55 protein-coding genes (2 of these 55 running past the window's edge) are annotated in these 56197 nt (G+C 64.1%); 22 read left to right on the forward strand and 33 right to left on the reverse strand.

Annotated elements, in window-relative coordinates; genetic code table 11:
• Positions 1-317, reverse strand: the 5' portion of a protein-coding gene (locus SPYCW_RS03345; RefSeq protein WP_120215588.1) for a DUF1801 domain-containing protein. 121 nt of this gene lie to the left of the window's left edge; 317 of the gene's 438 nt are visible here — the first part of the coding sequence; it begins with the start codon at positions 315-317; its stop codon lies beyond the left edge, outside the window.
• A gap of 47 nt (positions 318-364) precedes the next feature.
• Positions 365-1324 carry a helix-turn-helix transcriptional regulator gene (locus SPYCW_RS03350; protein ID WP_120215589.1) on the reverse strand — a complete coding sequence of 320 codons (960 nt, stop codon included), beginning with the start codon at positions 1322-1324 and terminating at the stop codon, positions 365-367.
• A 79-nt stretch (positions 1325-1403) separates the two neighbouring features.
• On the opposite strand from SPYCW_RS03350, the gene SPYCW_RS03355 reads away from it, so the two are divergent.
• Positions 1404-1955, forward strand: a complete 552-nt coding sequence (locus tag SPYCW_RS03355; protein WP_120215590.1) for a DUF1579 domain-containing protein — start codon at positions 1404-1406, stop codon at positions 1953-1955.
• 35 nt (positions 1956-1990) lie between these two features.
• On the opposite strand, the gene SPYCW_RS03360 is transcribed toward SPYCW_RS03355, so the two are convergent.
• Positions 1991-4060 (reverse strand): S46 family peptidase, encoded by a 2070-nt coding sequence (locus SPYCW_RS03360; protein WP_120215591.1) that lies wholly within the window; start codon positions 4058-4060, stop codon positions 1991-1993.
• A 153-nt stretch (positions 4061-4213) separates the two neighbouring features.
• Here SPYCW_RS03360 and SPYCW_RS03365 point away from each other — a divergent pair, with 153 nt between their 5' ends.
• The 5 genes from SPYCW_RS03365 (at position 4214) to SPYCW_RS03380 (ending at position 9142) form a co-directional block, all read left to right on the forward strand.
• Positions 4214-5431, forward strand: a complete 1218-nt coding sequence (locus SPYCW_RS03365; protein WP_120215592.1) for an argininosuccinate synthase — start codon at positions 4214-4216, stop codon at positions 5429-5431.
• Between the two features lie 169 nt (positions 5432-5600).
• Positions 5601-5780 (forward strand): hypothetical protein, encoded by a 180-nt coding sequence (locus SPYCW_RS18775; RefSeq protein ID WP_145985934.1) that lies wholly within the window; start codon positions 5601-5603, stop codon positions 5778-5780.
• A 70-nt stretch (positions 5781-5850) separates the two neighbouring features.
• Positions 5851-6861 (forward strand): threonine aldolase family protein, encoded by a 1011-nt coding sequence (locus tag SPYCW_RS03370; RefSeq protein ID WP_120215593.1) that lies wholly within the window; start codon positions 5851-5853, stop codon positions 6859-6861.
• Positions 6858-7814 (forward strand): DMT family transporter, encoded by a 957-nt coding sequence (locus SPYCW_RS03375; RefSeq protein WP_120215594.1) that lies wholly within the window; start codon positions 6858-6860, stop codon positions 7812-7814. Before SPYCW_RS03370 ends, SPYCW_RS03375 begins: the two co-directional genes overlap by 4 nt.
• A gap of 50 nt (positions 7815-7864) precedes the next feature.
• Positions 7865-9142, forward strand: a complete 1278-nt coding sequence (locus SPYCW_RS03380; RefSeq protein WP_120215595.1) for an alpha/beta hydrolase family protein — start codon at positions 7865-7867, stop codon at positions 9140-9142.
• Here SPYCW_RS03380 and murA read toward each other — a convergent pair.
• The gene (gene murA / locus SPYCW_RS03385) at positions 9129-10412 is read right to left on the reverse strand and encodes a UDP-N-acetylglucosamine 1-carboxyvinyltransferase (protein WP_120215596.1); all 1284 of its coding nucleotides are present in this window, start codon (positions 10410-10412) and stop codon (positions 9129-9131) included. The genes SPYCW_RS03380 and murA overlap by 14 nt on opposite strands.
• A gap of 149 nt (positions 10413-10561) precedes the next feature.
• On the opposite strand from murA, the gene SPYCW_RS03390 reads away from it, so the two are divergent.
• Positions 10562-11554, forward strand: a complete 993-nt coding sequence (locus tag SPYCW_RS03390) for a DUF3011 domain-containing protein (RefSeq protein ID WP_120215597.1) — start codon at positions 10562-10564, stop codon at positions 11552-11554.
• A 117-nt stretch (positions 11555-11671) separates the two neighbouring features.
• On the opposite strand, the gene SPYCW_RS03395 is transcribed toward SPYCW_RS03390, so the two are convergent.
• Positions 11672-12277 carry a 2-hydroxychromene-2-carboxylate isomerase gene (locus SPYCW_RS03395; protein WP_120215598.1) on the reverse strand — a complete coding sequence of 202 codons (606 nt, stop codon included), beginning with the start codon at positions 12275-12277 and terminating at the stop codon, positions 11672-11674.
• Positions 12271-13002 carry an SDR family oxidoreductase gene (locus SPYCW_RS03400; RefSeq protein WP_120215599.1) on the reverse strand — a complete coding sequence of 244 codons (732 nt, stop codon included), beginning with the start codon at positions 13000-13002 and terminating at the stop codon, positions 12271-12273. Before SPYCW_RS03400 ends, SPYCW_RS03395 begins: the two co-directional genes overlap by 7 nt.
• Before the next feature lie 195 nt (positions 13003-13197).
• On the opposite strand from SPYCW_RS03400, the gene SPYCW_RS03405 reads away from it, so the two are divergent.
• Positions 13198-13689: a winged helix-turn-helix transcriptional regulator gene (locus SPYCW_RS03405; RefSeq protein ID WP_120215600.1), complete on the forward strand. Its 492-nt coding sequence runs from the start codon at positions 13198-13200 to the stop codon at positions 13687-13689.
• 151 nt (positions 13690-13840) lie between these two features.
• Complete coding sequence (locus tag SPYCW_RS03410; protein WP_145985935.1) at positions 13841-14272, forward strand: hypothetical protein; 432 nt, start codon at positions 13841-13843, stop codon at positions 14270-14272.
• 3 nt (positions 14273-14275) lie between these two features.
• Here the strand turns inward: SPYCW_RS03410 and clpS are convergent, their stop codons facing one another.
• From clpS to SPYCW_RS03425, 3 genes are all read right to left on the reverse strand, one after another.
• Entirely contained in the window at positions 14276-14602 is a 327-nt protein-coding gene (gene clpS / locus SPYCW_RS03415) for an ATP-dependent Clp protease adapter ClpS (RefSeq protein ID WP_232014914.1), read from the reverse strand.
• A 261-nt stretch (positions 14603-14863) separates the two neighbouring features.
• Positions 14864-15619, reverse strand: coding sequence for a phasin family protein (locus SPYCW_RS03420; RefSeq protein ID WP_120215602.1), 756 nt, complete (start codon positions 15617-15619; stop codon positions 14864-14866).
• Positions 15620-15741: 122 nt separating this feature from the next.
• Complete coding sequence (locus SPYCW_RS03425) at positions 15742-17520, reverse strand: PHA/PHB synthase family protein (protein WP_120215603.1); 1779 nt, start codon at positions 17518-17520, stop codon at positions 15742-15744.
• Between the two features lie 111 nt (positions 17521-17631).
• On the opposite strand from SPYCW_RS03425, the gene SPYCW_RS03430 reads away from it, so the two are divergent.
• Together SPYCW_RS03430 and SPYCW_RS03435 are read left to right on the forward strand one after the other, a co-directional pair.
• A complete protein-coding gene (locus tag SPYCW_RS03430) occupies positions 17632-18852 on the forward strand; it encodes an LL-diaminopimelate aminotransferase (RefSeq protein WP_120215604.1) in 1221 nt (406 codons plus the stop codon).
• Between the two features lie 2 nt (positions 18853-18854).
• A complete protein-coding gene (locus SPYCW_RS03435) occupies positions 18855-19334 on the forward strand; it encodes a DUF2721 domain-containing protein (protein ID WP_120215605.1) in 480 nt (159 codons plus the stop codon).
• Between the two features lie 121 nt (positions 19335-19455).
• Here SPYCW_RS03435 and SPYCW_RS03440 read toward each other — a convergent pair whose 3' ends face one another.
• A complete protein-coding gene (locus SPYCW_RS03440; RefSeq protein ID WP_120215606.1) occupies positions 19456-21030 on the reverse strand; it encodes an amidase in 1575 nt (524 codons plus the stop codon).
• A 111-nt stretch (positions 21031-21141) separates the two neighbouring features.
• Here SPYCW_RS03440 and SPYCW_RS03445 point away from each other — a divergent pair, with 111 nt between their 5' ends.
• Positions 21142-22455, forward strand: coding sequence for a spinster family MFS transporter (locus tag SPYCW_RS03445; RefSeq protein WP_120215607.1), 1314 nt, complete (start codon positions 21142-21144; stop codon positions 22453-22455).
• Between the two features lie 80 nt (positions 22456-22535).
• On the opposite strand, the gene SPYCW_RS03450 is transcribed toward SPYCW_RS03445, so the two are convergent.
• Positions 22536-23126: an NADPH-dependent FMN reductase gene (locus SPYCW_RS03450; protein ID WP_120215608.1), complete on the reverse strand. Its 591-nt coding sequence runs from the start codon at positions 23124-23126 to the stop codon at positions 22536-22538.
• Between the two features lie 74 nt (positions 23127-23200).
• On the opposite strand from SPYCW_RS03450, the gene SPYCW_RS03455 reads away from it, so the two are divergent.
• Complete coding sequence (locus SPYCW_RS03455; protein ID WP_331852383.1) at positions 23201-24103, forward strand: haloalkane dehalogenase; 903 nt, start codon at positions 23201-23203, stop codon at positions 24101-24103.
• A gap of 8 nt (positions 24104-24111) precedes the next feature.
• Here the strand turns inward: SPYCW_RS03455 and SPYCW_RS03460 are convergent, their stop codons facing one another.
• Positions 24112-24567, reverse strand: coding sequence for an Lrp/AsnC family transcriptional regulator (locus SPYCW_RS03460; RefSeq protein ID WP_120215609.1), 456 nt, complete (start codon positions 24565-24567; stop codon positions 24112-24114).
• A 116-nt stretch (positions 24568-24683) separates the two neighbouring features.
• Between SPYCW_RS03460 and SPYCW_RS03465 the strand changes: the two genes are divergently transcribed.
• Positions 24684-25952, forward strand: a complete 1269-nt coding sequence (locus SPYCW_RS03465) for a methionine gamma-lyase (protein ID WP_120215610.1) — start codon at positions 24684-24686, stop codon at positions 25950-25952.
• Here SPYCW_RS03465 and SPYCW_RS03470 read toward each other — a convergent pair.
• A complete protein-coding gene (locus tag SPYCW_RS03470) occupies positions 25896-27185 on the reverse strand; it encodes an adenylosuccinate synthase (RefSeq protein WP_120218079.1) in 1290 nt (429 codons plus the stop codon). The two genes, SPYCW_RS03465 and SPYCW_RS03470, sit on opposite strands and share 57 nt — an antisense overlap.
• A gap of 152 nt (positions 27186-27337) precedes the next feature.
• Between SPYCW_RS03470 and SPYCW_RS03475 the strand changes: the two genes are divergently transcribed.
• Positions 27338-28270 carry an alpha/beta hydrolase gene (locus SPYCW_RS03475; RefSeq protein WP_120215611.1) on the forward strand — a complete coding sequence of 311 codons (933 nt, stop codon included), beginning with the start codon at positions 27338-27340 and terminating at the stop codon, positions 28268-28270.
• A 106-nt stretch (positions 28271-28376) separates the two neighbouring features.
• Complete coding sequence (locus SPYCW_RS03480) at positions 28377-28754, forward strand: DOPA 4,5-dioxygenase family protein (RefSeq protein ID WP_120215612.1); 378 nt, start codon at positions 28377-28379, stop codon at positions 28752-28754.
• A 109-nt stretch (positions 28755-28863) separates the two neighbouring features.
• Here SPYCW_RS03480 and SPYCW_RS03485 read toward each other — a convergent pair whose 3' ends face one another.
• The 3 genes from SPYCW_RS03485 to SPYCW_RS03495 form a co-directional block, all read right to left on the reverse strand.
• Positions 28864-29979 (reverse strand): ATP phosphoribosyltransferase regulatory subunit, encoded by a 1116-nt coding sequence (locus SPYCW_RS03485; RefSeq protein WP_120215613.1) that lies wholly within the window; start codon positions 29977-29979, stop codon positions 28864-28866.
• Positions 29980-30125: 146 nt separating this feature from the next.
• On the reverse strand, positions 30126-31712 hold the full coding sequence (gene serA, locus SPYCW_RS03490; RefSeq protein WP_120215614.1) for a phosphoglycerate dehydrogenase: 1587 nt from the start codon (positions 31710-31712) through the stop codon (positions 30126-30128).
• A 120-nt stretch (positions 31713-31832) separates the two neighbouring features.
• Complete coding sequence (locus tag SPYCW_RS03495; protein ID WP_120218080.1) at positions 31833-32960, reverse strand: phosphoserine transaminase; 1128 nt, start codon at positions 32958-32960, stop codon at positions 31833-31835.
• 172 nt (positions 32961-33132) lie between these two features.
• Between SPYCW_RS03495 and SPYCW_RS03500 the strand changes: the two genes are divergently transcribed.
• Both SPYCW_RS03500 and SPYCW_RS03505 read left to right on the forward strand, forming a co-directional pair.
• Positions 33133-33834 carry an extensin family protein gene (locus SPYCW_RS03500; RefSeq protein WP_120215615.1) on the forward strand — a complete coding sequence of 234 codons (702 nt, stop codon included), beginning with the start codon at positions 33133-33135 and terminating at the stop codon, positions 33832-33834.
• A gap of 217 nt (positions 33835-34051) precedes the next feature.
• Positions 34052-34927 (forward strand): LOG family protein, encoded by an 876-nt coding sequence (locus SPYCW_RS03505; protein ID WP_120215616.1) that lies wholly within the window; start codon positions 34052-34054, stop codon positions 34925-34927.
• A 99-nt stretch (positions 34928-35026) separates the two neighbouring features.
• Here SPYCW_RS03505 and SPYCW_RS03510 read toward each other — a convergent pair whose 3' ends face one another.
• Positions 35027-35455, reverse strand: a complete 429-nt coding sequence (locus SPYCW_RS03510; RefSeq protein WP_120215617.1) for a c-type cytochrome — start codon at positions 35453-35455, stop codon at positions 35027-35029.
• Positions 35455-36105, reverse strand: coding sequence for a c-type cytochrome (locus SPYCW_RS03515; RefSeq protein ID WP_120215618.1), 651 nt, complete (start codon positions 36103-36105; stop codon positions 35455-35457). The genes SPYCW_RS03510 and SPYCW_RS03515 overlap by 1 nt, the downstream gene beginning before the upstream one ends.
• A 179-nt stretch (positions 36106-36284) precedes the next feature.
• On the opposite strand from SPYCW_RS03515, the gene SPYCW_RS03520 reads away from it, so the two are divergent.
• Positions 36285-37178 carry a prephenate dehydratase gene (locus SPYCW_RS03520; protein ID WP_120215619.1) on the forward strand — a complete coding sequence of 298 codons (894 nt, stop codon included), beginning with the start codon at positions 36285-36287 and terminating at the stop codon, positions 37176-37178.
• 131 nt (positions 37179-37309) lie between these two features.
• Here the strand turns inward: SPYCW_RS03520 and SPYCW_RS03525 are convergent, their stop codons facing one another.
• The 10 genes from SPYCW_RS03525 to SPYCW_RS03570 form a co-directional block, all read right to left on the reverse strand.
• On the reverse strand, positions 37310-37984 hold the full coding sequence (locus SPYCW_RS03525; RefSeq protein WP_120215620.1) for a CDP-alcohol phosphatidyltransferase family protein: 675 nt from the start codon (positions 37982-37984) through the stop codon (positions 37310-37312).
• Between the two features lie 104 nt (positions 37985-38088).
• Complete coding sequence (locus SPYCW_RS03530) at positions 38089-39363, reverse strand: hypothetical protein (protein ID WP_120215621.1); 1275 nt, start codon at positions 39361-39363, stop codon at positions 38089-38091.
• Between the two features lie 72 nt (positions 39364-39435).
• On the reverse strand, positions 39436-39927 hold the full coding sequence (locus tag SPYCW_RS03535; RefSeq protein WP_120215622.1) for a hypothetical protein: 492 nt from the start codon (positions 39925-39927) through the stop codon (positions 39436-39438).
• Positions 39924-42737, reverse strand: a complete 2814-nt coding sequence (gene polA, locus SPYCW_RS03540) for a DNA polymerase I (RefSeq protein WP_120215623.1) — start codon at positions 42735-42737, stop codon at positions 39924-39926. The genes SPYCW_RS03535 and polA overlap by 4 nt, the downstream gene beginning before the upstream one ends.
• A gap of 32 nt (positions 42738-42769) precedes the next feature.
• Positions 42770-43783 (reverse strand): alpha/beta hydrolase, encoded by a 1014-nt coding sequence (locus SPYCW_RS03545; RefSeq protein WP_120215624.1) that lies wholly within the window; start codon positions 43781-43783, stop codon positions 42770-42772.
• A 21-nt stretch (positions 43784-43804) separates the two neighbouring features.
• The gene (locus SPYCW_RS03550) at positions 43805-44266 is read right to left on the reverse strand and encodes an AAC(3)-I family aminoglycoside N-acetyltransferase (RefSeq protein WP_120218081.1); all 462 of its coding nucleotides are present in this window, start codon (positions 44264-44266) and stop codon (positions 43805-43807) included.
• A complete protein-coding gene (locus tag SPYCW_RS03555) occupies positions 44266-44916 on the reverse strand; it encodes a TVP38/TMEM64 family protein (RefSeq protein ID WP_120215625.1) in 651 nt (216 codons plus the stop codon). The genes SPYCW_RS03550 and SPYCW_RS03555 overlap by 1 nt, the downstream gene beginning before the upstream one ends.
• A 17-nt stretch (positions 44917-44933) precedes the next feature.
• Complete coding sequence (gene purT / locus SPYCW_RS03560) at positions 44934-46115, reverse strand: formate-dependent phosphoribosylglycinamide formyltransferase (protein WP_120215626.1); 1182 nt, start codon at positions 46113-46115, stop codon at positions 44934-44936.
• A gap of 72 nt (positions 46116-46187) precedes the next feature.
• Positions 46188-46670 carry a GFA family protein gene (locus SPYCW_RS03565; RefSeq protein ID WP_120215627.1) on the reverse strand — a complete coding sequence of 161 codons (483 nt, stop codon included), beginning with the start codon at positions 46668-46670 and terminating at the stop codon, positions 46188-46190.
• A 53-nt stretch (positions 46671-46723) separates the two neighbouring features.
• The gene (locus SPYCW_RS03570; protein WP_120215628.1) at positions 46724-47428 is read right to left on the reverse strand and encodes a glutathione S-transferase family protein; all 705 of its coding nucleotides are present in this window, start codon (positions 47426-47428) and stop codon (positions 46724-46726) included.
• A 103-nt stretch (positions 47429-47531) separates the two neighbouring features.
• On the opposite strand from SPYCW_RS03570, the gene SPYCW_RS03575 reads away from it, so the two are divergent.
• Entirely contained in the window at positions 47532-47879 is a 348-nt protein-coding gene (locus SPYCW_RS03575; RefSeq protein WP_120215629.1) for a winged helix-turn-helix transcriptional regulator, read from the forward strand.
• Between the two features lie 73 nt (positions 47880-47952).
• Positions 47953-48363, forward strand: a complete 411-nt coding sequence (locus SPYCW_RS03580; protein WP_120215630.1) for a hypothetical protein — start codon at positions 47953-47955, stop codon at positions 48361-48363.
• A 419-nt stretch (positions 48364-48782) separates the two neighbouring features.
• Here the strand turns inward: SPYCW_RS03580 and SPYCW_RS03585 are convergent, their stop codons facing one another.
• The 5 genes from SPYCW_RS03585 to SPYCW_RS03605 are packed head-to-tail and all read right to left on the reverse strand — an operon-like array spanning position 48783 to position 55380.
• Complete coding sequence (locus SPYCW_RS03585) at positions 48783-50072, reverse strand: DUF6035 family protein (RefSeq protein ID WP_331852384.1); 1290 nt, start codon at positions 50070-50072, stop codon at positions 48783-48785.
• Positions 50073-50128: 56 nt separating this feature from the next.
• Positions 50129-51955 carry a UvrD-helicase domain-containing protein gene (locus SPYCW_RS03590; RefSeq protein ID WP_120215631.1) on the reverse strand — a complete coding sequence of 609 codons (1827 nt, stop codon included), beginning with the start codon at positions 51953-51955 and terminating at the stop codon, positions 50129-50131.
• 11 nt (positions 51956-51966) lie between these two features.
• On the reverse strand, positions 51967-53763 hold the full coding sequence (locus SPYCW_RS03595; RefSeq protein WP_120215632.1) for an ATP-dependent nuclease: 1797 nt from the start codon (positions 53761-53763) through the stop codon (positions 51967-51969).
• Between the two features lie 14 nt (positions 53764-53777).
• The gene (locus SPYCW_RS03600) at positions 53778-54860 is read right to left on the reverse strand and encodes a nucleotidyl transferase AbiEii/AbiGii toxin family protein (RefSeq protein ID WP_232014820.1); all 1083 of its coding nucleotides are present in this window, start codon (positions 54858-54860) and stop codon (positions 53778-53780) included.
• A complete protein-coding gene (locus SPYCW_RS03605) occupies positions 54787-55380 on the reverse strand; it encodes a DUF6088 family protein (RefSeq protein WP_120218083.1) in 594 nt (197 codons plus the stop codon). The genes SPYCW_RS03600 and SPYCW_RS03605 overlap by 74 nt, the downstream gene beginning before the upstream one ends.
• A 239-nt stretch (positions 55381-55619) precedes the next feature.
• Here SPYCW_RS03605 and SPYCW_RS03610 point away from each other — a divergent pair, with 239 nt between their 5' ends.
• Positions 55620-56197: the 5' portion of an ArdC family protein gene (locus SPYCW_RS03610; RefSeq protein WP_120215634.1), read on the forward strand. It continues 376 nt past the right edge of the window; the window shows 578 of its 954 coding nt (coding positions 1-578); the start codon lies at positions 55620-55622; its stop codon lies off the right edge, out of view.

The following is a 56197-nucleotide window of genomic DNA, read 5'->3' on the forward strand; positions in this document are numbered from 1 at the left end:
CCCAGCCGCGCGAACAGCGCATCCGCCTCCGGCTGGCGGTCGCAATAATGGCCCATCAGATACAGCGTCATCGCCGCCTTGCGCGGGCTGAATCCGGCACGGCACATCGTCCCCGAATGGCCGCTGCCATAGACATAATCATAGCTACCATAGCCGATGATCGACGGCCCCCACATCTTCGGCTCTAGCCCAGTGACGCGGCGGTGGATCGCATCGATCACCGCCGCCTCCTCGCGGCGCCGCGCCTCGGGAACCGCGGCGATGAAGTCGGCGACCGACACCTCGGTCGCCTTGGTCTTGATTTCGGCCTTGCCCATGACGTGTCTCCCGCCGTCAGATTAGCGGCTTGGCGCGCAGAATCCAGTCACCGGTGGCGAGCCGCGATCTGTGCCGCCAGCGCCGCGATACGGCGGCGGAAGCTGGCGGGGGCGACGACCTCGACCTCGGCGCCCAGCGCCAGCATGTCGCGCGCGCCATGGTCGCTATTCTCGACCATCATTGCCATCGCGCGCCAGCCGTCGGCGGCCTGCACCCCGGCCGCGGTGACGGCTTCGGCGCCGCGCGGCGATTGCGCCGCCAGCCGCTTGCACCCGTCGGGCGAGGCGCGGACGGTTGCGCGCGTCGCGAACAATTCGCCCTCGAACCGCGCCTGTTCGGCCTGCCACCAACGCGCGAGGTGGAAATCGGCCGGGCGCTCGAAGGATGTGGTGCCCACCGCCAGCCGGTCGATGTTTGCGATACGAAAGATGCGCGTCTTGCCGCCGCCGCGCGCCGCCAGATACCATATCCCGGCTTTCAGGACGAGGCCTAGCGGATCGACCGTCCAGTCGCGCACCCCCTGCCAGCTGTCGTAGCGCATCGACAGCGCGTGCTGGTCGAGCACGGCGCGGGCGATCGCGGGCAGGTGCGGCAAGTTTTCACCGCTGCGATACCAGTCGACCGCGTCGAGGTGGAAGCGCGTCGCCATCCGGTCGGCCAGCGCGCCGCCATCGCCCGGCAGCGCCGCGATCAGTTTGTTGTGCGCGGCGCTCGTCGCTGCCCCGATGCCAAGTTCGCTCGCGGGACCGGGCAGGCCGATCATCGCCATCGCCTCGGCTTCGTCCGCCGACAGGCCGGTGAGCTGGGTGCGGTAGCCGTCCAGCAGCTGAAAACCGCCGCCGGGTCCGCGGTCGCCATAGACGGGCACCCCCGCCGCCGAGAGCGCGTCGATGTCGCGGTAGATGGTGCGTTCGGACACCTCGAATTCAGCGGCGAGCCCGGCGGCGGTCAGGCGCCCACGCAGCTGCAACAGGATGAGGATCGAGAGGAGGCGGCTCGCACGCATTTTTTCGCTGTAGCAGAAAATAACTGACAGAAAATGTCAGGATCAGGCGTCTAGAACGACGGTGCCAAGGGAGCAACAAATGAGCCCGATCGACCGCCGCACCGTCCTCTTCATGTCCGCAGGAGCCATTATGTCCAGCCTGATCCCCGCCGCCGTTTCCGCCGCGATCAACCCGGCGCCCGTCGGCAAGCCCGGCGATTTCGATTTCCTGACCGGCGAATGGCGGATCCACAACAGATTCCGCGAAGGCGAAACATGGATCGAATTTCCCGGCGAAGCGACCGTCGTCGCCATTCTGAACGGGATCGCTAGCGTCGAGGAACTGCGCATCCCGGCGCGCGGCTTTTCGGGCATGGGGCTGCGCCTGCTCGACGTCGAAAACAAAATCTGGTCCGACCATTGGGTCAACGCCAAATCGGGGGTCGTGACGGTGCCGGGGCAGATCGGGGTGTTCGAGGACGGTGTCGGCACCTTCCTGTCGGAAGGCGAGGGGGCGAGCGTGCCGGAGCTTTATCGCGGGGTGTGGGACCGGATCACCCCGACCAGCTGCCGCTGGTATCAGGGCACGTCGCGCGACGGCGGCAACAGCTGGGACGACAGCTGGTTCATGGACTGGACCCGCGTCGGCTGAGGCGGCGGGGGATCCCGCGCCGCCCCGCCGTGCGATCAGCGTTTCGCGCGCTTGCCCGCGAGTTCAGCGACCAGCGCCGGAGCGGGCCAGATTTTCTCCAGCCCTTCCTGGATCGCCGCGGTCGACACCGCGACGGTGCGGTTCAGCGTGCCGTCATAGCCGAAATTGCCGCCCAGCGAGTGGATGTTGCCATCGAACGCCGTCCCGATCACGCTGCCGTCGCGCGCGATCACCGGCGAACCCGAATTGCCGCCGATGATGTCGTTGGTGGTGACGAAGTCATAGACGACATTCTTGTCGATCCGCGACTCGGCCTTCACGAAACCGTCGGCCAATTTGTAAGGCAGCTGCCCCGTCGCGCGGTCATATGTGCCGCCCACCACGGTCGTCGCCGGCACCGGCTTGCCGCGCTCGGTCCAGCCTTTCACCTGGCCATAGGACAGGCGCAGCGTGAAGGTCGCGTCGGGATAGAGCTTGTCGCCATAGGCGGCAAAGCGCGCCTTTGCCAATCGTGCCTGCGCCGCGGTCACCGGCGCGTCATAGTCGCGGTCGAACGCCGTCTTGATCGCGCGGGCGCGCGGGTCGAGCTGGGTGAAGAAGCGGATCATCGGGTCGTCCGACGCCGCGATCGCGGCGGAGCCGCCCTCCCACAATTGCTTGCGATAGGCGGGATCGGCAAGCTTCGTCCCTTCCACCAGCCGCTTGCCGAGCGCTTCGGGGCTTTCCTTGCCCAGCAGCATTTTGACGTCGCCATTGTCGGCGCCCAGATATTCGCGCGCCTTGCTTGCCCAGAAGCTGACGCCCAGCTCTTCCAGCCAGGGATAGGTCGGTACCGGATCGGTCAGCCGCTTTTCGGTGAGCGGCAGCGCCGAGTCGGTGAAACCGGGCAGGCGCTCGCTGTTCGGCTTGCCGCGTTCGGCGGCGGCGCGCACCAGCGTCATCGCGTAGCCGGCCAGCGTCGAATAGCTCGCTGGGCCGCTCTGCAGGAACACGCTGTCGAGATAGGTGTTGCGGCGCTCGGCCATCGCCTTGTCGATTTCGGACCAGGGATCACCGATTTCGGAATTGCCTTTGACCCGTGCGCGCAGGTCGGCTTCTTCGGCGGCCATCTTGGCGGTAAAGGCCGGATCGTTGAGCGCGCGCAGCTGCCCCGACAAGGCCTTGAAGCTGTTTTCATATCCGAACAGCTCGTCGCCGCCTTCGCGCGTCTTGGTGGCGTCGCCCTCCATATTGGCAATCAGGCGACCGCGAAATTCGGACAACAGGATGAGCGTCAGCGGCAGGCGTTCGGCGCGCTGGAATTCGCGCTGCGTTTCGGTCAGCAGGCGCTGGGTCGAACCGGGGTTGCCGACGACGAAGGTGATCTCGCCTTCCTGCGGCGCGCGCGGATTCCATTTGAAGTGGGTGGGCGTTGCGACCGGCTTGTCATCCTCGTAGGCGCGCAGGAAGGCGGCATCCATCGCATAGCGCGGGAAGTTGAAATTGTCGGGGTCGCCGCCGAAAAATGCCGCCTGGAATTCGGGCGCCCATGCGATGCGGACGTCGCTGTACTTGCGATATTGATACAGCTTGTACTGGCCGCCGCCGAACAAGGTCACCACCTGGCAGCGGGTCTTGGCGCGGTCGGTGCAGCCAGCCGACTCGAGTTCGGCGATGCGCGCGTCGCGCGCCTTGACCAGCGCCTCGCCGGTCAGCGATCCGATCACGCCCTGAATATTGCCGGTGACGTCGGTGATCGACGTGACGACTTCGGCCTGTTGTCCGGGGCACTGGCGTTCGCGCGCGCGATCGGCGGCGTTGAAACCGCCCGCGACCAGGTCGCTGTCGGCGGTCGACAGATTCTGCAGGCAGCTGATGACGCAATGGTGGTTGGTCAGGATCAGCCCCTCGCCCGACACGAACGACGCCGAGCAGCCACCGGTCAGCCGCACCGCCGACGCCTGCGTCCGGTCCAGCCATTGCTTGTCGGGCGCCCAGCCATAGGTGCCCCGAATCGCGTCGGTGGGAACGCCGTCGAACGTCCACATACCTTCCTCGGCAGCAGCGGGGGTGGCGACGGCGAACGCCGCGGCGGCGGCAGAAGCGAAAGCAAGGGTCAGGCGCATCAAAAATCCTCGTCCGTGAGATATGGTATCATCTGATACTAGCGGTCGACGTCCGCGCGGCCAAGGGGAATGTTGTGGTAGCGCATCGCGGTTGCGCGGGGGCGGGCAGGCTGCTAGCCGCGCCCGCGATAATCTCTCGCCAAAGGTACCGCCATGTCCGATTCCATCAAGCGCGTCGTCCTCGCCTATTCGGGCGGCCTCGATACCAGCGTCATCCTGAAGTGGCTGCAGATCACCTATGGCTGCGAGGTGGTAACCTTCACCGCCGATCTGGGGCAGGGCGAGGAGCTGGAGCCCGCGCGCGCCAAGGCCGAGTTGATGGGGATCAAGCCCGAGCATATCTATATCGACGACCTGCGCGAAGAATTTGTTCGCGACTTCGTTTTCCCGATGATGCGCGCCAACGCGCGGTACGAGGGCGATTATCTGCTCGGCACGTCGATCGCCCGTCCGCTGATTTCGAAACGGCTGGTCGAAATCGCGCGCGAAACCGGCGCCGATGCGGTCGCGCATGGCGCGACGGGCAAGGGCAATGACCAGGTCCGCTTCGAACTGTCGGCCTATGCGCTGAACCCCGACATCAAAGTCATCGCGCCGTGGCGCGAATGGGACCTGACCAGCCGCACCGCGCTGATTGCCTGGGCCGAACAGCACCAGATTCCGGTGCCGAAGGACAAGCGCGGCGAAAGCCCCTTCTCGACCGACGCCAATCTGCTGCACACCTCGAGCGAGGGCAAGGTGCTGGAAAATCCGTGGGACGAGACCCCCGACTATGTCTATTCGCGCACCGTCAATCCCGAGGATGCGCCCGATGCCCCCGAATATATCACGGTCGATTTCGAACGCGGCGACGGGGTGGCGCTGAACGGCGAAGCGATGTCGCCCGCGACCTTGCTCGCGGCGCTCAACGACTTTGGCCGCAAACATGGCATTGGCCGCCTCGACCTCGTCGAAAACCGCTTCGTCGGCATGAAGTCGCGCGGCATGTACGAGACGCCGGGCGGCGAAATCTATGCGCGGGCGCATCGCGGCATCGAAAGCATCACGCTCGACCGCGGCGCCGCGCACCTCAAGGACGAGCTGATGCCCAAATATGCCGAGCTCATCTACAATGGCTTCTGGTTCGCGCCCGAGCGCGAGATGTTGCAGGCGGCGATCGACCACAGCCAGGAAAAGGTCAGCGGCACGGTGCGGCTGAAACTCTATAAGGGCAACGCGAGCGTCGTCGGCCGCAAGTCGCCGAACAGCCTCTACAGCGAACGCCATGTGACGTTCGAGGACGATGCCGGCGCCTATGACCAGAAGGATGCGGCGGGGTTCATCAAACTGAACGCGCTGCGCCTCAAGCTGTTGGCGAAGCGCGACCGCTAGAGCGCCGCCGTCAATTGCGGCGCGGCAAGGGCCAAGATGCTCTGTCGGTGCGTCGCGCCGCCGCGGCACTTGCCTGACTCGGGCGCGGATATGTGTTAGAGAAAGAGTTGAAAAGCGGGGAAGATGTAAAAGCCGATGGTGCGGGTTGGGCTTATTGCAAGGATCAGCCATGCCGATCGAACCTACCCCCCAAACAGCCGATTATGACTGGCAGCCATGCCAGATCTGGTTTCCCCGTGCGGGCTTGGTGCTCGACCGCCACGGCGTTCGAACGCGTGTCATCTGGCCGGGACAATATATGGTCCGCAAATCGCGCACGCTACGCAAATGGATGTATCGGCACCGTTAAACCGGGCGCAAATAGCCATTGTGAAATGAAGAATTAGCAAGACGGCGAGACCTGCGCTAAGGCGCGATTCGTGACTGCTACCCGCTTTTTCTCCGACAATGCTGCAACGGTTCATCCGGCGGTGATGGAAGCGATGGCGGCTGCCAATCATGTCGACACCGCCTATGATGGCGATGCGCTGAGCCAGTCGCTCGACGCGGCCTTTTCGGAGCTGTTCGAAACCGACTGCGAAGTCGTGTGGATCCCCACCGGAACCGCCGCGAACAGCATCATCCTCGCCCATTTCGTGCGACCGTGGCAGGGCATCCTTTGTTACGAGGAAGCGCATATCGAGGTCGATGAATGCGGCGCGCCGACCTTTTATTCGGGCGGCGCCAAGTTGATGACCTTGCCGGGGCGCGGAGCGAAAATCGACGCCGAGGCGCTGAAAGCACGAATCGCCGGGATTCGTCAGGATGTCCATCAGGTGCAGCCCGCGGCGATCAGCATCACCAACGCGACCGAATATGGCCTCGTGTGGCGCGCCGAAGAGATTGGCGAGATCAGCCAAGTCGCGCGCGCCAATGGCATGAAGCTGCATATGGACGGCGCGCGCTTTGCCAATGCCGTCGCCTATCTCGATTGCGCCCCCGCCGATGTGACCTGGCGCGCCGGGGTCGACGCGCTGTCGTTCGGCTTCACCAAGAATGGTGCGATGATGGCCGAGGCGATCGTCTTCTTTGGCGGCAGCGGCGGGCCAGGGGTCCGCGAGCTGAAAAAACGCGGCGGCCATTTGCTCAGCAAGGGTCGGTTCGTGGCGGCGCAGATTCGCGCGATGCTGACCAACGACCTGTGGCTCGACAATGCGCGCGCGGCGAACGCCGGGGCGGCGGCGCTGGCGGCGGCATGCGGCGACCGGTTGATGCACCCCGTCGAAGCGAATGAATTGTTCGTCCGGCTGACGCCTGCCGAGGCCGCGAAACTGCGCGGCGCCGGTTTTGATTTCTACGATTGGGGCGAAGGCGCGGCGCGGTTGGTGGCGAGCTGGGATCAGGATGCGCAGGCGGTCGCGCCATTTGCAGCCGCGATCGCCGCGCTATGAGCGCGCCGCCCAGCCTGCTGGCTCCGCGCGTCCTATTCCCCTTCCTCTTCATCACCCTGATCTGGGGATCGACGTGGATCGTGATCACCGGGCAACTCGGCGTCGTGCCCCCCAGCTGGTCGGTCGCTTACCGCTTTTTCGTCGGCGCTGCCGCGATGTTCGCCTATGCGGCCTGGCGTCGCGAACGATTGACGCTCTCGGGGTTCGGCTGGGGGTTTGCGGCGCTGCTCGGGCTGGCGCAGTTCGCGCTCAACTTCAATTTCGTCTATCGCGCCGAGCTGCACATCACCTCGGGACTGGTTGCGGTGCTGTTCGCGCTGCTGATTGTTCCGAACACCCTGCTCGGGCGCATCTTCCTGAAGACGAAAGTCGAGGGACGCTTTCTGCTCGGCGCCGGAATCGCGATCGTCGGGGTGGGGATGATGATCCTGCACGAATATCGCGCCGCCAACGTCGGGGCCGCCGAAGTGCTGATCGGCACCGCGCTCACCCTGTGCGGCGTGATCAGCGCGTCGGCATCGAATGTGATGCAGGGATCAAGCGTGGCGCGCGAGCAGTCAATGGCGGTAATGATCGCGTGGGCGATGCTGTTTGGCGCCCTGGGCGATGCCGGCTTTGCCTGGGCGACCACCGGCCCGCCGGTGATCGAGGCGACACCGGCCTATCTGGGCGGCGTGCTGTATCTGGGGGTCGTCGCCAGCGCGGTGACCTTCCCGCTCTATTTCAACATCATCCGCGCGGTCGGACCGGGACAGGCGGCATGGTCGAGCGTGCTGATCCCGATCATCGCGATGGGCTTTTCGACGCTGTTCGAGGGCTACCGCTGGGCGCCGCTGTCGATCGCGGGCGGTGCGGTGGCGCTGGTCGGGCTGGTGATCGCGGTGGCGAAAAGGCCCGATCGCCCGTCGGTCAGCGGCAATATGGTCGCGGTTCCAGTGGAGCGCGACGCGTAGGTTCGCGACCCTTGGTTGTCACGGGTGTATTGTTTCGGTAGGACGGCGACATGAAACGTCTCGCCACTCCGTTCGTCCTGCTCGCTGCCTGCCTGTCCGCACCGGCGCTCGCCCAAACTTCCTGCCAGCCCGGCACTTATGCCGCACCCGATGGCGATTTTGTTGTCCTCGTTCCCTTGCCGTCGATCGCGGCGCCGGGGCTGCGCTACCTGTTCCGCGACGGCCGCCGCGGAGCAACCACGGATGCGACGGCGCCGCTCGCGTGCAGCAACGACGGCGTAATGATTGGCGGGGCGACGTGGAAGCCGATCGCCTTTCGCGAAACGCCGACAACATTCAACAGCGTGGGGACCAAGCTGTCCGGGGTGCTGATCGAGCCGCCAACCGCCGATCCCAAACGCCCGCTCGTGGTCATGGTCCACGGGTCGGAGCGCAATTCGCCGATCGGCGGGGTCTATGGCTATGCGATGGCGGCGCAGGGGATTTCGGTATTCGTCTATGACAAGCGCGGCACCGGCGCATCGGAAGGCGAATATACGCAGAATTTCGAACTGCTCGCCGCCGATGCCGTGCACGCGCTCGATCAGGCGCGCAGCATGACGCCGGGCCGGGCCGGCCGCGCGGGATTTTTCGGCGGCAGTCAGGGCGGGTGGGTCGCGCCGCGCGCCGCGACGTTGACGAAGGCCGATTTTGTCGCGGTCGGTTTCGGCCTTGTCGCGTCGCCGATCGAGGAGGATCGCGAACAGCTGGTGTCGGAAGTGCGGGCCGCGGGGCAGGGCGATGACGCGGTGCAGCTTGTGAACCGACTGTCGTCGGCGACCGGCAAATTGCTGCTGTCCAATTTTACCGCGGGTTATGACGAGCTCGACGCGGTGCGGCGCGACATGGCCGGCAAACCGTGGGCGGCGACGATCGCGGGGGAGCATAGCGGCGCGATGCTGCGCATGTCGAATGACGAACTGCGCCGCGTGGGCCGCGCGCGTTTCGATAATCTGGAGCTGATCTGGGACTATGACGCTCTGGCGGCGCTGAAAAAACTCGATGCGCCGTTGCTGTGGGTGCTGGCCGGAGAGGATCGCGAGGCGCCGATCGAAACGACGCGCGGTGCGCTGCTTGGTCTCGCCAAAGACGGCAAGTCGGTCGACGTCTATCTGTTTCCCGACACCGACCATGGCATGTTCGAATATCGAACCAACGCCGACGGGTCGCGCAGCGGTACGCGGATCACCGACGGCTATCTGAAGCTGCTCGGCGATTGGATAAAAGGCACAGCGCGCGGTCCTTATGGCCGCGCCGAGCATTTGACAAAAGGCGTCAGCCCGCGCTGATCCGTTCGATGTCGGCGCCGACCGCCTGCAATTTCTCTTCGAGCCGCTCGTAGCCGCGGTCGAGGTGATAAACGCGGTTGACCTCGGTCGTTCCCTGCGCGGCCAGCCCCGCGATTATCAGGCTCATAGAGGCGCGCAGGTCGGTCGCCATCACCGGGGCGCCGACCAGATGGTCGACCCCGCGCACCACGGCGCTGCGGCCGCGCACATCGATGTCGCAGCCCATGCGGGCCAACTCGGGAACGTGCATATAGCGGTTCTCGAAGATCGTTTCGGTGAACAGCGACGCGCCCTTGCCCAGCGTTGCCATTGCCATGAACTGCGCCTGCATGTCGGTGGCGAAGCCCGGATAGGGCGCTGTCGACAGGGTGACGGGTTCGGCGCGGCCCGACATCGCAACGCGAATGCCCGTCTTGGTTTCCTCGACCGTCGCACCGGCTTGGCGCAGAGCCGACAGCGTCGCTTCCATCTCGTCGGCCTTGGCCCCGACCAGCTCGACATCACCCTCGGTAATCACCGCGGCGCAGGCGTAGCTGCCTGCCTCGATACGGTCGGCCATCACGCGATAGGTCGCGCCGTGCAGCCGGTCGACGGCCTCGATCGTCAGCGTTTCGGTACCGATGCCGTCGATATGCGCCCCCATCGCGACCAGGCAGTTGCAGAGATCAACAATCTCCGGCTCGCGCGCGGCGTTCTCAAGCACGCAAGTGCCCTTGGCGAGCACCGCGGCCATCAGCGCATTTTCGGTCGCGCCGACCGAGACGACGGGGAAGGTAAATTTGCCGCCCGCTAGGCGACCGCCGGGAGCAACGGCCTTCACATAGCCCGAGGTCAGCTCGATCTGGGCGCCAAAGGCTTCCAGGGCTTTCAGATGCAGGTCGATCGGGCGGTTGCCGATCGCACAGCCGCCGGGCAGCGACACCGTCGCCTCGCCCGCACGCGCCAGCAGCGGGCCGAGGACGAGGATCGACGCGCGCATCTTGCGCACGATGTCATAGGGCGCGACGGTCGAGGTCAGCGTCGTCGTGCGCGCGGTCATCACGCGGCCGAAATCCTCGGGCCGCGACCCCTCGATCGTCGTCGAGCAACCGAGCTGGTTCAGCAGGTGGCCAAAGCCGTCGACGTCGGCGAGCCGCGGCAGGTTGCGCAGCGTCAGCGGCTCGTCGGTGAGCAGCGCGCAGGGCAGCAGCGTGAGCGCCGCATTCTTGGCGCCGGAGATGGGGATACGGCCCTTGAGTCGCTGGCCGCCGCGAATGACGATTTGATCCATCGGCTGTCTTTAGCGCACGGGCGCGGGCGCGCAAGCGGGCGTGCCTTTCGCCGTGGTCTTCTGGTTCGAAATGTGAAACTATCCCGGACGATATCCGGATCGCGCACGGGCAGTGCGAACCGAGGCGGCTTTTCACGGGGGAGAAGGTCATGCGGAACAATGTCGTCACGATCATCGCGTCAACGGCGTTGATCGCCAGCCAGCTTGCTGTTCCGGCGATGCCGCAATCGACCTATCCATATCCGGCCCCGGGTGGGCCGCAGATCCAGCCGCCGCGCCCCGGCGAAGGCTACGCCGGAACGCTCCGCTGCGAATCGCGGGGTAACAAGATCCAGCGCTGCAATGTCCGCACCGACAATCGCGTCGACCTGTTGCGCGTGATGGGCGGCCGTTGTTCGAAGGGGCGCGATTGGGGCTTCACCGCGAACCAGATTTGGGTGTCCGGCGGTTGCCGCGCTGAATTCGGCTATGGCTATGCCAATAATGGCGGTTATCCGACGCCGCTGCCGCAGCCGGTCGATGATTATGCCGGGACGCTCCGCTGTGAATCGTGGAACTATAAATATCAGCAATGCAATGTGCCGACGAACAATCGCGTCGAACTGACCCGCAAGATCGCAGGCAAGTGTAACGCGGGGCGTCAATGGGGCTACACCGGCGATTATATCTGGGTCGACAAGGGCTGCCGCGCCGAATTCGGCTATGGCTATCGCAATGTACAGCCGACGCGGCCCGACAAGGACAAGGGGCCGAGCACCGGGCTGATCATCGGCGGCGTCGTCGTCGCGGGCGGGCTGCTCGCGCTGCTGCTCAGCAAAAAGAAGAAATCGGCGGACGGGACGACCGAGGAAAGCGCCACGACGCATCCGCCGCGCGGACCCGCTACAGTGAGTGCGAACCTCAGCGGCCTGCCCAGTGCAGCACGAGCGTCGGTGCAAAATTGCATGACCGATGCGGCGCGTCAGATCGGGGTGACCGGCGGGACTAAGCTGTCGTACGACAAGCTCGTATCGCTCGAACAGGGCAATGGCGGCTGGCGGATCCGCGCCGCGATGACCGCGACCTATCCCGACGGCACCAAGTCCATCGAAATGTACTGCCGCGCGACGCCGAGCGACATCATCCAGCTCGATTTTTCGTAGCGAGGGTTTCGCGCCCTACTTCTCCGCCTCCCGGCGAAGGCCGGGATCTGCACGTTGCGTCATGTCGCGAAGGCGAGATCCCGGCTTTCGCCGGGATGACGATATAGGGAACTGGATTTAAGCCAGCAGAGCCTCCTCGACCTGCCCCAGCCGGTCCTTGCCGAAAAACATCGCATCGCCGACGAAGAAGGTAGGAATGCCGAACACGCCGCGCGCGACCGCGTTTTCGGTGTTGGCGACCAGCTTGGCCTTGATCTCGGGCTCTTGCGTCCGCGCGAGCAGCGCCGGGCCGTCGAAGCCGTTCGCCGACAGGAAGGTCGCGATGACGTCCGGGTCGTCCATCTTCAGCCCTTCTTCCCACATCGCGCGGTTCACCGCGTCGATATAGTCGTCGAGTACACCTTCATCGTCGGCGACGATCGCGCCGCGCATGATCGTCAGTGTGTTGACCGGGAAGTGCGGGTTGAGGCGGAATTTGGTCAGGCCATGTTTTTCGATGAAGCGCCGCATCTCGAGATTTTCGTAGGCAATCTTGGCGGGTGCGTCGGCATATTGGATCATTGGCGCCTTGTTGCCGGTCGCCTTGAAAATGCCGCCGAGCAGGCAGGGGGTGATGACAAGGTCGGCGCCGGTCCGGTCGAGCAGTTCGGGCAGCGCCTTCATCGACAGATAGGCGTTGGGGCTGCCGAAATCGAAGATGAGTTCTAAGGTCCTTGTCACCATTTTTCTCCCCAGGGGCGAAGGTCGAGTTCGTGCGTCCAAGCGCTTTTCGGCTGCTTGTGGAGCATCACATAATTGGCGGCGATCGCGGCCGGATTGAGGATCAGATCCTGCGCCTTGGCATTGTCGAAATCGGGGTGGCGGCCCTTGATGAAATCGGTGTCGATCGCCCCGTCGATGACGGTGTGCGCGACATGGATGCCCTGCGGCCCCAATTCGCGCGCCATCGCCTGCGCCAGCATCCGGAGCGCGCCCTTGGCGCCCGAGAAGGCGGCATAGCCCGATCCGCCGCGCAGGCTCGCGGTGGCGCCGGTGAAGATGATCGTGCCGCGGCCGCGCGGAGCCATGCGCTTCGCCGCCTCGCGCCCCATCAGGAAGCCGCCGAGGCACGCCATTTCCCAAACCTTGGTGTAAACACGCACCGTCGTCTCGGTGATCGGGAAATTGACGTTGGCGCCGATGTTGAACACCGAGACTTCGACCGGGCCAATCTCGGCTTCGACCTGATCGAACAGCCCGATCATCGCCGCTTCGTCGCGCGCATCGCCGGGGAAGGCGCGGGCCTGATACCCGTCGTCGCGGATCGACTGCGCCAGCGTTTCCAGCTGATCGGCGTTGCGTTCGCGGCGGTTGACGCAGGCGGTCAGACCCTCGGCGGCGAACGCGCGGGCGATGGCGCCCCCTGTGGCGTCGCCGGCCCCGATGACGATGGCTGCAGGATTGGGCATAAGCGACTCTCCTCTTGCGTCCGATAGTAACTATGATAATCATAGTGACAAGAGGTTTTTGGGGACACCAAAGAAAGCTGTTGAGATTGCGCGTAAGAATGTCGTCATGGCGAGCGAAGCGAAGCAATCCAGAGCGGATCACGCTACCTTGGACTACTTCGCTTCGCTCGCAATGACGGGAGGTCGATTGACCCGATGCCCAAACGCACCGATCTATCCGACACCTTCTGCCCCGTCGGGCGGTCCGCCGAACTGCTCGGCGACCGCGCGGTGCTGCTCATTCTGCGCGACCTGTTCTTCGGGAATCGGCGGTTCGAGGTCATCGCCACCAATACCGGACTTGGCCCGCAGCTCGTCTCGGCGCGGCTCAAGCGGCTCGAAAGCGAGGGCGTGGTCGAGCGGCGCGCGTATCAGGAGCGCCCCGTCCGCCACGAATATTGGCTGACCGCCAAGGGCAAGGATCTGTTCGACGTGCTCTATGCGATGCGCGGCTGGGCCGAACGCTGGGCGTATCGCGATGGCGAAACCGGCGGCGGACCGGCGATGCGCTACATCCACCGCGCGTGCGGCACCGATGTCGGGACGGCGATGATCTGCCCGGGCTGCGGCGAAACGCTGGGTTATGGCGATTTAAGGGGCGAGCCGTCGCCAGCGCTAAGAGCCGAACGGGCGCGGCGCGCGGGCTAGACACATGGCCGCGTTCGGATAAGCTTTCGTCTCGATGCCAAGGGAGGCGAAGTTGCGCGGTCGGTCATTTGTCAGCCTTGTCGCTTTCTTGGCCTTTGCTATGCCGGTTCACGCTATCCCGCCTCCGCCGCCGGCACCCGACCCGGCGGCGGTGATCGAAGCCGATTCACTGGCCCATGAACTGATCGTCTTGAACGAAAGCGATTTGCAGGATCGAACCGGTTTCGCCGTTGCCAGCGAGGCGACGGGGTGGCTGACGACGACACATCCCGAAGTTCAAGACCCTGCGGTTCTCCGCCGATTTCATCGCGCCATTCGAGCCAGAGTGGACGCTGTGTGGTTAGAGGAGCGGACCAATATACAGGCGGTTCTAGCCAATCTTTATCGTCAATTGATGTCGGCGAACGACTTGGCCGCCACGCGTGCTTTCATCGCCAGCCCGGCGGGGCAGAATTTCGGACGGATGCTTGTCGGGGCCGACATCCACTTGCTCGACGGTACGGCGTCCGACGCCTTGTATCGCCGGTTTTTCCCGGAATTGCCGGGCCTACTCGACGCCGCGCAAAAGCGGGCAGCTGAATAGGCGTCAGGCTTTCTCCAGCGTGCATTGCAGCGGGTGCTGGTTCTGGCGCGCGGCGTCCATCACCTGGTTCACCTTGGTCTCGGCGACTTCATAGCTGAAAACGCCGCACACGCCGACGCCCTGCTGGTGAACGTGCAGCATCACCTGCGTCGCCTGTTCAATGTCCATGTTGAAAAAGCGCTGGAGCACCATCACCACGAATTCCATCGGCGTGTAATCGTCGTTGAGCAGTAGCACCTTGTACATCGACGGCTTTTTCGCCTTGGCGCGGGTGCGCGTGGCGATGCCGACGCCGGGGCTGCCGGGTGCGCCGTCGTCCTTGTCCGCCATCGCGCGGACATCATCTGACTCCGCCATCGCGCGGACCGGCTGGGTGGTCGAAACTGGAAACATCATGGCAGGAATATCGCAAGCCGCGGGCGAAGCGCAAGGGGCGCGCGCGCGGTTTTTAACCTCTTGTTCGCCAGCTCGTCGCCGGCGGCGCCGAAAGCAAGAACCGCCCGCTTCCTTGGGGAAGCGGGCGGCCTTGGGGGTGTCGGCGCAGGCGGGGAGGGAGGGGGGATGCCCGCGCCAACGGAAGGTGAAAGCGGCTTAGGCGGCCTTCATCTTCGAGGTGATGACCGAAACGCGGTTCGAGATCGGCGCAAAGCTGTCGTTGGCCATCTTGACGACCAGTTCGCTGGTCTTCGAGGTCTGGGCAACGGCGGCGTCGAAGGCCTTCTTGCTGTTTTCGGCATAGAGCTTGAAGAATTCGGTCGGCGACTTGACCGAGCTGTAGCCTTTCAGCGCAGCGGTGGTGTCTTCAAAGCTCTTGCGAGCGAAGGTCACGCCTTCCTGGCCCAGAACTTCCATGTTCTTGGCAGCGATCTTGCCGGCTTCGACCAGCGCTTCGATGTTGGCCTTGTTGAATTCGACGGCTTCTTCGGCCAGCTTGCTGGTCTTGCTCATCGCTTCCTTCGCCTTTTCGTTGAAGTCGGCGGTCAGGGCTTCGGTGCGGGTCTTCGCTTCGTCGGCGAACTTTTTCACGGTGTCGTTCATGGTCTTGATTCCTTTGCTGACGGCAGCAACCGGCGTCGGTGCAGCCCGGGTGGCAAGTTTCGGGGCAATTTTCTTCACGGCTGCCTTCTTGGGGGCAACCTTCTTGGCAGCGGCCTTGGGGGCAGCAGCCTTCTTCACCGTCGGCTTGGCTTTTGCCTTCACCGTCTTGATCTTGGCGGGAGCCGCAGCTTTCGCCACTGCGGGGGCAGCGACAACGGCGGGGGCCGCCGGAGCTTCCACCGGCTTGGCGGCGGTTTCCAGCGTCGCGGCTTCGAAAGCCTTCTCGGCACTATCCATCTTGGTAGCCATGGGTAAAACTCCTTTATGTTGCAGTGCACAATATAGGAGTGCTTCGGCGATTTCAAGGATATTTTTGTGCAGCGCACAAAAAACCTGTCACCGCCGCCCATGGGCAGGATAATCGCTAGATATTACCGCTGTTTGACATAGCGGCCGGGCGCGTCCTCGATCGCCTTCCTGGCCCCTTTCCCGGGGATGCGGGCGCCTTTGACGGCGACTTTTTTGTCATCCTGTGCCGCAATCCAGTCGATCCAGTGCGGCCACCAGCTGCCTTTCGTTTCGCTGGCACCGGCGATGAATTCGTCCAGCGTCGCAGCTTTGCTGTCGCCGGTCCAATATTGATATTTGCCCGCGGCGGGCGGATTGACGACCCCCGCGATATGGCCCGACCCGGCAAGCAGGAAGGTTTTGGGTCCCGAAAGATGATCCATCAACCGCCACACGCTGGCGAGCGGCGCAATATGATCCTCGCGCCCCGCCTGGATATAGGCCGGGGTCTGGATTTTCCTCAGGTCGATCGGCGTGTCCAGCGCGGCCAGGCTGTTCGGGATCACCATGCGATTGTCGCGGTACAGGTCGACCAGATATTGGCGGTGCCATTTCGCGGGCAGGTTGGTCGTGTCGCCGTTCCAATAGAGCAGGTCGAAGGGCGGATAGTCGTTGCCGAGCAGATAATTGCTGACGACATAATTCCAGATCAGGTCGCGTCCGCGCAGGCTGTTGAAGGTCGCCGCCATATAACGGCCGTCGAGATAGCCCGGCGCCGACAGCTGTTCGAGCAGCGCCAGATAGCTGTCGTCGACGAACAGCTTAAGGTCGCCGGCCTGTTCGAAATCGACCTGCGCGGTGAAGAAGGTCACTGACTTGACCCGCTCCGCCTCGCCCTTCGCGGCGAGCACCGCCAGCGTCGCGGCGAGCGTCGTTCCGGCGACACAATAGCCGATCGTGTGGACCGCAGGCACGTCCAGCGCCGCGCGCACCGTATCGATCGCATCGATCTGCGCCGCGATATAATCGTCCCACACCACGTCCTTCATCGACGCGTCGGCTGATTTCCACGACACCATGAACACGCTCAGCCCCTGTTCGACCGCCCAGGCGACGAAGCTTTTGGCGGGGTTGAGATCGAGGATATAAAAGCGGTTGATCCACGGCGGGAAGATGAGGAGAGGCACGGCGAGCACCTCCTTGGTCGTCGGCGTATATTGGATCAGCTGGTAAAGATCGGTCTCGTGGATCACCTTGCCCGGCGTCGTCGCGATATTCACCCCGACCTCGAACGCATCGGGATCGACGTGACTGAGCTGCCCGCGCGACAGGTCGGTCAGCATATGCTTCAGACCCTTGAGCAGGCTTTCGCCGCGCGTTTCGACAGCGCGCCGGATGACTTCGGGATTGGTCAGCGCCAGATTGGTCGGCGCCATCGCATCGGCGATGCTTTTGGCGGCAAATTCCATCTTGGCGCGCGCCGCGGGGTCGAGCCCGTCGAGCTGGCGCGTCGTCGCGAGCATCTGTTCGGCGAGCAGGCCATAGGTCTGGCGGATCATCGCGAACACCGGGTTCGCCGCCCAGTCGGGATCGGCAAAGCGGCGGTCCTTTGCTGCGGCGGCATCGGGCGCTGCCGGGGTCATCGGGTTGAGCGTCGCGAGCGACGTCCAGAAGGCGACGCCCTGTTCCCACATCCTGGACGATTGCTGTGTCCACGTCTGCGTCGCCGGGTTTTCGAGCCATGTCGCCGGATCGAACAACGCAGCGGCGCCCATCTTGCCGTCGTTCACTTGCCCCAGCGCATATTCGAGCATCATCTGCTGCGCGCGCCCGATCACGCTGGCCCAATGCTGCATGTCGTCGGGGGTCGGCAGGAAGGGGTTCGGAGCGTCGGTCGTGTCGCTATTGTCTGCGTCGCTCATGTTCGTTCCTGCTGGTCAGTGCGGTTAGAAGCCTATAACAAGCCGCGGTGCGGCTGGCGAGGCGCCGTTCGCGCTATATCCGATAACGAAAAGGAGTTGTTCTAGTTTCCCATGTCCGAAGATGAATTCTATCGCATCAAGCGCCTGCCGCCCTATGTCATCGCCGAAGTCAATGCGATGCGTGCGGCCGCCCGCGCCGCGGGAGAAGACATCATCGACCTTGGGATGGGCAACCCCGACCTGCCGCCGCCCGCGCATGTGATCGAAAAACTGTGCGAAGTCGCGATGAAGCCCGACGCGCACGGCTATTCACAGTCGAAGGGCATTCCGGGGCTGCGCAAGGCGCAGGCCAATTATTATGCGCGCCGATTCAACGTCGACCTCGACCCCGAAAGTGAAGTCGTGGTGACGATGGGGTCGAAGGAAGGGCTCGCGAGCCTTGCGACCGCGATCACTGGCCCGGGCGACGTCGTGCTGGCGCCTAACCCCAGCTACCCCATTCACACCTTCGGCTTCATCATCGCGGGCGCGACGATCCGCAGCGTGCCGACGACGCCCGACGAGAATTACTGGCGCGCGCTCGACCGCGCGATGGCCTTCACCGTGCCGCGTCCGTCGATCCTGGTCGTCAATTATCCGTCGAACCCGACCGCCGAGGCGGTGGACCTCGCGTTTTACGAACGGCTCGTCGCCTGGGCGAAGGAGAACAAGGTCTGGGTGCTGTCGGACCTCGCTTATTCCGAACTTTATTACGATGGTAATCCTACGCCCTCGATCCTGCAGGTGCCGGGGGCGAAGGACGTCGCGATCGAATTCACCTCGATGTCGAAGACCTATTCGATGGCGGGCTGGCGCATGGGTTTTGCGGTGGGCAACAAGCGTCTGATCGCGGCGATGACGCGCGTGAAGTCGTACCTCGACTATGGCGCCTTCACCCCGATCCAGGCCGCGGCCTGCGCGGCGCTCAACGGGCCGCAGGACATCGTCTCGAAGAACCGCGAGCTTTATCAGAAGCGCCGCGACGTCATGGTCGAAAGCTTCGGCCGCGCCGGGTGGGACATCCCGAGCCCAAAGGCGTCGATGTTCGCCTGGGCGCCGCTGCCGCCCGCGCTCAAGGACATGGGCAGCCTCGAATTTTCGAAACAGCTGCTTACCCATGCCAAGGTCGCGGTCGCACCCGGCGTCGGGTACGGCGAGGATGGCGAGGGCTATGTCCGCATCGCGATGGTCGAAAACGAACAGCGTATTCGTCAGGCGGCGCGCAACGTCCGCAAATTTCTGGCCATGCACGGCATCAACACGCCTTCGGTCGCGGCGGGCGGCGAGGGGTGAGCATGACCGGCTCGGCGATGATCGCCGAGACGATCCAGCTGTCGGTCACCCCGGTGTTCCTGCTCGTCGCGACGGGCAGCCTGCTCAACGTGCTGACCGGGCGCCTGTCGCGCGTCGTCGACCGCTCGCGCGCGCTGATGGAGCGCTGGGCCGAGACCGAGGGGCAGGAGCATGAGCGGGTGGTCGCCGAACTGCGCGCCGCCGACCGGCGGATGGACGTGATCAACAATGCGATCGCCGCCGCGGTCGCGTGCGGGATTGTCGTGTGCCTGCTCGTGGCGCTGTTGTTCGCGCAGGCGATCGCCGGGTTCAACCTGGGGCTGGCGGCGTCCTGGGCGTTCGCGATCGCGATGCTGTTGTTGCTCGCGTCGCTGGTGCTGTTCCTGATCGAGGTGCGGATGGCGATCCGCAATATCCATGTGCCGATGGAATTGCTCGAGCTGGAGGAAATGGGCTGGAAGCGGCGGCGGGATAAAAGGTGAAGCGATCCTCCCTGTCGCGCAGCGATGGGGAGGTGGCAGCGCGAAGCGCTGACGGAGGGGCCCCTCCACCATTCGCTTCGCGAACGGTCCCCCTCCCCATGGCTTCGCCACAGGGAGGATTTTACGGTGCTACCCCCACCCGATAGGTCGGCGCCACGCGCTTGCGGCTTGCCTGCTCATAAGCATAGCCGGCCGCCAGTACCTCGGCATCGGTCCATTTTCCGCCAATGAACGACACGCCGATTGGCAGCCCCGCGACCGTGCCCATCGGTACCGTCAGGTGCGGATAGCCCGCGACGGCGGGTAGCTGGCTGGCGCTGGGGCCAGTGTAATGATCGCCGTTCACCAGATCGCTCGCCCACGCGGGGCCGTTCGTCACCCCGACGAGCAGGTCGAGCTTGTGCGTCGCGAGCAGCCGGTCGATGCCCTCGGGCCCGGCAAGCCGCGCGGCTTTCGCTTTCGCTTCGAGATAGGCGGGGCTGTCGAGCCCGCCCTTGGTTTCGGCAAGCTCGAACAGCGACTGGTCGAACCATTGCAGCTCGGCAGGGTTCGCCTTGTTGAAGGCGATCAGGTCGGCGAGCGTCTTGGGACCGTCATTGGCCGGAAGACTCGCGAGATAGGTCGCCATGTCCGCCTTGAGCTCGGTCAGCAGTATTTCGAACTCGGCAGCGCCCAATTCTTCCAGCCCTTTGCGGCTGTCGGCGATCTCGACCACCGTCGCGCCGAGTTGTGCCATCTGTTTCAGCGCTGCGTCGAACAGCGTGGCGATGTCGGCGCGGTCGCCGATGCGATCGCGCAGCACGCCGATGCGCTTGCCCTTGAGCGCTGCGACCGAAAGCTCTGCGGCATAGTCGGTCTTGCGCGCGTCGGCCTCCGCGGTCGCCGGATCGGCCGGGTCGGTGCCCGCGATGACCGACATCACCAGCGCCGCGTCGCGCACGGTCAGCGCCATCGGACCGGCGGTGTCCTGGCTATGGCTGATCGGGACGATATGCGTGCGGCTGACCAGCCCGACCGTGGGTTTGAAACCGACGATGCCATTGACCCCGGCGGGGCAGGTGATCGATCCGTCGGTTTCGGTGCCGATCGCGATCGGCGCGAGGCTTGCCGCGGTCGCGGCGCCGCTGCCCGCCGACGATCCGCAGGTGTTGCGATCGAGCGCGTGGGGGTTTTTGGTGAGGCCGCCAATCGCACTCCAGCCGCTGGTCGAATTGTTCGAGCGAATATTCGCCCATTCGCTGAGGTTGGTTTTGCCGAGGATGACCGCGCCCGCCTCGCGCAGCCGCGCCACCAGCGGCGCGTCGCGGTTGGTGACATTGTCCTTCAGCGCCAGCGATCCGGCCGTGGTCGCGATCGGCCCCTTCGCCTCGATATTGTCCTTGAGCAGGATCGGGATGCCGTGAAGCGGGCCGCGCAGGCGGCCCGCTTGGCGTTCAAGGTCCAGCGTATGCGCTTGGCTCGTCGCGTCGGGAAAGGTCGCGATGACCGCGTTCAGCTGCGGGCCGTGGTCGTCGATGTTGCGGATGCGGTCGAGATAGGTTGCGGTGATGACGTCGCTGTTCACCCGCCGCTCGGTCATTTCCGCCTGCAATGTCGCGGCATCCTTGCCCTCGACCGGCGGCAGCGGCGGCGGCATCGCCATAGCGGGAGTGATCAGGGCGAGGGCGGGGACGGCGAGCAGCGAGATTTTTTTCATGCGCCGCAGGCTGGCAGCCGTAGCGGCAATTGCAAGTGGCGATTTTCGGGGCGCCGCAAGGGCGTTGACACCAGTCCCCCCGGTCTGCTCCCATGGGTGCGGGAGATCAGAATGACCGATAAAGCTGCCTTGTCGCAGGGCGTCACCACACCCGCCGCCGGGGTGTCCGCGCAAACGCGGACGATGCTGTGGATCCTGCTGATCGTCTATATCTTCAATTTCCTCGACCGGCAGATCGTCAACATCCTGGCCGAACCGATCAAGGCCGATCTTGGGCTTTCGGATACGCAGTTGGGCTTGCTGGCCGGACCCGCCTTTGCCGTATTCTATGCGCTGCTTGGCATTCCCATCGCCCGTTATGCCGACAAGGATGGCACGAACCGCGTTCGCTTGATCGCGATTTCGCTCGCGATCTGGTCGGCGATGACCGCGGTGTGCGGACTGGCGCAGAACTTTGTCCAAATGCTGCTGGCGCGCGTTGGCGTCGGCGTCGGCGAAGCGGGCTGCACGCCAGCGGCGCATTCGCTGATTTCCGATAGCGTGCCGGTCGAAAAGCGGTCGTCGGCGATCGCCTTTTATGGGCTGGGCGTGCCGATCGGGTCGTTGCTCGGCCTGATCATCGGCGGCGTGGTGAACGACATTTATGGCTGGCGTATCGCGTTGATGATGGTCGGCGCGCCGGGTATCCTGCTCGCGCTCGTCGTGCTGTTCGTCATGCGCGAACCGCGCCATAGCCGTTCGGCGGAGGCGGTCGCCACGGCGCGTGCGGTCGTTCCGCTTTCGACCGGTGAGGCACTGCGCGAGATTTTCAGCTCGCGCGCCTTCATCTATATCCTGATCGCGGCGTCGGTTGTTGCCGTGCTGGGTTATGGCAAGGCGCTCTGGACGATCAGCTTTTTCATTCGCAGTCACGGGCTGTCGACGACCGAAGCGGGGCTGTCGATGGCGGTTGTGCTGGGACTGGCCGGGGCGTTCGGCACCTGGCTCGGCGGCAAGATGGCCGACAAATATGGTCCGCGCGACAAGAAGCACCTGCTGACCTTTCCCGCCTATGGCATGGCGATCGCAGCACCGATCCTGTTCCTCGGCTATTATATGGAGGATTGGCGGATCGCGGTGGCGATGCTGATCATCCCGACCATCCTCAATTCGGCCTATTACGGCCCGGCCTATGGCTGTGTGCAGGGGCTGGTCCAGCCGCGCGCCCGTGCAGTCGCGGCGTCGATCATGCTGTTCGGGCAGAACCTGATCGGGCTTGGGCTGGGGCCGTTCCTGTTCGGGGTGTTGTCCGATGCGCTCCAGCCGCTCGCGGGGCAGGAAAGCGTGCGCTGGGTGCTATACGGCGCCGCGTGGCTGGGCCTGATCCCGGCGTTCTTTTTCTGGCGGGCGAGCCTGCGGCTGAAGGCGGAGCTCAAGTCGGGATAAAGATAAAGCCGTAGCCCTGAGCCTGTCGAAGGGCGCCTCTCGGATAGGCGCCCTTCGACAGGCTCAGGGCTACGGTGAAACTAGTAAGGCGGGTCCTGTCGCGCGCGCTGTGCTTTCGCGGCATCCACCCACCAGTTGAGATCATCGGCAAAGCGCGGGAAGTTTTTCACAAGACGCGCACCGTCGTCGCCGGTCGGCTGGCCATCGGCATCGAAAGCGCCGCCGATCCGGCCGACCGGCAGGATCGACGAGGTGACCGCCATGCCCATCTCCCCGAGCGTATCGCGCCACCCCATCATCGCGCGCACCCCCGACCATGGCCCCGCCGAGTAACAGGCGATGGCGGCGGGCCGCCAGAACCATTCTTCGAGGAAATGGTCGGTGAGGTTTTTAAGTCCCGGCTGCGGCCCCCAATTATATTCGCCGGTGACGAAGACGAAGCCGTCGGCAGCGCGAATCTTGGCCGCGAGTTCGGCCATTGCAGGCGGCGCCTCGCCCTTCGGATATTCCTTGTACATGCGGTCGAGCATCGGCAGGCCCACGGTCTTGGCGTCGATCAGTTCGGCGCGGTCGCCGCGCGCGAAGATGGCATCGACCAGCCACTGCGCAAGTTTGATGCCCTGCCGGTCGCGACGGTAGCTGCCATAGAAGACGAGGATCTGTCGGGTCATCGCGCGACCGTGGCATGGCTTGCGCCGCAACGGAAGTCCCCTAAGCTGATCGCGGCCAAGAGTGGGGGGGGAAGATGATGCGCGTTTATCGCACGCCGGACGATCGTTTCGTGGATTTGCCGGATTGGCCCTATGCGCCAAATTACATCGAGATCGTGGGCGGCCTGCGCGTTCATTATGTCGACAAAGGGCCACGCGACGCGCAGCCGGTGCTGATGCTCCACGGCGAGCCGACCTGGGCCTATCTCTATCGCCACATGATCGGCCCCGCGGTCGATGCCGGGTTTCGCGTCGTCGCGCCCGACCTGATCGGCTTCGGTCGCTCGGACAAGCCGCTCGATCGTTCGGCCTACAGTTATGCGGCGCAGGTTGCGTGGATGCGGCAGTGGATCGAGGCGCTTGATCTGAAGGACATCATCCTCGCGTGCCAGGATTGGGGTTCGCTGATCGGCCTGCGCCTCGTCGCCGAAATGCCCGAACGCTTTGCGGGCGTGGCGCTGTCGAACGGCGGGCTTCCCGAAGGCCAGCGCGCGCCGCGCGCTTTCGCGATCTGGCGCGCCTTTTCGCGCTACAGTCCGGTGTTCCCGATCGGGAAGATCGTCAAAGCGGGCGCCAAACGCGAATTGAGCGCGGCGGAAATCGCCGCCTATGACGCGCCATTCCCTACCCGCGCTTCAAAGGTGGCCGCGCGGGTCTATCCGTCCTTCGTGCCCCTCGGCGACAATATTGCGGTCCCCGACCAGAAGCGCGCCTGGGCTGCGCTAGAAGCGTTCGACAAGCCGTTCCTGTGCTGCTTTTCCGACGGTGATCCCATCACGCGCGGCGGCGATGCCCTGTTTACGTCGCGCGTTCCCGGCGCGGCGCGCGTCACGCATCGCACGCTGCACGGCGGCCACTTCATTCAGGAGGACGACCCGGCGGGCTTCGTCGCGGCGATTCGCGACGTCGGCAATGCGGCGATCCGCGCCAGCTCATAGGCTACCGCCTAGGGCATAGGAAAAATCCGGCTTTGTTTGACCACGCCATAGGCAAAGCTGGTGTCGATCGATGCCACGCCGGGGATCATGTGCAGCGTTTCGCGAACAAAGCGCTCATATCCCTCCAGGTCGGGGGCGACGACGCGCAAAAGATAGTCGATGTCGCCGGTCATCAGGAAGCAGTCGAGAATCTCTTCGATCGTTGCGACACGTTCCTCGAATTGTCGCACATTGAGTTTGCCATGACCGTCGAGCTTGATGCCGACGAAAATTGTGAGCGGGAAACCATAGGCCTTTTGATCGACCAGGGCCGCATAGCCCTTGATAACCCCGCGCTCCTCGAGCAGGCGGACGCGCCGCAAACAGGGTGATGGCGACAGATTGACCCGCGCCGCCAAATCCTGGTTGGTCAGGCGCCCGTCCTGCAAAAGTGCGCGGACAATCTGGTGATCTTTTTGGTCCATAGTCATAATCGTGGCATAATATGCCAAGATTGTCCTGATTTATAGTCATATTGGGCAGCACATGCCAGCGCGGTCCTGATATCCCCGACTTGGTTCATATGATCGGGAGAGCAAAAATGGCGGGCGTTTCGAAGACAGGTTTTGCGACGCAGGCGATCCACGCGGGCTATGATCCCAAGGCGCATGACGGGGCGCTTTGCCCGCCGCTGCACCTCAGTTCGACTTTTGTCTTCGACACGGCGGAGGCTGGGGCCGAAATCTTTGCCGGCGAGCGGCCGGGATATTTCTACAGCCGGATTTCCAATCCGACGCTCGACCTGCTGGAGAAGCGCATGGCGCTGCTCGAGGGTGGCGAAGCGGCGGTTGCGACGGCATCGGGGATGGGGGCGATCGCGGGCGTGCTGTGGTCGTTCCTGAAGCCGGGCGACGAGGTGATCGTCGACAAGACGCTCTATGGATGCACCTTTGCCTTTATGCGCCACGGCCTGGCGCGTTTCGGGGTCAAGATCACCCACGTCGATCTGACCAATGCCGACAATCTGTCCGGCCATATTTCGCCCGCCACAAAGATCGTCTATTTCGAAACGCCAGCGAACCCCAATATGCGACTGATCGACATCGCCGCGGTGTCGGCGATCGCGCGCGACCATGGCGCGCGAATCGTGGTCGACAATACCTATGCGACCCCGGTGCTGACCCAGCCGATCATTTTGGGGGCCGATATTGTCGTCCATTCGGCGACCAAATATCTCGGCGGTCATGGCGATCTGGTCGGCGGGATCGCGGTTGGCAGTGCGCGCGATATGGCCGAGGTGCGGCTGGTCGGGATCAAGGACATGACGGGTGCGATCATGGCGCCGTTCAATGCGATGCTGGTGATGCGCGGCCTGAAAACGCTGAAGCTGCGGATGGCCGAACATTGCCGGTCGGCGATGGTGATCGCGGCCATGCTGGAGGCGCATCCGGCGGTGGCCGCGGTATACTATCCGGGACTGGCGAGCTTTGGTCAGCGCGATCTGGCGCTTCGTCAGATGGGCGGATTCGGCGGAATGATCGCGTTCGAACTCCATGGCGGTCATGCGGCGGGGGTTGCGCTGATGAACCGCCTGAACCTGATCCATCGCGCGGTGTCGCTGGGCGATGCCGAAAGCCTGATCCAGCACCCTTCCAGCATGACGCATTCGACCTATTCGCCCGAAGAGCGCGCCGAATACGGCATCTCCGACGGATTGGTCCGCCTGTCGGTCGGGCTGGAGGAGGTCGAGGATATTGTCGCCGACCTGACCCAAGCGCTCGAAGGCGCGAGCGCCGAAGCGCCCGGCGCATCGTCAGTCGCTGAACGGGTCGCGGATCAGGATCGTGTCTTCGCGCTCGGGGCTGGTTGATACCAGCGCGATCGGGGTTTCGATCAGTTCCTGGACGCGCTGGATATATTTGATCGCCTGCGCGGGGAGGTCAGCATAGCTACGCGCGCCCGCGGTCGATTCGTGCCAGCCGTCCATTTCCTCATAGATCGGCTCGACCTCAGCCTGATCGGCGGCGTGGGCGGGGAAATAGTCGAGGATCTTGCCGCGGAGGCGATATCCCGTGCAGATGCGGATGGTATCGAAGCCGTCGAGCACGTCGAGCTTGGTGAGTGCGATGCCGGTCACGCCCGACACCGCGCAGCTTTGCCGTACCAGCACCGCGTCGAACCAGCCGCAGCGGCGCTTGCGCCCGGTGACGGTGCCGAATTCATGCCCGCGCTCGCCGAGCCGCTGGCCGATCGCATCCTCCAACTCGGTCGGGAAGGGGCCGCTGCCGACGCGCGTCGTATAGGCTTTGGCGATGCCGAGCACGAAGCCAACCGCAGAGGGGCCGAGGCCCGATCCGCTCGCGGCGGTACCGCTGACGGTGTTCGAGCTGGTGACGAAGGGATAGGTGCCGTGGTCGATGTCGAGCAGCACGCCCTGCGCGCCCTCGAACAGGATGCGCGCGCCGGCCTTGCGCACCTTCTTCAGTCGCTTCCACACCGGCTGCGCATATTCGAGCACATAGTCGGCGATTTCCTTGAGGTCGGCGATCAGCCGCTCGCGATCGATCGGCGGTTCGCCGAACCCGGCGCGCAACGCATCGTGGTGCGCGGTGAGGCGGTCGAGCTGTGGTTCCAGCTTGTCGAGGTGCGCGAGGTCGCAGACGCGAATCGCGCGGCGGCCAACCTTGTCCTCATACGCCGGGCCGATGCCGCGCCCGGTGGTGCCGATCTTGCCCGCGCCCGCGGCGGTTTCGCGCAGCGCATCAAGGTCGCGATGGAAGGGCAGGATCAGCGCACAATTGTCGGCGATCGCGAAATTCTCCGCGTTGATTTCGACACCCTGCCCGCGCAGCTTGGTAATCTCGTCGCGCAGCGCCCACGGATCGAGCACGACGCCATTGCCGATGATCGACAGCGTGCCGGTAACGATGCCAGAGGGAAGCAGCGACAGCTTGTACACCTGTTCGCCGACGACCAGCGTATGACCGGCGTTATGGCCGCCCTGAAAACGCACCACGGCATCGGCGCGGCTGGCGAGCCAGTCGACGATCTTGCCCTTGCCCTCGTCGCCCCACTGCGACCCGATGACGGTAACATTTGCCATGATGCTGTCCTGCTGAACCGGACCCGAAAACGACCAGCGCGGGTCCGGCGCGGCCTTAGCGGATTTGGCCGCAGAGGCAAGCGCGCTGGGATGAATTTGCGACATTTGCGCTGGACAATGGACCGGCGCCGGGGGGCGATGGAGGTGCGGATATGAGCAAGCGATACGGGATCGGCGCGGCAATGATCGCCGCTTTGGTGGCGAGCAGCATGCCCGCCAGCGATGCGCACGAAAAGCTGCGCGAGCGGCTGCGCGAACGGATGGCCGAGCGGATGGGTGCCGAACAGGGGCCGAAGGCGCCGGGCAGCGAGACGATCAACTATGGCAGCGATCCGTTGCAGGCGCTGGACATTTGGCGCGCCAAGGGCGCCAAGGGACTGGCGCCGCTGATCGTCTATGTTCATGGCGGCGGGTGGAAACGCGGCAGCAAGGACAATGCCACGGGGCGGTTCAAGCCCGTGCATTATCCGGAGCAGGGCTATGCCTTTGCTTCGATCAATTACCGACTCGTACCTGCGGCGACGGTCGAGCAGCAGGCGGCCGATGTGGCCAGTGCGGTCAGGGCGTTGATCGACCGTGCCAGCACGCTGGGCATCGACCGGCGGCGCATCGTGCTGATGGGACATAGCGCGGGCGCGCATCTGGTCGCGCTGGTCGGGACCGACGAACGCTATCTCAAGGGCGCCGGGCTGTCCTTCGCCGACATCGCAGGAGTGATCCCTAACGACGGCGCGGCTTATGACGTGCCGGCGCAGATGAAGGACGGCCCGCCGATCATGCAGGCGACCTATAAACAGGCGTTCGGTACCGATCCGGCGCGGCAAGAGGCCTTGTCACCGACGGCGCACGCCGCGGCACCCAATGCGCGCGAGTTCTTGCTGCTCTACGTCCAGCGTCCCGATGGGGTGCGGCAAGCCAAGACGTTGGGTGACGCGCTGGTCGCGGGCGGCAGCCGAGTCGAGCATGGCAGTTTTGCGGGGGAGGGACTGAAGGGGCATGCCGAGATCAACCGCAGCCTTGGCGATCCGGCCTATCCGGCGACCGCGACCGTCGATGCGTGGTTGAAGCGGGTCTTCGCCAAATAGCCACCGTCATTGCGAGCGTAGCGAAGCAATCCAGAGCAGGATAAGGCCGCTCTGGATTGCTTCGCTACGCTCGCAATGACAATGTGAATGCGAAAGGATCGACATATTGACCAGCCCTGACGCGCCCTATCATGCCCACATCTATTACGACCCCGCCGAACGGCCAGTCGCCGCGGCGATGCGTGACGCTTTCGGACAGGATCCCGCGATCCTGTTCGTCGGCGCGATGACCGATCGCGCGGCGGGGCCGCATCCGATCGCGCAATATGAGGTGCATTTCCTGGCGCGATCGCGCGATGCCGTGGTGGCCGCGATCGAAGCGACCGGGCTGCGCGCGCTGGTCCACCCGCTGACCGATGACGATCTGGCCGACCATACGACGCTGGCGCATTGGATCGGCGAGCCGGTGGAACTCGACGTGACCGTGCTCGATCCGCCGGGGGTCAATCAGGGGGTACCGCGGTTCGGGATTTCGGATTTCTAGGCTGGGCTTTTAGCGCCCGTTCGTATCGAGCGAAGTCGAGATACGTTGGGGCTGTCTATGCGGTCGCGTGTCTCGACTTCGCTCGACACGAACGGAATTGGGGGATGGCTCAGGCCTCGACCGGCCCGTCGGCACCAAGTCGCCATCCGCAGCCCAGCGCCGTTGCATCATCCGCGTCGCACAGGGCTGCCACCGTCTGCCAGTCATCAGCGCGCAGGCTGGCGGCGAGCGCCGGATCATGGCCGAGCGGCAGGAAAATGCGGCGCTCGGTGTCGTCTTCGGCGCCAAGACCCGCGTCGATCAGCGGATCGGGATAGAGCGAGAAACCGACCGCCGATTCTTCCTGATCCTCGCCGACGGGGATAGCATAGCCGCCGCCGCGACCGACCGCGTCGCCTTGGCCGGGGACGAAGATCTGAAAACCGAACCAGCTTTGATAGGCGAAGCCATGGCGCTCGGTCGGGTCGAGCGTCAGCGTCACGCGGTCGCGGATCGGGGCGGCGATGGCTTCGAGCGCGTCGATGCGCGCGGCGAGGACGCCCGCGGTGTCGAAGGCGCGCAGGTCAGCGATCGCCTGATCGAAGGGACCGGTTGCGCGGAGCAGCGGCAGATAGGCGGCAGCGCCGATCCGCGTCAGCGCGCCGGCATCCTTGGCGTCGAGTTCGTCGCGCAGTTGCTGGATATCGGCCTCGACGGGGAGCGGGCCGTTCGCGAGCAGGTCGACGACATCGGGCAGGGTGAAGTCGATCGTGACGGGGCCGATGCCCGCCGCTTCGAGTGCGTCGATGGCGACGGTGACGATCTCGCGCGCCGCGGCGACGCTGTCGCTGCCGATCAGTTCGGCGCCGACCTGCAGCATTTCGCGCGCGGGGCGCAGCTGGCTGGCGCGCAGTTTGACGACCTGTCCTGCGTAGCAGAGGCGCAACGGTCGCGGTGCCTTGGCGAGCAATGACGTCGCGATGCGGCCGACTTGCCGGGTGATGTCGGGGCGCAGCGCGAGCGTCCGCTGCGACACCGGATCGGTGAAGCGGAGCAGGTCGCGCGACGAGCGATCGTCATCACCGCCGAGCGTTTCGCGGAATTCGGCCAGCGGCGGTGCCACGCGGCCATAGCCGTGCGCGCGCATCGCGTCGACGAGCGCGCGGGTGACGCGCGACGCGGCTTCCGCCTGTTGGGGGAGGCGGTCGCGGAGGCCTTCGGGCAGCAGGGCGGGGGGGCGAGGCATGGTGCGGCCTTAGGCGGGTCGAAAACGGGATTCAACAACCCAGAATTTCCGTTCGCATCGAGCGAAGTCGAGATGCCGTGAAGGCATAGTATCCCAATGGGTGTCTCGACTTCGCTCGACACGAACGGAATTAGTGGGTCCTGTCCCTAGAACTTCAGCCCCTTCACCGTCTTCACGCCCGGAAGTTGGCAAAGTTGCCACAGCAAAGGTTCGGGCATCGGCGAGTCGAGGCTGAGCAGGAGCACCGCTTCGCCGCCCGCGGCGCGGCGGCCGAGGTGGAAGGTGCCGATGTTGAGCCCCGCTTCGCCGAGCGCCGTCCCGATACGGCCGATGAAGCCCGGTGCATCTTCGTTGACGATGTAGAGCATATGGCCGTCGAGATCGGCCTCGACCTTGATGCCGAACATCTCGACGAGGCGTGGGTCGCCGTTGCTGAAGAGCGTGCCCGCGACCGAGCGGTCGCCGGACTCGGTGGCGACGGTGACGCGGACAAGCGTGTGATAGTCGCCGTCGCGGTCATGCCGCACTTCGCGAACATCGAGCCCGCGTTCGCGCGCGAGGTGCGGGGCGTTGACCATGTTCACGCTGTCCGAATAGCGGCGCATCAGCCCGGTCAGAACAGCGGCGGTGATCGGCTTGAGGTTGAGCTCAGCGGCGGCGCCCTCGACCTCGACCGAGATCGTCGTGAGATTGTCGTGCGCGAGCTGGCCGACGAGGCTGCCGAGCTTTTCGGCGAGGCTCATATAGGGGCGCAGCTTCGGGGCTTCCTCGGCCGACAGGCTCGGGACGTTGAGCGCGTTGGTGATGCCGCCGGTGAGGAGATAGTCCGACAGCTGCTCGGCCACCTGGATGGCGACATTGACCTGTGCCTCGTCGGTCGAGGCGCCGAGGTGCGGGGTGCAGATGAAGTTCGGGGCGCCGAACAGCGGATGGTCGGCGGCCGGCGGCTCGGTCTGGAACACGTCGAGCGCGGCGCCCGCGACATGACCCGATTCGAGCGCCTCCTTCAGCGCCGCCTCGTCGATCAGCCCGCCGCGCGCGCAATTGATGATGCGAACACCCTTCTTGGCCTTGGCGATATTCTCCTTCGACAGGATATTGCGCGTCTGGTCGGTCAGTGGGGTGTGCAGCGTGATAAAATCGGCCTTGGCGAGCAGGGTGTCGAGGTCGGCCTTTTCGACGCCGAGTTCGATCGCGCGCTCAGGCGTCAGGAACGGGTCGAAGGCGACCACCTTCATGCGCAGGCCGATCGCGCGCTCCGCGACGATGCTGCCGATGTTGCCGCAGCCGATCAGGCCGAGCGTCTTCGACGTCAGCTCGACGCCCATGAAGTCGTTCTTCGGCCATTTGCCCGCCTGCGTTCCCGCGTTGGCTTCGGGGATCTGGCGGGCGAGTGCGAACATCATCGCGATCGCATGTTCGGCGGTGGTGATGCTGTTGCCGAAGGGCGTGTTCATCACGATGACGCCCTTTTTCGACGCTTCGGGAATGTCGACATTGTCGACGCCGATCCCGGCGCGGCCTACGACTTTCAGGTTCGTCGCGGCGGCGAGGACGTCGGCGGTGACTTTGGTGGCCGAGCGGATCGCGAGGCCGTCATAGGCGTCGATCATCGCGATCAGCTCGTCCTTGGTCTTGCCGGTGATGACGTCGACGTCGATGCCGCGTTCCTTGAAGATCGCGGCGGCTTTGGGGTCCATTTTGTCGCTGATGAGGACTTTGGGTGCGGTCATTGGTATAGCTTTCAAAAACTCCGTTCGTCCTGAGCTTGTCGAAGGACAGTTCTTCTGGTGGACGTCGGAAGAAAAGAGCGGCCCTTCGACAAGCTCAGGGCGAACGGAAGAAGGGAAGCGTCAGGCCGAAAGGCTCGCGTAGGCCCAGTCGAGCCACGGGCCGAGCGCCTCTATATCGGCGGTGTCGACGGTCGCGCCGCACCAGATGCGAAGCCCCGGAGGCGCGTCGCGATAGCCCGCGATGTCGTAGGCTGCGCCTTCCTTTTCGAGCAGCGCGGCGAATTTCTTGATGAAATCCGCATCGGCCCCGGCGACCGACAGGCAGACCGAAGTCTTCGAGCGGCTGGCGGGATCGGCGGCGAGGTGGCTCAGCCATTCGCGGTCGGCGACGATCTTGTCGAGCGCCGCCGCATTGGCATCGCTGCGCGCCTTGAGGCCGTCGAGGCCGCCCAGCGACTTCGCCCATTCGAGTGCAAAGATCGCGTCTTCGACCGCGAGCATCGACGGAGTGTTGATCGTCTCGCCCTTGAACACGCCCTCGGAGAGCGCACCCTTGGAGACGAGGCGGAACACCTTCGGCAGCGGCCAGGCGGGGGTGTAGTTTTCGAGGCGTTCGACCGCGCGCGGGCCGAGGATCAGCACGCCATGGCCGCCTTCGCCGCCGAGCACTTTCTGCCAGCTGAAGGTGGCGACGTCGATCTTGTCCCACGGCATATCGTACGCGAACACGGCCGAGGTCGAGTCGGCGAAGGACAGCCCTTCGCGATCGGCCGGAATCCAGTCGCCGTCGGGGACGCGCACGCCGCTGGTCGTGCCGTTCCAGGTGAAGAGCACGTCGTTCGACCAGTCGACTTGGCCGAGGTCGGGAAGCTGGCCGTAATCGGCGCGGACGACGGTCGGATCGAGCTTGAGCTGCTTGGCGGCATCGGTGACCCAGCCCTCGCCGAAGCTCTCCCATGCGAGCGTCGTGACGGGGCGGGCGCCGAGCATCGTCCACATCGCCATCTCGAACGCGCCGGTGTCGGAGCCCGGGACGATGCCGATGCGGTGCGTATCGGGGAGTTGGAGCATCTCACGCATCAGGTCGATGCAATAGGCGAGACGCGTCTTGCCGATCTTGGCGCGGTGCGAGCGGCCCAGCGATTCGGTAGCGATTTTGGAGGCGTCCCAGCCCGGCGGCTTCGCGCAGGGACCGGAAGAAAAATAGGGGCGCGTCGGGCGCACCTGTGGCGTCGTCACTTCACTCATCATAGTCTCTCCTTGCAGAGAGCTCGCGCGGCGTTGGGACCGCGTGGCCCGGCGCCGCGTTTAGGGTCGGACACGCAACTGTCAAACAAATTGCGCGGGCCGCGCGAAATTTTCGGTGAGCCGAAGCAAAACTAAAGAGCTTGTTAACCATCTTGTCGGTATTTTGACGGTCATGCGGATTCCGACCGTCTTGCAGCCCCGAACGCTGATCGCCGCCACTGCGGCGCTGGCATTGTCCGCCTGTTTCGGCAGCCCCGAGGTGATGAAGCGCGGCGATCCGAAACGCCCCACCGCGAGCGCGCCGAAGCGTCCGCAGATTGCGCCGACGCCGTCGTTCACAAGCGCCGAAGCGCAGCAATGTGCGTTCGATCTGAAGCAGGCGGGGGTGCGCTTTACGCCGCTACCCAACCAGGATCATGGCGGCGGATGCAGCTCGATCGATTCGGTGAAGCTTCTCGACATCGGGACCCCGACGACCAATCTTGGCGCGATGACCTGTCCGCTGGCGAAAAATTTCGCGGCGTGGGCGCAGCATGCGGTGAAGCCTGCGGCGCGGAAATATTTCGGGCAGGAGGTGGTGAAGATCGAGACCTTTGGCACCTATAGCTGCCGCAACATCTATGGCGGGCGCTCGGGCCGTTTGTCGCAGCATGCCTATTCGAACGCGATCGATGTGTCGGGGTTTGTGCTCGCCGACGGACGGCGGATCATGCTGGACGGCGGGTGGAAGGGCGACAAGGCGTCGCAGGATTTCCTGCGTGCGCTGCACAAATCGGGCTGTCGCCGCTTCGGCACCGTGCTGGGGCCGGATTACAACGCCGCGCACTATAATCATTTTCATTTCGACATGAGCGGCAACGGTTATTGCCGTTAACCTTTGATCCTCCCTGTCGCGTAGCGATGGGGAGGTGGCGGGGCGAAGCGCTGACGGAGGGGCTTTGGCACTACCGTTGCGGCCCCTCCACCATTCGCTTCGCGAACGGTCCCGCTGGCGCTGCGCGCCGTCTGCGACTCCCCCATGGCTTTGCCACGGGGAGGATCGGGATGGGTTCGTCTTGGCAAAGTCACGCCGAACGGCTAGCCGCTGTTCAATGGCAGAAGATAAACAACCCCATCGTTCGCGTTTCCACAAAGCCAAGGATGACGCGCAGTTCGCCAAGCAGGCGACCACCACCCCGCAGACCGCGAGCGCGGCGTATAAGCTGGCGTTTCAGGACACCGACTTTTTGCTGCGCGAAGATTTGCGCCCGGTGCGATTCCAGCTCGAACTGCTCAAGCCCGAACTGCTGCTCGACGAGGCAAAGATCGAATCGATGTTGGTTATCTATGGTTCGGCGCGCATTCCCGAGCCTGCGGAAGCCGACGCGCTCGAAGCGGCGGCGACCGACGATGTCCAGCGCAACATTGCGCGGCGACTGAAAGCCAAGGCGAAATATTACGAAGAAGCGCGCAAGCTGGCCCGCCTCGCAAGTCAGGTGCCGCCGGATGAACATGGCTGTCGTCACTTCGTCGTGTGCTCGGGCGGCGGGCCGTCGATCATGGAAGCGGCGAATCGCGGTGCCGACGACGTCGGCAAGGAATCGGTCGGGCTCAATATCGTGCTGCCGCACGAACAGGCACCGAACCGCTATGTCACCCCGTCGCTGAGTTTCCAGTTCCACTATTTCGCGCTGCGCAAGATGCACTTCCTGCTCCGCGCCCGCGCGGTGTGCGTGTTTCCGGGTGGTTTCGGCACCTTTGACGAGATGTTCGAGCTGCTGACTTTGATCCAGACCGGCAAGATCAAGCCGATCCCGATCGTGCTGTTCGGCAAGGAATTCTGGGAACGCGTCGTCAATTTCGAGGCGCTGGTCGAGGAGGGCGTGGTGAGCGCGCGCGACCTGGGGCTGTTCAGATTTGTCGAGACCGCCGACGAGGCGTGGCAAATCGTCCAGGATTTTTACGCGAATATCGAGGAGCAGGGGTAGGGAGTCGTCGCCCCCGCGAAGGCGGGGGCCGCTTTCGGCTCAACTCTTCATCGCTGCGTATATTCTCCAGCGGCCCCCGCCTTCGCGGGGGCGACGATGCTATTTCTGCGCTTCCAGATACAGGATCAGCGCCTTGCGATCCGCAGCGTCGATCACCCCGGCAAACGCCATGCGGGTGCCCGGAACCGCCTTCATCGGCGCTTCGAGATAGGCATCGAGCGCGGCTTCGTCCCAGACGCCGCCCTTCGCCTTCATCGCGCTGGAATAGGAAAAGTCGGGCTTCGCCGCGACCGCTGCGCCGACGACGCCGTGCAAATTGGGGCCGATCCCGTTGCGGCCGCCCTTGTCCACGGTATGACACGCCACGCAGCGTTTGAAGACCTGCTCGCCCATCGCCGCGGTTGGCGCGACGGCAACCGCAGGGGGAGCTGCAGCTTCGTCCGCGGCGACATCGGCGGGGGGATTGTCGGCCTTGCCGCAGCCGGCCAGCGCGAAAGCGCCCGCCAGCAGGACGGGCGCGAGCCGCATTATTTCTTGGCTTCGGCCGGAGCCGGGGTCGCCGCGGCGGCATCAGCCGCGGGAGCGGCAGCGGCGCCTTCGGCCGCCGGGGCAGCCGCTTCGCCTTCGGCCGGGGCAGCGCCTTCGGCGGGTGCGGCAGCTTCGGGGGCGGGCAGCGGCAGGTTCGAACCCTGGCTGTTCATGTAAACGATCAGGTTGGCGCGATCTTCGGCGCTGCTGAGGCCTGCGAATGACATCTTGGTTCCCGGCGCATATTTGCGCGGGCTGGCGAGCCAGGCGTCCATGCCTTCGAAATCCCAGTTGCCCGGAACCGACTTCAGCGCGTCCGAATAGGCGAAGCCTGCGACGTGGCCGTGCGGCTTGCCGAGGGCGCCCCACAGATTCGGGCCGATGCCGTTGGCGCCGCCCGAGGCGATCGTGTGGCAAGCGGCGCATTTCGCGAACACCGCTTCGCCCTTCACCGGATCGGCGGCGGCGAGCAGGTTGGCGATCGGCACGGCCGCGGCGCCACCGGCGCCCGCTTCGGCATCCTCGATCGGGAAACCGGGCTTTTCCGGGTTGTGACCGGCGAACAACATGCTCGACCCGATGGTCAGGCCCAGCGCGCAAATGCCGGCGAACAGCACCCAGCCAGCGATAGTGTTGTTGCGATTGTCCATGCTCTTTGAGCCCCGTTTGCTGGCGCCCGCTTGCCGGACGCATATCTGATTTGGACGCTCCCTTACTGGCGCGGCGACGGCGGCGCAAGGGGAGGAATCGGGGTTCGCGACCAGATGCGCCGGTTGCGTGCATGCGGCTTGGCGGCTATGCGCCGCGGCTCCACTCTGGGAAGGCAGTCATGGGCAGTTATTCGGCTTCCGCGCAGCATCTGGTCGACAAAATGCGGGCGGTCGCGCTGGCCGATCCCGCACGCGGGCTGGCGTTTCAGGGCGCGCCGGGGGCCAACAGCGATCTGGCCGCGCGCGAATATGACCCGAACTCGTTGCCGCTGCCCTGCTACGCCTTTCAGGATGCGATCGACGCGGTGCGCGACGGCAGGGTCGATCGCGCGATCATCCCAATTGAAAACAGCCTGCATGGGCGCGTTGCCGACATCCATTTCCTGCTCCCCGAATCCGGGCTGTCGATCGTCGGCGAGCATTTCCTGCCGATCCGCTATGGCCTGATGAGCCGCGATCTGGGCCCTGTGACGCGCGCGATGAGCCATGAACAGGCGCTGGGCCAGTGCCGCCACTGGCTGCGCGCCAACAATATCGCGCCGGTTGCGCATAGCGACACCGCGGGCGCCGCGGCGTGGGTCGCCGACAGCGACGAGGTCGGGCTGGCCGCGCTGGCACCGCCGCACGCGGCGGAACTGTACGGGTTGACGCTGCACGGCACCGGGATGGAGGATGCCGACCATAATATGACGCGCTTCGTCGTGCTGGCGCGCGAACCGCTCGCCGATTTTGCGGCGATCGAGGGGCCGGTGATGACCACCTTCATGTTCGAGGTGAAGAATATCCCGGCGGCGCTGTACAAAGCGCTCGGCGGCTTTGCGACCAACGGGGTCAACATGACCAAACTGGAAAGCTATCAGACCGGCGGCAGCTTTGCCGCGACGCAATTTTACGCCGACATCGTTGGGGCGCCGGGGGACGAACGTGTCGATCGTGCGCTCGAGGAACTGGATTTCCAGACCAAGTCGCTGCGCCTGCTCGGTACGTACGCGCAGGCGCGCCTGCGGCCCTAAAATTTGCGAAAGTCGTTGCCGCTTGGAATGAACCGTAGCCCTGAGCCTGTCGAAGGGCGCTTCACCGAGAAGCGCCCTTCGACAGGCTCAGGGCTACGGTGATTGGAGATTTCAGCACCACGCTACAAGCATTATCCGCCGCGGCGGCGGAGCATCCGGGCGGTCGCCGACGTCTGCACGATGAATAGCGTTACCAGGATGCTCGACACGACCAGCGCGAACAGGTCGAACGCCGAGAAGTTGGTGCCGCCGATGTCGGCGCCGCCAACCACCGGCATCAGCGCGGTCATCGCCATCAGCATCAAGCGCAATTCGGTCGGTCCGCCCGCCATATAGGACAGGCGAAACTCGCCGACGACCTTGGCGGCGATGAAGGTATGGATCGACAGCAGGAAGTAACCGATCACCGCCATCAGCGCGACGTCGAACCGCATATAGGGGCTCATCCCGATCGCGCTGACCATCAGCAGCGTCGCGAGCGCGTCGACACTATGATCGACAAAATAGCCATAGTTCGGTCGCTCAATCTGGCGCCAGCGCGCCAGGCTGCCGTCGAGCGAATCGCCGAACCAGTTGACGACATAGCCCGCGAGGCACAGACCCAGCCATTCGTCGTCGATCCAGCTGAGCATATAGCCCGCGGCGACCATGACGGCGCCGAAGAAGCCCAAAACGGTGAGCTTGTCGGGGGTCACCCACTGCGGCAGGCGGGGGCATATCCAGTTGAGCAGGCGGCGTTCGCCGCGCGCGAGGATATTCTGCTGAATACGGACCGGCGCCTGCGCGACGGGCTGGAACTTGCTCATGGAAATCCTTTGAAGCTGGCTGTCATGCAATCGCCAGCCAAATGTCATGGGATCGTCATAGAGCGAAAGTTGCGGGTCGGAAAGGGGTGGGGCGACGCGCCAGCTTACCGGGGCGCCGGTTTGCCGACGGCCTCGAAATGTGTCGCCGCTTCCGCGCCGCGCGTCGTGACAAGATAGTCGAAGCCGAGCAACAGGAAGCGCGAGAAGGCGGGGAGGTCGCGCAATTTCTTTCCCTGCAAATTGTGGCGCAGCGGCGCGATGGAGATCAGGACGTGACCGTCGGCCGGAATGGCGTCGTGCGCTATTCCGGCCGCATCGAGGATCGGAGCGATCGCCTCGTCGCGATAGGCAGTAACGTCGGTGAAGCGTTCGGGCGACGGCTTCACCTGTCGAACCATGCCCGCAGTCGGGACATAGGCGATATGCAGCGACGTGCGTCCATTGGCCGCGGCCATACCCGGGAGCAGCGATCCGATGTCGTAGATCGAGGTCGGCGTCGTCCCGCGCCCCATATGATAGGCGCCCATCTTGAACAGCACCCGCGGTGCCGGCACCGCAGCTTTGCGGTAGGCGGTGAGGAAATAATCCTGCATCAGAGCCTGTCGTTCTTCATTATTCTGAAGATATTGGCCGCTGTTGTTCAGGCCATAGATGCGCGCACTTTCGGCGAGCGCGTCGATGATCGCCGCCGCTTCGGCATCGCCCGCGAATGCCTTTCGCAGCGCGGCGAAGTCGGCCGGTGCGGCGGTCGACATCATGATGGCGCCGAAGTTTCCGGTGCTGAGCGCGGCGCGGTCCTGTTCCAGCCACGCCGCGAGGCGGGCGCGTACAGCCTCGTCCTTCGTTCGCGCCGCGAGCGTTTCGAGCAGGATCGATGGCGCGCCGATAAATTCCTGATCGATCCCCCACAACCGCCCGGATCGCGCAAAGGGCGCGGCGAGCGCGGCGTCTTCGCGGTTGGAGAGGAACGGCATCGCCCACGGCCGTCCGGCAAAGGCATCGGCCAGCGAATCCACGCCGCCGGTTTCGATCCGGGCGCCGATCCACGCGGCGCTGTGCGGTCCGACCTCGACCGCATGATAAAGCGGCCCGGCGTTCTGCGTTTCGGCGATTGCCGCGGCGTCATGCGCGAGCGCCTCGGCCAGTTTCGGGGCGCCCGCAAGGCCATGGTCTTCACCCAACGCGACGAACTGCGCAGCCGTGAGCGCGTCGCGCAAGCGATCGCCGCCGGGTCCCGAAAGACCGTTAGGGGAAAACCCCACCGGCAGGATTTCGACCTTTTCGCCGACCGGCGGCGGTGCGGTGGTTTGAGCTCCAGCCGGGTTGGCGAGCGCCATGAACGCAAGGGCGATGAAACCGTTCAGCTTCCAGCTTGGCATGATGCACGCTCCTTCTTTGTTACTGTATTATATTAACAGTACAGTTGAGCGCAAGGCGTTGTTTGGCGATCGTCAGTCCTGCCAGGGACCGATTTCGCCGACGTCGCCGATCGACCGAAAGCGCACGGCATCGTCAACCCATGCCACTTCCCACATCGGCGCGGGGCGCAGCCATTCGCCGATCACGAACAGCGGCAAGCGGTGCGCGGTGACGAACGCCAGATCGCTCGCGCTGGGGCCGGGGACGGGGGTATCGTAACGCTGGCGCAGCCGCACGACCGCGACGATGTTCGGCGGCGGTGCGGGCAGCGACTGGCGCGCCGGAAAGCCGGTGCTGATCGCGATCACCGGAAACCCCTTGTCGTCGCGCGCGATGAGCAGCACCTTGTCGGCGCTGGCGATCGGGCCGCCGACCGGACGCCCGGCAACCTTGCGAGCGGAAATTGCGACGAATTCGCGCACGTCGGTGTCGGCGATTGGCGCGACCGCCGCGGTGGTCGGCGGCGCAGGCGCAGGCGCAGGGTCGGCGGCGAGGGCCGCGGCAAACAGCAGCCATGCGATCAATGCGCTTCGCCCCAGCTTTTGCCGATACCGATTTCAACGTCGAGCGGCACCGATAGCGTCAGCGCGGGTTCGGCGGCGCCCATCATCACCGTACGGATGACCGCACCTGCGGCCTCCGCCTTGTCCGCGGGCGCTTCGAACACCAGTTCGTCGTGGACCTGGAGCAGCATCTTGACGTCGGACAGCCCCGCGTCGGCGAGCGCCGCGGGCATGCGGGCCATTGCGCGTTTGATGAGGTCGGCGCTGGTCCCTTGGATTGGCGCGTTGATCGCGGCGCGTTCGCTGCCCGCGCGTTCGTTCTGGCTCGCCGCCTTGATGCGCGGGAACCAGGTTTTGCGCCCGAACAGCGTCTCGGTGTACCCCGTCGTCCGCGCCTTATCTAGCGTGTCGGTGATATAATCCGAAATGCCGGGGAAGCGTTCGAAATAGCGCGCGATCAGCGCCTGCGCTTCGTCGGGAGTGATCTCGAGCCGCCCCGCCAGTCCCCAGCGCGAAATGCCGTAGAGGATTGAGAAGTTGACCGTCTTGGCCTTGCCGCGCGTGTCACGGTTGCTTTCGCCGAATAATTCGATCGCGGTCGCCGCGTGAATGTCCTGCCCCTGCGCAAAGGCCTCCCTCAGTTCGGGGACATCGGCCATATGCGCGGCGAGGCGCAGCTCGATCTGGCTGTAGTCTGTGGCGATCAGGACGTGGCCCGGCGCGGCGATAAAGGCGTCGCGGATCTGGCGCCCGGTTTCGGTACGGATCGGGATATTCTGGAGGTTCGGATCGGTCGATGAGAGGCGTCCGGTCTGCGCGCCGACGAGACTGTAACTGGTGTGGACGCGGCCGGTTGTCGCATTGATCTGTTGTTGCAGCGCGTCGGTATAGGTCGATTTCAGTTTGGACAGCTGGCGCCATTCGAGGATCTTGCGCGCGATCGGCACGCCGTCGCGTTCGAGCCGTTCGAGTTCGTTCTGGTCGGTCGACCAGTCGCCCGACTTGCCCTTGCGCCCGCCCTTCAAACCGAGTTTGTCAAAGAGGATTTCGCCGAGCTGCTTGGGGCTGCCGATCGCAAAGGGCTGGCCCGCGAGTTCGTGAATCTCGCCCTCGATGCGCAGCATTTCGGTGGCAAACTCGCCCGACAGCTTCGCCAGATAGTCGCGGTCGACCATGATCCCGGCGCGCTCCATGCCCTCGATCACTGCCGCCAGCGGGCGGTCGACCATTTCGTAAACGCGCGTCCCGCCCTCGATCGGCAGCCGCAGCTTGAGCAGCTTCCACAGGCGCAGTGCCACATCGGCATCCTCGGCGGCATATTCGGTCGCGCGGTCGAGCTGCACCTCGGCAAAGCTGATCTGCGATTTGCCGGTGCCGCATACATCCTTGAATGACAGGCAGGCATGGTCGAGGTGGAGCTTGGCAAGTTCGTCGAGCCCATGCTGATGCTTGCCCGCGTCGAGCGCGAAGCTCATCACCAGCGTGTCGTCATAGGGCGCAATGGTGACGCCATGCTGCGCGAGCACGCCGATGTCATATTTAAGGTTATGCCCGACTTTTAGCACCGCATCGTCAGCGAACAGGTCGCCGAGCCGCGCGAGTGCGTCACCCATCGCGATCTGCTCGGGCTTTTCGGCGAACATGTCGGTGCCGCCATGACCGAGCGGGATATAGCACGCCTTGCCGGGCGCGATCGCGAGGCTGACCCCGACGAGCCGCCCGGTAACGCTGTCGAGACTGGCCGTTTCGGTGTCGATTGCAACGACATGTGCGGCGCGGGCGTCGGCGATCCAACGGTCGAGCGCGTCGAGCGTCGTCACGGTTTCATAGGCCGCGCGGTCGATGGGCGGCATCGCGGGCAGGGTCGGCGTCGATGGCGTGCCGCTCGCAGCAGGCGCAGGCACGGCGGCAGCGCGCGGCAGGGTCGGCGGGCCGCCCGGCGTCGCGCCAAGGTCGAGCTTGGCCGACAGCGAGCGGAAGCCATGCTCGTCGAGAAACGCCTTGAGCGGCAGCGGCGGAATGGCGCCGAGCTTGAGGTCGTCCAGCGCATCGGGCAGCGGGCAGTCGCGCTTCAGATCGACCAGCACGCGCGACAATTCGGCCATCGCGCGATGTTCGATCAGATTGTCGCGCAGCTTGCTGGCCTTCATCGTCTCGGCGCCGTCGAGTGCAGCGGTGAGACTGCCATATTCCTGGATCAGCTTGGTCGCGGTCTTCGGCCCGACGCCCCGCACCCCGGGGACGTTATCGACGCTGTCGCCCATCAGCGCGAGCACGTCGCCGACCAGGTCGGGGGTGACGCCAAACTTCTCGTTCACCGCGTCGAGGCCAAGGCGGACATTCTTCATCGTGTCGAGCATGTCGACGTGCGGCCCGTCAGCAGGCTCGCGGATAAGCTGCATCAGATCCTTGTCCGACGAAACGATGGTGACGTCCCAGCCTTCGCGCACCGCGGCTTCGGCATAGGAGGCGATCAGATCGTCGGCCTCGAAACCCTCCATCTCGATACACGGCAGCGAAAAGGCGCGCGTCGCGTCGCGGATCAGGGGGAATTGCGGGCGCAGATCCTCGGGCGGTTCGGGGCGGTTGGCCTTATACTGGTCGTAAATTTCGTTGCGGAACGACTGGCTGGAGTGGTCGAGAATGACCGCGAGGTGCGTCGGCCCGTCGGCGTCATGCAGGTCCTTGGCCAGTTTCCACAGCATCGTCGTATAGCCATAGACCGCGCCGACCGGCACTCCGTGCGGGTTGGTCAGTGGCGGCAGGCGGTGATAGGCGCGGAAGATGTAGCTGGAGCCATCGACCAGATAGAGATGATTCTTCTCGGACATGGCGGCGGTGTAGCAGCGGCGGGCAGGGCGGCCTAGGGCAAGGTTCCCGCTTTCTTCTCCGTCACGCGGCGAGCAAAGGCCACGGTGCGATCGAGTGCTTGCTTGCCCGCGGCGCTGTCGAGATCGAACTGATATTCATGGCCGAGCGCCGGGACATGATCCTTTGCGAAGAACAAGGTTTCGACCGGCGCGCCCACCCTTTTCAGGCTGTTTGCCAGCCGTTCGGACTGGCCGAGCAGGGGATCGCCATTGCCGGCCGTGATGAAGGCTGGCGGAAAATCGGCGGTCACATGATTGGGCAGCGCCATGAGGCGGAATTGCGGATCGTCCATCGCGTCGCGCTTGCCGCCATAGGCCCAGACGACGGCGCGCAGGAACGGGCCGAGCGTACCGTCGAGGTTCAGCATCGTGACATCGTGCGCCCCGCAAAAGAGGATGGCGCCCTTGATCCGGTCCGGTCCGACCGACGGCGCGATGCCGACGGCCTTTGCATAGGCAGGATTTGTCGCGATTGTAGCCACCTGCGCCGCGATCTGCGCGCCCGCGCTGTCGCCGCCGATCAGGATCCGGTCAGGGGCGATCCCGTAGCGGGCCGCGTTGGCCACGACATAGCCGAGCGCCTTGTTGGTTTGCCGGACCGGGGTGGGATAACGCGCTTCGGGGGCGATCGTATAATCGACGGTGATCGTGACGAAGCCCTGCGCGGCCAGAATCTTGAGATACTCGGCGACGATATGGCGGTTGCCCGATACGAAACCGCCGCCATGCACCCAGACGATGGCAGGCCGCGCGCCCGATGCAGCCTTGGGCCGAAAAATGTCGAGCAGCGCGTCGGGATCGGCAGGATCGTAGCGGATCGCGGCGAGCGTCTCGACATCGGACGGTACTTTGGGAAGCAGCTTTGCGCTGGCCGCGTCGGAGCCCGAATCGAACAGCGCGCGGATCGCCCAGATCGCGGGCTGCGGCGTGATGTAACTGACGGTCAGCCACAGGGCGGCCACGATCGCGACAAGGCTCAGTATGATGCGAATGAACCAGCGCAGCATTGCGCGTCCCCTTCGTCGGGTTCAGTCTTTCGTTCGCGGCAAGGGCGGCAGGCCAAAATGCATCACATCCTCGCGCGCGCCGAGCCTGGTGTATAACGCAACCGCGGGATCGTCGCCATAGTCGGCCTGCACAAACACCGCCCAGGCACCGATGTCGGCGGCGATATGCTGAAGTTCGGCGATCAGCGCGGTGGCGATGCCGCGGCGACGGTGCGCCGCATCGACCGCGAGATCGTAGAGATAGATTTCGCTCCGCGCCGCTTCGAGCTTCGGGAGGTCATAAGCGGTGAGGCCGCCGACAATCTGGCCGTCGAGCTCGGCGACCAGCAGGATGAGGCTGTCTCTGCCGAGCTGGCGCGCCAGCCATGCGTCATCGGGCTGATCGATCCGATAGGTGACGGGGTCGTCGAACGCAGCGGCATAGACGGCATTGAGCGCGCGCATCGCGGCGACGTCGGCGGGTCCCAGGCGTCGGATGATCATCATCGTCTCCATCGTTCGATCGCCTGCCAGCCGAGCCATGCGGCAAGCGGCACGCCAATCGCTCCCAGCATCAGCAATTCGGTCGATGTCCGCTCGACCGCCGCGGCGCCGATCGCGGCATAGACGACGCCGACCCCCAGATTGCCGAGCGCCACGGCGAACAGAAAGTGCCCAAATGCCATTCCGGCAATCCCTGCGGCGATCGGGGTCATCTCGCACAGAATGGGGACCGGGCGCGATACGATCAGCGCCACCGGGCCCGCGCGTTCGGCGATCCGGTGCGCGCGCTCCAGATCATCGGCGCCGAGCAGCCGCGCGGCAAGCGGACGCGCGCCCCAGCGACCGAGCGCATAGCCCGCAGTGCTGCCGCCCATCAGCCCCAGCCAGATGACGAAGGTGCCAAGGGCAAAGCCAAAAGCGGCGCCCGCCAGTGTGTTGGTCACCCCGTTCGGTACCGGCAGGAAAACGTCGAGCGTCAGCGCGGCGACGATCAGCGCGGCGGCGGCAAAGGGGCGTTCGTCGGCCGCCGCCAGCACCCGGTCGCTGATCGCGACAAATTCCTCGCGAAAGATCAGCGGCACGCCGACGACGATCGCCAGCAGGCCGATGATCATCAGCCAGCGTCGCAGCAGGGAAGGGCGTTCTGCCATGCCCCCCGTCTAACGCGTCAATCGCGATAGTCGATGGTCAGCCGCGCCGCCGCCGCGACCGCCGCGGCGCGCGCGTCGTCGGTCGTGCCGCCGGCGACGCGCGCGAGCGTGACGCCCATGCGGCGGTAGGGGCGGGTCACCGGCTTGCCGAAGATGCGGGCGTCGATCGCGGCTGCGGGGCTGGGCGGGATGAGTGCGTCGGCCAGCCCGCTGATCGCGAAATCGCTGGCGTCGCGGTCGGCGAGCAGCACCGCGCTCGCGCTGGCGTCGGGAACCGCAATCGCCGGGATCGGCAGGCCGAGGATCGCGCGGGCGTGGAGGTCGAATTCGGACAGCGACTGCGAGATGAGCGTCACCATGCCGGTGTCGTGCGGCCGCGGGCTGAGTTCCGAGAAGATGACCGTGTCGCCCTTGACGAAAAACTCGACCCCGAAAATGCCGTGGCCGCCGAGGGCATCTACGACCTTGGTCGCCATATCCTGTGCGCTGGCCAGTGCGGCCTTGGACATCGCCGCAGGCTGCCAGCTTTCGCGGTAATCGCCGCGTTCCTGGCGGTGGCCGATCGGCGGGCAAAAGGTCACACCGTCCTTGTGGCGGACGGTGAGCAGGGTGATTTCATAATCGAAGTCGATGAACGCCTCGGCAATCACTCGCAGCCGATCGCCGCGCATCCCGGCGGCGGCATAGTCCCACGCTGCGTCGATGTCGGCTTCGCTTTTGATCGTGCTTTGGCCCTTGCCCGACGACGACATCACCGGTTTGACGACCAGCGGAAAGCCGATGCGCACCGCGGCCGCATGCAACTGCTCGCGGGTTTCGGCATATTCGAAGGTCGAGGTGGTGAGCGCGAGTTCGCTGGCGGCCAGATCGCGGATCGCGTCGCGGTTCATCGTCAGCTGCGCGGCGCGGGCCGACGGAACGACATGATAACCGTCGGCTTCGACCTCGGCGAGGATTTCGGTGCGGATCGCCTCGACCTCGGGGACGATATGGTCGGGCCGATGCCTTTCGATTGCGCTTCGGAGGGCATCGCCGTCGAGCATCGAAAACACTTCAAAGGCGTCGGCGACCTGCATGGCGGGCGCGCCGTCATAGCTGTCGCACGCGATGACGCGGCAGCCGAGGCGTTTCGCGGAAATGACGAATTCGCGGCCCAGCTCGCCCGAACCGAGCAGCAGGATGGTGGCGGTGGGGGTCATGGCAGGGCTCCGCTACAGGAAATTCGCCCTGCCTCTAATCGCAGTCGCCAGGATTCGCCAGCGCGCCGGTCGTCATTCCGGCCAGCGCGCCGTGTCGTGGTCGGGATGCTGGTGGTTGCTTGTCCTGATGGCATCGACGTAGGCGGCCATGGTTTCCTCGGTGGTACCCTCGGCGTTGATCGGCAGCTGTTCGAACAGCGGCAGCTGGCCCTCGACCCCGAACTGGACGCGCGGCGGGAATTGCGCCGGGTTGTCGAACGAGCCGGTGGTCAGGTTGATATGCTTGCTGTCGTGATAGTCATAGGTCAGCGGGGTGCCGCAGTCGCTGCAGAAGCCGCGCGAAGCCTTATCCGAACTGGCGAAGGTCGCGGGTTCGCCGCGCGTCCAGCGGATCGCGTCGCGCGGGACGCCGATCAGCGCGATGAAGAAATTGCCCGCTGCCTTCTGGCACATCCGGCAATGACAAATGTGCGAGGTGTCGAGCACCGCGGTGACATGATAGCGCACCGCGCCGCACTGGCAGCCGCCCGAGGCCTGGGTTTCGATCCGGTCCATGCCGCGATGCTATCAAGGGCGGCGCAGCCTCGCAACCGCGCCGCCCTTGATCATCACGCGCCGAAGCGGTCGATCACCTCGGTCAGCGGGACATGGCCGCGGAGCGCGCCGCTGCCCGTCACGCTGTCGCCGCTTTCCAGCGCGGTGGCAAAGATCACCGCAGGGTCGGCCTCCAGCCGCGCGCGCAAGGCGGCGAGCTTTGGCCAGCGCGCCGGATCGGCGACCCCGTGAAACTCTAGCCACCGCGCGACGCCGATGAACAACGCATCGGCCAGCGTCGGGCGATCGCCGACCAGATAGGGGGTATCGCCGACCATCGCTTCGAGCTTGTCGTGGCGCCCGATGACCGCTTCCTGGCCAAATTCGCGCATCGACGCTTGCATGGCCGGCCGCGGCGGGTCCATTTCGAGCGCGACCCACAGCGGGCTGAACGCGCCGGTGAAGCCGCTGTTGATGAACGCCATGATCTGGCGCATCCGGTCGCCGTCGGCCGACAGCGGGTCGGGGCTGATCCGCCGCTCGGCATCGCGCGCGGCGAACCAGTGCGCGATCGCCATCGTTTCGGTCAGCACCCTGCCGTCATCGGTGACCAGCGCGGGCGTTTCGTGCCGCGCGTTGATGCGGGCATAGGCGGGCTCGCGCATTTCGCCGAGCATGTCGACGCGGCACAGGCGATAGGGTTTGCCCAGCCATTCGAGGGCCGCAACAAGGCCCATGGAACTTCCCAGCGGGAAGCCATAGATAAGGATCGGTTCCAAGATATTGCTCCATTTTCTTGAGGGGAGCTGCGCAGCGATTTGCGATATAGGGTGTCCGTTTCGTGCGTAAATTACGCACCTTTTTGTAACCATGAGGGTTGTGATGAAGAATCTGGTTTCGCGCTGTCCGATCGAGGAAGTGATGCAGCTGCTCGGTGGCCGCTGGCCAACGCTGCTTATCTATTATCTCAGTGACGGGACGAAGCGGTTCAGCGATCTCCAGCGCGACAATCCGACGGTTTCGCACAAGATGCTGACGATGGAACTCCGCAAGCTGGAAGATGCCGGGATCGTGCGGCGCACCGAGTTCGAGGGTTATCCGCGCCGCGTCGAATATGACCTGACGGCGGATGGCGAAAGGCTGGTTCCGCTGATCGATGCGCTGGGAGACTGGTGGGACGGGGTCAACGCCGCGGCGGAAGCGCCGGCAGCTAAGGTTACGATGATATAGTGTAACAAAATAGCGTGGCCGCGCGGGTTGGAGCTGCGTATAGCGGCTGCGAGGGAAAGAGGGAGGATCTTGAATGCTGGACAATTTGCCAGAGCAGTTGTTGCGCCATCGCCGCGCGGTGGGCATCGTGGCCATCCTGATCGCGGCGTTGACGTGGACGGTCGATTTGACCGGCGTGGTCTATGAATGCCCCTATTGCCGCAGCCAGCGGACGGTGATCGGACTGCTTGGGCTGTTGCTGATGCTGCCCAACCCGGCGCATTGGCTGGTGCGTTACCTGTCCGCGGTGTTTGCGGTGTTTGGGCTGTCTGTCGGCGCGACGCAGCATTTTCGCGGCTGGGCGCGCATCATGGGCGGCGAGTTCGAATGGGGCGAACAATGGTATGTGAACCCGTGGATGCTGTCGGGCTTTGCCCTGTTCATCATCGTCGGCCTGCTGCTGCTGATCTGGAGCTGGCGGCCCGGTGCGCCTGCCACGACCTGATCGCTCAGGCGGTCACTCCCACTCAATTATCGGATAGACGATCCATCTCATTGAAAAATAAAGCGAAAAAATTTTTCTGAACACCGATATACCGTCGCGCTTACCGTCAAAAAGCTACCGCTTATGAAAACATTGGGTTTTTTCGGCCGATCGGCTCGATGAAAACTTCGCCATCTATCGCCGGTGACGGCGGCACCGCCATTTGAGGAGAACAGACGGAGAAAGTGCTCACAACAATTACATCGTACCGCATCACCGTCCAATTTGTTATCTTTTTAGAAGGATTCCGCCTGTTACGCTGCCACATTCTCACGCATCGTCGTGCCGGCGGCCGGCGATCTCCGCCGCATCGAATAACGCCAGCACCATGTTCGCACCAACTCTATTTGTGCAGTACACGAATTCGGCATGATCTAAACTTACCTGCTTGCCACTGTTCGTCCCGACGCGAAGGTCTCTGGAAAGAGCGCCACGGCGATGCGTCCAGCAAGACTCTGCGGATCGTCCTGCACTGTCTTAAGCGCGGTTGCTATCTTGTCCCGGACACTCTTTGTCTCAAGCTCCTCCTTCCGGCCGGTAAGCTCGGCAAATCGACGGATGAGACGCGCAAGACGGTGCCGACGTTCTACGTTCAGGAACGTGTTCAGCACCTCCACGAGCTTCCTCTGCCGTGACCCGACAGGATGGCCGTCAAGCAAAGACAGCAGGCAATTAATCAACGCGTCGATGTCGGCCTCCTCAAGGGCACGGTTGTCAGAACCGGCCAGCGAGAGCTTGGAAACCAGTTCGGTCAACAGCACCCCGCGCTCGGGCCATCGCGTGCCATGGTCGCCCGTGGCAGCGCGCCAGCGAGCCAGAAAATCATCATGCCAAAGTGGCTCGGGCGCTACGGCAAAAGCGCGACCGCTCGAAAGCCAATTCAGCTCATGGAGGTTGACGACCTTGGAATGCCATACGTCCTCGCGGACCCAGAAAGCGCGAAGGATGACCTCATTCCGCTGCCGTGAAAGTTGAATCGTCTCGTCATCGATCGAGAAAAGGTTCTTGTTGTGGGAATAAAATATGTCCTCGAATGAACTGAGAAGCCGTCCGGTTGCCGCCGGCGGCTCGAAATTCCAGGTGAGCCATAGGAGTCGGTAGGCCTCGCTGTCATAGAAGTCTTCGCGCTGGATAATGATCGGAATCTGGGTGGTCGCGAGTTGAACCTCGACGGCAAGTGATACCTCATTGTAGACCGCGCGCACATCGGGGCGTCGGCGGCCCCCTTCAGTTATAAGATATGCGTCAACAACCACGCTTTCCGGCTTGGTGCGGCGATCTGCGGTCAGAAGCTCTCCAACAATGTTTTTGATCTTCGCGTGCAATGGGCTCTCTTGAGCACCGTGAAATTGCCGTCCACTGACGGCGTCCACGCCTGATGGCGTCCCCGTCCACCATTGGCAGTCTTCCGGAGCCCCCGGATGATGCTTCCAATAGGGCTGCCCAGTTCGACCTTCGCGCGGAGCGTAAACCGCATGTCCGCATAGGCCGCAAACATAGCGCGGTCGGCGATCGAGGCGGGCTCTGGTCGCCAGCCGCCTGATGATCTGGTAATCGTCCTTGGACATGCCCATCAAGGCATCGCTTGATATCGTGCGCATCGTCTCCAGGTCGACGGCTCTCTTAAGCGTCCTCTTGAATTGTCTCTCCACCATCCCAGTCAACCGCATTCAATCCAATGTAATTCCAGTGCAGGCCAACGGACCACTCAGTATCCGGTTAGGCCCTACGCCCGGTTGGCCCTGAACAAGACGCAGACATCGTCCCTTGGCGTCAGGATTGTAGTGCGGGTCTTTGCGCGCGTGACGCTGACACGGAAATTCTGTCGTGCCTGCGTCATCGCCCCATCGTGAACATTACCGGGTACGATCCGATCCGGATTGCCTACAACCTCGTTCCTCACCCGCTTCGGCCATCCTTCAAAGATGATGACCTCATCGAACTGCTTCCCCTTCGCCTTGTGCATGTTCATGACCACAACACCGGACTCCGGCTTGTGGGCCGTTGCGAAATGCTCCTGCACAAACGACTGACGAGTGATAGTCAGCGCGTTGCTGTAGCCACCGGCATCACGCCAGTCCTGAGCCAAGCCCAGACGGAGTTGCGTACCTCGTTCAAGCAGGCGCACGTTGCGAACGTCCTTCGCGGCATCTTTCAGTCGCTGGCAGGCCCCGGCCTCCAGCACACCACGTACTGCAACCCAATCGGCATCGGGATCACCCGTGAACACCAGCGCGGCAATTGCCTGGTGGATGGCATAGGCCCCCTTCAGAACGCTATTCCCCGGCGTAGGCCGGCCTTTCGCAAGACATTCGTTCCACTTGCTCAGCGCAACACGAAACCGCGCAGCCTCATCCATGTCTCCCTTGGTCGGCGTCGCGCCACCTCGACCGTGGAAATAGCTACACATCAATTCCACCAGTTCGTCGAAGCATCTCTCATGCCCGCGTTGCTGGAGCAGGAAGGCGATGATCTCCGCAGCGAGGATCGGACCTTCCATATCGACGGCGGCCGTGTGAGAAATCGGGGGGACATTGCCGAATGGCTCGCGCAGAATATCCGACACCATCCGGGTCATTTTCTTGGTCGGCACGAGAATCGCCAATGACCAATCGCTCCGACCAGTCTCGATCAACCGCTTCCGGGCTTGCAACACCTGACCGACCAATGAGGCATAAGCCTGGTTGGGATTAGACTCGAACAGCGCGCAATCGATTCCCTTGTAGTCGTTCTGGCGAAATTTCCCCGTAAGGATGTCGTTCCCGAATAGGGCAATCTCAGTCCCCTTACTCCGATGGTTGTCACCGGCGAGATCGTGAACCGTTGGTGCGAAAGCCGCCGTGAAATGGTTCAGCCTCTCAGGATCGGCGCCAATGAAATCGAAGATGCGTTGTTCCGGGTCAGCAAGAGCAATCAGCGTACTGCTGGCGCCCAGAGCTTGGACCACCCGCCATTGATCGGCACTAGTGTCCTGAAACTCATCGAGGATGATGTACGGGTACATCGTGGAGATGAGTGATCGAACCTTTTCCGAACCATGTAGCAAGGTCGCTACGTGGCCTGCGAACAGATCGAAGCAGACCTTTCCCTCTTCGGTCGCCAGACGGATGCGTTCAGCTTCCTCCTTTGCGCGCTTCTCAGCCTTTTCCGCGTCCGACAGCTTTTTGGCTGCCTTGTAGCCGCTTCGCACCGAAGACAACGCGATCGCCTCATTCGGGGGCGTAAGGATCGTCATTCGCCGTGGGAAGCCGACGAGATAGCCATGCGTTTTGAGGATGCGCCAAAAAAACGAGTGGTAGGTATCGACCTCGATCCGCCGCCTCTCCTCCCGCGTGATCGCGCTTTCTTCGTCGATCGCCTCAAGGACGCGGGAAACAGTGGCCCGCGCGAAGCTGAGGAAAAGGATACGCTGGCCGGGCTTTAACTCCTCGCGCGCGATCTTCGCCGCCTTGAGGATGGAAACGGTGGTTTTCCCCGAACCGGGACCGCCGGTGACGAGCTGATGTCCCACGGCCTGGAGAATTGCCTTCTGCGTTTCGGTTAGGTCGACCACCGCGCAACCGCCTATCCCAAGATGTCAGCAAAAAGATCTTCGCCATCGGCCTCGGCCAGTTGAGGTGGCGGGTCACACGCTGCCTTCAAGGTGGTGCAGGCATCCCGCAGCCACTGGGGGATTTCGACCTCTGAGCACTGGGCCAAGAACTCGGCTATTCCCCAATTACCTTTTGACCACTTGAAATAAGCTCCAAGCGCGGTAGCCGCCTGTGCTTTTGGATTCGGATATTGGTTCAGCAGATGCTGCGGCCAATCGAGTTGATCGGCAAATCGCTCCAATGCAGCCTGCGTGGTGTTGTTGAGGATCAAATCCTCAATGCCCTTCTCGTCGTGCATGAACAGGCGTTCCACCTGAGCCTCAATGGTAGCCTTGGCGGCATCTGTCTGCTTGTCGCACAATGCAAAGGTCCGCTTCCCAAGGCTTTTGTATAGAGTACCAAGGTCGGCGATGTGGCTCTCGCTTCCGGCGTCGATTACGCACACACCCAAGGCTTCCAAAGACGCATAGGTGGCCGGGTTAAGCTCAGCCAAACGCCGCGCGACGACCGGGAAAGAGGCCGCCTCTGTCGCACCTTCAGCGATGAGGACACGGCGCGAAAGGAGCCCCTCACAAAACCGGGTTCGGAAATCCTGCCGGTAGCGCTTGTGTTTGATGCTCTCCGGTAACTGGATTTTGGATTGGCTCAGTTTGCCGTCATCCGAGCGAGCCAGAATAACCGTTTCGTCGAGGTTGAACTCTTCGAGCACATACGGTGAGTGCGACGTGAAGAGCGACTGCGCAGATAGCTTGCGCAGCTCATGGACAATCCGCTTCTGCGCGTATGGCGGAATAGCCGTTTCGGCTTCCTCCATCGCAAAAATTACATTCTGCTTGTCCTCGGCTATCTGTGACAACATCGCGAGCACCAACATGTTGATCGTCCCCGTCCCCTGCCGGAAGAAGGGAGCGGCATGATCGCCCGCACCCGTGGCGATGAACGCGGTGATGACCTTGCGCAAATGCTCGCGCGTCAGGTTCGACACCTTCAGGTGCGGCTTCACTCCCCATTCGCGCGGAACGTATTTCTTCAGCGACTTGTCAATGCTTTCGAGCACGCCCGAGATGCCGATGGCCGGGTCGCTCGCGACATCGAAGGCTGCAAGCGTTCCGATCGTCCCTTCCCACATCTGCGGCCGGATTTCTTTCAGCCGGAGGATGATGTCCAGCAGGCTGCCGTGTTCCAAGCTGAGCGCCCGAGATCCTGTCCTCAACGACCGCAGAAAAAGAAATCCGCAGTGCTGCTTGTCTTTCTTCGAGAACGATGCAGGTGTCTCATCCTCTGAAAGGCTGCGCGTGAAATAGCTGTTGCCGACGAAGTCATCCTCATCAGGATCGTATTGGCCGACGAATGTGACGCGCAGCGCCGCCTTGATCTCGGCGGCATCGACCCCGGCCGGGTTAGCCTCCTGGTAGAAGTCTCCGGTAGTGGTATTCAGCCACTCGACGTTGGCTCCAAATCGTGCCTCCTGCTCTGGCGACAGATTTGTGATCGTCACTTCGACCGTGATTTTCGGCGCAGGGCCTGGCTCCGCCCCCTCAGGAGCATCGGGGTTGGGGTTGGGAAGATAGCGCCCCTGATAGAAATCATGCTCATCCACGGGTGGTCGCCGGCTCAACCGATCCGGCCCCAAGGCGAGATCAATCGCTTCGAATACTGACGATTTGCCGGTATTGTTGTCGCCGATCAGTACAGCGTGATCAGGCAGCAACAGTTTGGCCGACTGGATGCCGCGAAAATTTTCGATCATTACCGAGAATATCTTCAATGCCCGCCCCCCCTTTAGGCCCCCATTCGGTTAGCCCGCGCAGCTATATCTGTACATCGTGCCATGAGCGCTTCGAACGGATCGGCATCATCGAAGAGTAGCCCGTCCTCGACCATGTGAGCATAGTCTTCCGCCAGCGCCTTCGCGCCGTCGCCGACGGGCACGAGTTGCAAGCCGCCGCTGACAGCCGCTGCATAGTCGATCAGCGTGCGGTCGGCGGCCTTTTCCGCGAAGAACACCGACTTGTGCCGGGCGACAGCGTTGGCCAGTTCGCGATTGGCGAAAGCAGCTTCTGCGAAGCCGGCTTCATCCAGCCGGACAACATCGTGCCAGTGACGTGCAAAACGGTCGCCGCGCAGCCGCTCCTGGAGGCAGAAGACGTGGATGGCGGTCGCCTTCTCCCAGAAGGTCCGCTCGGCGTGCATCACGCGCGGACGCGCCGTCGGGAATACCAGTCCGTCGATCAGGCCGGCGGCGTCGCAGGAGACATCACGCAGGCTCGCCGGTTCGCCCGTCGAACGGGCGCCGAACTCCAGCATGACGCTGGGCGCGACATAGCCGGACCCGGCCGCGGTCGCCTCATAGTCGATGAAGAGCTTGTCACCCTCGATGCGGATGGCCGCCGCCAGACCTTCGGCGGCCAGTGCGTTCGCGATCACAGGTTGCACGGTTTCCGCGACCCATGCCGGCAACCGCCGACGGACCTCGCTGGACCAGCGTTTTTCCTCGCTGCGCGTCGTTGGCAAAGCTTCGCCGTTTTCGCCGACCAGATCAGGCGCGATCGCCCGAATGTCATAGGTCAGATCGACATCCTCGGAAAACCGGCGGATGACCTGATAGGCTTTCGACAGCGATGTGCCGCCCTTGAACACAAGATGCTCACCAAGCGGTGCCGCATAGAGGGTCGCTAATGCCCAAACCACCCAGACATCCTTTTCGAGAAGATGCGTGGGACGGCCTGAACGGTCGGCCGCGACATCCAGCGCCTCGCGACGGTCCTGAGCGGAAAGCTGGAGAAAGGCGTCAGCCATAAGCGGCCCTGCCGACGCTCTGCGCAAGCCATGTCGGAAGCTGCGGCGCGGCAGCGACCAGTTCACCGAACGCGACAGGTGGCATCTTCCGCTTCAACGTCCTGAGCGCGGTTTCCGCCTTCTCCGGGCCAAGCCAGGCCAGCGCCCGGACAGCTTCTCCCGCTGGTCGGTTAGCCAATGCCAATTGCCAGCGCGGCGCGTGCCGCAATTCCACGACCTGCTTGCCGAGGTGCATCTTTCGGCTGCGGCCCGATGTCAGATAGACCGACCGCACGGGCACCTGCGTCGTCAGGCCAAGAGCGTTCGCCGCTGCGGCCCCGTTCGAGACGATAATCTCTCCCTTTTGGGTCGCTAGAGCCTCTACGGCCTGCTCGACCGAAGGCGCTCGGGTGCCAAATCGACCCGTGACGGGACGAAGATAGACGCCGCGACCGGCACGAATGAGCTGGCCGCGCTCGGCCAAACGCGACAACGCCTGATCCACAGCGGCGCGATTTCCGAGGTGGAGCAAGCCCTTGGCAGATATGGGAGCGCCTTCGGGCAATCCCGTCGCATACGCCTGAATCTGTTCGGTCAGCCGAGTCATCATCGTTCTCCTGTCAGAAATATACGCAGATTTCTGACAGTTTTCAAGAAACCCTTTTGCAGAAGGCGGTCGGATGAAGGGGGGAAAGCCTTCCCCTGCGGCTGAGCCACGGTCTCGGCCGACCCCTTCTGCGGGGAGACCCCGCAACGCCCCCTAGAGAGTGAGAGTGCGGATCGGGTTTGCCGTGACGGGTAGATAGCCGGAGGAGAGGCTTCCGGCGCCCGTCGCGGAGAACCGCGATGTCCAGATATGATCGCCGCGCGCGCACCGGCTCCGACCGGGCGAACCTCTACGACGAAATCACCGACAAGATCATTGCCGAGCTGGAAGCCGGCCGCGTGCCATGGGTCCAGCCCTGGGGCACCTCGGCCGCCAAGGCCCCGCTCGGCCTGCCCAGGAACGCCGCGACCTCCCGAAGCTACAGCGGCATCAATGTCCTCATTCTCTGGGGCGCCGTCATCGAGCACAGCTTTCCGGGGCAAGGCTGGCTTACCTTCCGCCAGGCCCTGTCGCTCGGCGGCAATGTCCGCAAGGGCGAGCGCGGCACCACCGTCGTCTATGCCGATCGCTTCACGCCTGAGGACGAGAAGCGCCGCGCCTTCGAGGCGGGCGAGGAAGCCCACGCCATCCCCTTCCTGAAACGCTTCACGGTGTTCAACACGGCCCAATGCGACGGCCTGCCCGACGACATCGAGGCGGCCGTGCCACCGCCGCCGCCCGGCATGATCGAGCCCCAGGTCGAGGCGCTCATCAAGGCGACCGGCATCGACTTCCGCATCGGCGGCGACAGGGCGTTCTACGTTCCGGCCCTCGACTA

It is taken from the genome of Sphingopyxis sp. EG6, from assembly GCF_003609815.1.
Lineage (GTDB): Bacteria > Pseudomonadota > Alphaproteobacteria > Sphingomonadales > Sphingomonadaceae > Sphingopyxis.

Coding starts and splice junctions, on each gene's coding strand:
- SPYCW_RS03510 (WP_120215617.1), bottom strand. CDS start 35,455: ATGCGGCTCGCGCCCGTCCTGCTGGCGGGCGCTTTCGCGCTGGCCGGC.
- SPYCW_RS03550 (WP_120218081.1), bottom strand. CDS start 44,266: ATGATCATCCGACGCCTGGGACCCGCCGACGTCGCCGCGATGCGCGCG.
- SPYCW_RS18775 (WP_145985934.1), top strand. CDS start 5,601: ATGCCGATCGAACCTACCCCCCAAACAGCCGATTATGACTGGCAGCCA.
- SPYCW_RS03455 (WP_331852383.1), top strand. CDS start 23,201: ATGATGCGCGTTTATCGCACGCCGGACGATCGTTTCGTGGATTTGCCG.
- SPYCW_RS03355 (WP_120215590.1), top strand. CDS start 1,404: ATGAGCCCGATCGACCGCCGCACCGTCCTCTTCATGTCCGCAGGAGCC.
- purT (WP_120215626.1), bottom strand. CDS start 46,115: ATGACCCCCACCGCCACCATCCTGCTGCTCGGTTCGGGCGAGCTGGGC.
- serA (WP_120215614.1), bottom strand. CDS start 31,712: ATGACCGCACCCAAAGTCCTCATCAGCGACAAAATGGACCCCAAAGCC.
- SPYCW_RS03425 (WP_120215603.1), bottom strand. CDS start 17,520: ATGAGCGACGCAGACAATAGCGACACGACCGACGCTCCGAACCCCTTC.
- SPYCW_RS03460 (WP_120215609.1), bottom strand. CDS start 24,567: ATGGACCAAAAAGATCACCAGATTGTCCGCGCACTTTTGCAGGACGGG.
- SPYCW_RS03440 (WP_120215606.1), bottom strand. CDS start 21,030: ATGAAAAAAATCTCGCTGCTCGCCGTCCCCGCCCTCGCCCTGATCACT.
- SPYCW_RS03465 (WP_120215610.1), top strand. CDS start 24,684: ATGGCGGGCGTTTCGAAGACAGGTTTTGCGACGCAGGCGATCCACGCG.
- SPYCW_RS03360 (WP_120215591.1), bottom strand. CDS start 4,060: ATGCGCCTGACCCTTGCTTTCGCTTCTGCCGCCGCCGCGGCGTTCGCC.
- SPYCW_RS03520 (WP_120215619.1), top strand. CDS start 36,285: ATGGGCAGTTATTCGGCTTCCGCGCAGCATCTGGTCGACAAAATGCGG.
- SPYCW_RS03350 (WP_120215589.1), bottom strand. CDS start 1,324: ATGCGTGCGAGCCGCCTCCTCTCGATCCTCATCCTGTTGCAGCTGCGT.
- SPYCW_RS03605 (WP_120218083.1), bottom strand. CDS start 55,380: ATGACTCGGCTGACCGAACAGATTCAGGCGTATGCGACGGGATTGCCC.
- SPYCW_RS03395 (WP_120215598.1), bottom strand. CDS start 12,277: ATGGTGACAAGGACCTTAGAACTCATCTTCGATTTCGGCAGCCCCAAC.
- SPYCW_RS03390 (WP_120215597.1), top strand. CDS start 10,562: ATGCGGAACAATGTCGTCACGATCATCGCGTCAACGGCGTTGATCGCC.
- SPYCW_RS03555 (WP_120215625.1), bottom strand. CDS start 44,916: ATGGCAGAACGCCCTTCCCTGCTGCGACGCTGGCTGATGATCATCGGC.
- SPYCW_RS03505 (WP_120215616.1), top strand. CDS start 34,052: ATGGCAGAAGATAAACAACCCCATCGTTCGCGTTTCCACAAAGCCAAG.
- SPYCW_RS03475 (WP_120215611.1), top strand. CDS start 27,338: ATGAGCAAGCGATACGGGATCGGCGCGGCAATGATCGCCGCTTTGGTG.
- polA (WP_120215623.1), bottom strand. CDS start 42,737: ATGTCCGAGAAGAATCATCTCTATCTGGTCGATGGCTCCAGCTACATC.
- SPYCW_RS03500 (WP_120215615.1), top strand. CDS start 33,133: ATGCGGATTCCGACCGTCTTGCAGCCCCGAACGCTGATCGCCGCCACT.
- SPYCW_RS03470 (WP_120218079.1), bottom strand. CDS start 27,185: ATGGCAAATGTTACCGTCATCGGGTCGCAGTGGGGCGACGAGGGCAAG.
- SPYCW_RS03405 (WP_120215600.1), top strand. CDS start 13,198: ATGCCCAAACGCACCGATCTATCCGACACCTTCTGCCCCGTCGGGCGG.
- SPYCW_RS03400 (WP_120215599.1), bottom strand. CDS start 13,002: ATGCCCAATCCTGCAGCCATCGTCATCGGGGCCGGCGACGCCACAGGG.
- SPYCW_RS03435 (WP_120215605.1), top strand. CDS start 18,855: ATGACCGGCTCGGCGATGATCGCCGAGACGATCCAGCTGTCGGTCACC.
- SPYCW_RS03420 (WP_120215602.1), bottom strand. CDS start 15,619: ATGGCTACCAAGATGGATAGTGCCGAGAAGGCTTTCGAAGCCGCGACG.
- murA (WP_120215596.1), bottom strand. CDS start 10,412: ATGGATCAAATCGTCATTCGCGGCGGCCAGCGACTCAAGGGCCGTATC.
- SPYCW_RS03445 (WP_120215607.1), top strand. CDS start 21,142: ATGACCGATAAAGCTGCCTTGTCGCAGGGCGTCACCACACCCGCCGCC.
- SPYCW_RS03585 (WP_331852384.1), bottom strand. CDS start 50,072: ATGCGGTTGACTGGGATGGTGGAGAGACAATTCAAGAGGACGCTTAAG.
- SPYCW_RS03530 (WP_120215621.1), bottom strand. CDS start 39,363: ATGCCAAGCTGGAAGCTGAACGGTTTCATCGCCCTTGCGTTCATGGCG.
- SPYCW_RS03375 (WP_120215594.1), top strand. CDS start 6,858: ATGAGCGCGCCGCCCAGCCTGCTGGCTCCGCGCGTCCTATTCCCCTTC.
- SPYCW_RS03580 (WP_120215630.1), top strand. CDS start 47,953: ATGCTGGACAATTTGCCAGAGCAGTTGTTGCGCCATCGCCGCGCGGTG.
- SPYCW_RS03515 (WP_120215618.1), bottom strand. CDS start 36,105: ATGGACAATCGCAACAACACTATCGCTGGCTGGGTGCTGTTCGCCGGC.
- SPYCW_RS03430 (WP_120215604.1), top strand. CDS start 17,632: ATGTCCGAAGATGAATTCTATCGCATCAAGCGCCTGCCGCCCTATGTC.
- SPYCW_RS03545 (WP_120215624.1), bottom strand. CDS start 43,783: ATGCTGCGCTGGTTCATTCGCATCATACTGAGCCTTGTCGCGATCGTG.
- SPYCW_RS03525 (WP_120215620.1), bottom strand. CDS start 37,984: ATGAGCAAGTTCCAGCCCGTCGCGCAGGCGCCGGTCCGTATTCAGCAG.
- SPYCW_RS03485 (WP_120215613.1), bottom strand. CDS start 29,979: ATGCCTCGCCCCCCCGCCCTGCTGCCCGAAGGCCTCCGCGACCGCCTC.
- SPYCW_RS03450 (WP_120215608.1), bottom strand. CDS start 23,126: ATGACCCGACAGATCCTCGTCTTCTATGGCAGCTACCGTCGCGACCGG.
- SPYCW_RS03380 (WP_120215595.1), top strand. CDS start 7,865: ATGAAACGTCTCGCCACTCCGTTCGTCCTGCTCGCTGCCTGCCTGTCC.
- SPYCW_RS03495 (WP_120218080.1), bottom strand. CDS start 32,960: ATGAGTGAAGTGACGACGCCACAGGTGCGCCCGACGCGCCCCTATTTT.
- SPYCW_RS03565 (WP_120215627.1), bottom strand. CDS start 46,670: ATGGACCGGATCGAAACCCAGGCCTCGGGCGGCTGCCAGTGCGGCGCG.
- SPYCW_RS03575 (WP_120215629.1), top strand. CDS start 47,532: ATGAAGAATCTGGTTTCGCGCTGTCCGATCGAGGAAGTGATGCAGCTG.
- clpS (WP_232014914.1), bottom strand. CDS start 14,602: ATGGCGGACAAGGACGACGGCGCACCCGGCAGCCCCGGCGTCGGCATC.
- SPYCW_RS03365 (WP_120215592.1), top strand. CDS start 4,214: ATGTCCGATTCCATCAAGCGCGTCGTCCTCGCCTATTCGGGCGGCCTC.